This is a genomic window from Kitasatospora sp. NPDC048296 (assembly GCF_043201815.1).
In the GTDB taxonomy this organism is placed as follows: domain Bacteria; phylum Actinomycetota; class Actinomycetes; order Streptomycetales; family Streptomycetaceae; genus Kitasatospora.
Map to the genome: position 1 here is coordinate 1 of NZ_JBICZB010000069.1, position 43,146 is coordinate 43,146.

Below are 43,146 nucleotides of genomic sequence, written 5' to 3' on the forward strand. Positions count from 1 at the left end.
CTGGTCATCCAGGCCGCGGGCGTCATCGCAAACACCGTCATCGACCTCGTCGGCACCATCGGCCGGCGCGTCCTGGCCGACCTCATGCCCGACCGGCGCATCCGCACCCGACCCCGCGTCGTCAAACGCGCGATCTCCAAGTACAACGCCAAAGGCACCGTCGACCGGACCAGCTACAAGGCCAGCATCAGCATCGACATCCTGACGACACCAGACCCGTGACCGGAACCCGCAGGCTCTATCTACACGGCGTTGGGGCTAGACCGCGAGCGCGGTCGCCGGGACCGGCACCCCGCCCCGGTACAGCCAGGCCCGCTCGGAGGCCGACCACACGCTCGTGGTCAGCAGGTAGAGCGCGGCCGCCACCGGCACCAGCATCGCGAACAGCACCGAGACGAAGGACAGGTACGGCAGCACCGACGCCCCCGGCTGCGGGGTGGTCTGCGCGGCCGCCGCACGCCGGGCCCGGCGGTAGTTGACGTACCCGACCGCCGCCAGCCCGGCGTACAGCAGCCCGAACACCGCGAACTGCCCGGCGCCGTGCGCGCTCCCGACGTGCAGGCCCAGCGGCACCCCGAACAGGGTGTGGTCCAGCAGGTCGTTCGGGGTGGTGAAGAGCCGGTACATCACCGAGAAGAACGGGATCTGGATCAGCATCGGCAGACAGCCCGCGAACGGTGAGACCTGCTCCTTCCGGTACAGCTCCGCGAGCGCCTCGCGCGCCTTCTCCGGGTTGTTCTTGTGCTTCTTGTTCAGCTCGGCGACCTTCGGCGCGAGCTTCGAACGGGCCTTCTCCCCGCGCGCCGCCGCCCGCGCCAGCGGGTGCAGGCAGAGCCGTACGGCGAGGACGAACAGGACGATCGCCAGCGCCGTCGGCAGGACGTGGGCGATGGCGGAGACCACGGCGTGGGCGACGGTGACGGCCGGGTCGAGAACAGACAGAGCGGACATGGTGAAGCGAGCCCTCCGGGGTCTCAGGACATGAGTGATCGGCGGAGGACGGCCGCGAAGAACGTACGGGAGCTGTACGAAAAACGTACGGGGGAGCCGTACGGAGGAAACTGCGGATCTACGCGGCCGCCAGGGCCGCCCCCGGCGCCCTGGGGCGTCGCCTGCCCCGGGCGTCCGGATCACGCTGCGGAAGGAACGCCGTACGGAACGCCCGACGTCGCAGCACCCCGCTGCGCACCGCCGCCGGCGCCCGCGCCCCCAACAGCCGCGTCCCGGCCAACGCCCCCGTGACCGCTCCGGCCACCAGGACCATGGCCGCCACGGCGGCGACGGACGCCAGTGCGCCACCGTCGGTCGCCAACTGTCCGGTCAGCACCCGGAGCAGGCCCAGCAGCATCGCGACGACACCCACGGCGTGCCCCCCTTCGGTGTGTTCCCGGCTCCTGACGTTCAGCAGGACGATCCTACGACCTGTCGGGTTCCCGCAGTGCCGTGCGAGGTGTAGCCGCCGGTGCTACGCGGGGCTACCGTGGACGGATGAAGACGATTACCCAGCGGGAGTTCCGGAACAACTCCGCCGCGGTGATGGACGCGGTGGAGGCGGGGGAGACCTTCCACATCACCAGGAACGGGGTCGAGGTCGCGGAGCTGCGGCCGGTGTCCGGGCGGCGACGGCTCACGGCGGAGGAGCTGGTGGCGCGGCACGTGAAGCTGCCACGGGTGGACTACCAGCAGCTGCGCAAGGAGGCCGAGGAGTACTTCGGGCCCGAGGAACTGGTGGGGGACGAGGGCGACGACCCGTTCGAGCGGCGGCGTGGCTGAGCGCCGCCGGGCGCCCCGGCGGCGGCCGGCCGGGGTGCTGGACACCTGTGTGTACATCGACCTGGCGCTGCTGAACCCCGCCGACCTGCCGGCCGTGCCGGAGCTGACCGCGATCACCTTCGCCGAGCTGCAGCAGGGCGTCTCGATGGCGCGGGACCCGGTCAGCCGGGCGGCCCGGCTGGAGGTACTGGGCGCGGCGATGGCCGACTTCGACCCGCTGCCCTTCGACGCGGCCGCCGCCGCCCGCTACGGGACGCTGGTCACCCTCACCATCGCCGCCGGACGGCAGCCGCGCCCGCGTCGGATAGACCTGATGATCGCCGCCATCGCCTCGGCCCACGGGCTGCCGCTGTACACCCGCAACGTGGCGGACTTCCGGGGGCTGGGCTCGGCGGTGGAGGTCATCGGGGTGTGAGCGCGGCCGGTCCGTCGCGCTCGACCTCCTCCGCCAGGGCCGCCGCCCGGGATGTCGTGCGGCTTCCCGTCAGTTCAGCCGGACCGCCGTCCCCGTCGCCGCGGAGGCACGGGCGGCCTCCAGGACGGTGAGGGTGGCCACCGCGTCGCGCGGGTCGACCGGGGGCGGGGTGCCGGGGACGGTCAGGGCGGCGACGATGCCGGCGTAGAAGGCGGGGTAGTCGCCCGGATCGGTGGGCAGCGAGATCGGGGACTCGTCGCTGCCCAGGGTGCCGTACTGCTCGGGCCGGTCGGCGCCCCACGGGTGGCCGCCGTCGGGGCGCCGGCCCGTCCGGAGGTCGGCCTCCTGGGGGTCCATGCCGTGCTTGACGTACCCGGCGGTGTCGCCGAGCACCCGCAGCCGGGGGCCGATCAGCGGGGTGATGGCGCTGGTCCACAGGTGCGAGCGGGTGCCGGAGGCGTGGGTGAGGGCGAGGAAGGCGTCGTCGTCCACCACCGCGCCGTCGCGGCGCACGTCGATCTCCGCGTACACCGTCTCGACCGGCCCGAACAGCGTCAGCGCCTGGTCGACCAGGTGGCTGCCCAGGTCGTACAGGGTGCCGCCGACCTCGGCCGGATCGGCCAGCTCGCGCCAGCCCGGCTTGGGCTTGGGACGGAAGCGCTCGAAGCGGGACTCGAAGCGGTGCACCCGGCCGAGCGCGCCACCGCGCACCAGTCGGCTCGCGGTGAGGAAGTCGCCGTCCCAGCGCCGGTTCTGGAAGACCGAGAGCAGGACGCCCCGGGCCTCGGCGAGCCGGCACAGCTCCAGCGCCTGGGCGGCGGTGGCGGCCAGCGGCTTGTCCACCACGGTGGCCAGGCCCGCCTGCAGGGCGGCACGGGCGAGCGGGGCGTGGGTGCGGTTGGGGGAGGCGATGACGACCAGGTCCAGCGCGTCCGGGTCGGCGAGCAGCTGTTCGGGGGTGTCCACGGCGCGGGCGTCGGGGTGCTCGCGGCGCAGCTGCTCGCGGCGCTCGGGGTTGGCGGTGACCACGGCGTCCAGCCGCAGCCCCGGCGTGGTGGCGATGAGCGGGGCGTGGAAGGCGGAGCCGGCCAGGCCGTAGCCGATCAGGCCGACCCGCAGCGTTCGATCGGGCACGCGGTGGGAGGTCGTCTGCGGGTTCATGCGGCCTACTCAATCACGAGCCGCCCGGTTGCTCCCGGTTTCCGCCGTCCGATCGTCGCATCCCGTCCAGCGGGACGTTCTGTCCCCGCTCACCTGCGCGGATTAGGCTGTGCCGCGTCAGGGCCCCACGCAAGACGCTGCAACACTTCGGGAGACACGCACGTGGCAGACCGCAAGCCCATCGAGTCCTGGCTGACCGACATGGACGGTGTCCTCATCCACGAGGGCACGCCGATCCCCGGGGCGCAGGAGTTCCTGCGCAGGCTGCGGGAGTCCGGCAAGCCCTTCCTGGTGCTCACCAACAACTCGATCTACACCCCGCGCGACCTCAGCGCCCGGCTGGCCGGGATGGGCCTGGAGGTGCCGGAGGAGTGCATCTGGACCTCCGCCCTGGCCACCGCGAAGTTCCTCAAGAGCCAGCGCCCGAACGGCACCGCGTACGTGATCGGCGAGGCGGGGCTCACCACCGCGCTCTACCAGGCCGGTTACGTCCTGACCGACAACAACCCCGACTACGTGGTCCTCGGCGAGACCCGGACCTACTCCTTCGAGGCGCTCACCAAGGCGATCCGCCTGATCAACCAGGGCGCCCGGTTCATCTGCACCAACCCGGACGAGACCGGCCCCTCCACCGAGGGCGTGCTGCCGGCCACCGGCTCGGTCGCGGCCCTGATCACCAAGGCGACCGGCGTCGAGCCGTACTTCGTCGGCAAGCCCAACCCGCTGATGATGCGCGAGGCGCTGAACACCGCCGGGGCCCACTCGGAGACCGCCGTGATGATCGGCGACCGGATGGACACCGACATCGTCGCGGGCATGGAGGCGGGCATGGAGACCATCCTGGTGCTCACCGGGCTGACCTCCGCCTCCGACGTGGAGCGCTTCCCGTACCGGCCGACCCGGGTGGTCAAGTCGATCGCGGACCTGGTCGACCTGGTCTAGCCTCTGCGGTGCTGTCGCGAGCCCCGTTCCGGCCGAGCGCCGGGGCGGGGCGGTTTCGTTCGGTGGGGTCGCCTCGCTCGGTGACGCCGCTTCGTTGTGTGGGGCCGCCTCGTTCCGCGGGGCCGGTCGGGTTCGTGGGGTCGGGGAGGCAGGGCGCGGATGAGTACGACGGGGGACCCGGAGGAGCCGGGCGAGAAGCGGGTCACCTGGGCGGAGCTCTACTTCGACCTGGTCTTCGTCTTCGCGATCACCCAGGTCTCCGGGCTGCTGCACCACCAGCACGACGCCGGCGGCCTGATCCGGGCGTTGGTGGTGTTCGTGCCGGTGTACTGGTGCTGGGTCGGCACCACCGTGCAGGCCAACATCCGGGACGTGGACAACCAGCGCGACCGCCTGGGCATCCTGCTGGTCGGCCTGGCCGGGCTGTTCATGGCGCTCGCCATCCCTGGCGCGTACGGGCGGCGGGGCCTGCTGCTCGGTGCCGCGTACTGGCTGGCCCGGGTGGTGCTGCTGCTCCTGCTGGTCCGCCTCCCGGGCGTCTGGAGCGGCCCGTACGGCGCCGGCGTGCTGGTCAGCGGGCCGCTGCTGCTGGCCGGCGGGCTGCTGTCGGACGGGCCGCGGCTCGCGTTGTGGGCGGTGGCCGCGCTCTGCGACCTGGCCGCGCCGCTGGTGTTCCGGCGACAGCTCGCCACGGTGGCGTACCACCCGGCGCACATGCCGGAGCGGTTCGGGCTGTTCCTGCTGGTGGCGCTCGGTGAGTCGATCGTCGGGATCGGCGCCTCGGCGGCCGGGGCCCGGCTGGACGCGGCCGAACTCACCGCGGTGGCCGCCGCGTTCACCATCTCGGCGGGCCTGTGGTGGCAGTACTTCGTGTTCGCGGCGGACGCGATGCGGCACGCCGTGGAGGTCGCCGACTCGCGGCGGGACGTGGTCCGGCGGATCTTCCAGTACGGGCACCTGGCGCTGGCCGCCGGGGTGATCGGGGTCGCGGTCGGCTTCGAGGAGACCGTGGCCCACCCCCGGCAGGCGCTCGGCGCCGGGTCGGTGGCGCTGCTGTACGGCGGGTGCGGGCTGTACCTGCTGACCTTCGGCTACACCCGCTGGATGATGTTCCGTCGGGTCTCGACCACCCGGATCGTCGCCGCGGTGGTGGTGCTGGGCCTGCTGCCCGTGATGGTGCGGCTGCCGGCGCTGGTGGTGCTGGTGGCCCTGGCCGGGCTGCTGGTGCTGCTCAACGCGGTGGAGCACGTCCGGGTGGTGCGGGCGGCCGCCGTTGCCACGGCCGCCGGGGCGGCTCCTGTGGACTGAGTTGTCGGTGGGGCTGTGTAGCGTTCGGGGTGTAAGAGGGCAGGCGGCGCGGCAGCCGCGGTGTGGGAGGTAGATGTCGTGACGGACACGGTCGAGACGGGCGTGGTCGAGGCCGGCGAGGGCGGCGGGCTGGGGCTGCCCGAGTCCTGGCGCGCGGTGCTCGGCGCCGAGACGGAGAAGCCGTACTTCGCGGAGCTGGCGGCCTTCGTAGCGGCCGAGCGCGCGCAGCACCAGGTGTTCCCGCCGAGCGGCCAGGAGTTCGCCGCGCTGGAGGCCACTCCGTACGAGAAGGTCCGGGTGCTCGTCCTCGGCCAGGACCCGTACCACGACGACGGCCAGGCCCACGGCATGAGCTTCTCGGTGCTGCCCGGGACGAAGACGCCGCCCTCGCTGCGCAACATCTTCAAGGAGCTGGACGCCGACCTGGGCGTCCCCGCCCCCGACAACGGCTACCTGATGCACTGGGCCGAGCAGGGTGTGCTGCTGCTCAACGCGGTGCTCACGGTCCGCGCCCACGAGGCCAACTCGCACAAGGCGAAGGGCTGGGAGAAGTTCACCGACGCGGTGATCAAGGCGGTGAGCGCGCGCGAGGAGCCGGTGGTCTTCGTGCTGTGGGGCAACTACGCCAAGAAGAAGCTGCCGCTGATCGACACCGAGAAGCACGTGGTGGTGCAGGGCGCGCACCCGTCGCCGCTGTCCGCCAAGCTGTTCTTCGGCAGCCGTCCGTTCTCGCAGATCGACGCGGCGCTGGACGGCTTCGGCGGCGAGCCGATCGACTGGCGGGTGCCGGACCTGAAGCAGGGCTGACGTCCGGCCGGGGCCGGATCGACGCAGGGCCCGGGCTCGGTGGCCGTGGGCGGACGGGATCGGATTCCCGTCCGTCCACGGCCACTTGCCGTTCACCGCTGTCGGCCGTCGGCCGGGGCCGGGTGTGCTTAGCTGGTGCCGACCGGTCGCCGGACCGGTCCAGGGGCGGGGCCGGCTCAAAGGGGCGGTACGTGCGCGGGGTGGGACGGGCGGGAACGATTCGGTGGGCCGCGCTGGGCGCGGGCCTGACGGCGCTCGTGGTCTCCGGCTGCGGTGGCTCGGACGGCGGCGCAGCGAAGGCCGCCCCCGGTGTCGTGGCGCCGAGCGTCGCGGTCCCCAGCGCGACGGCTGAACCCGGCGGCCCGGACCAGCTCCCCGGCCAGGCCTTCTACGTCTCCGACCAGACCAACGCAGCCCGGCAGGTCGCCACGCTGCGCAGCCAGGGCCGCACGGCGGAGGCCGACACCCTGCTGCGGATCGCCGGCCGGCCCTCCTCGCAGTGGCTGGGCGAACAGGGTGCCCAGCAGATCGCCGAGCAGGTCAGCCGCCGGGCCGCCGAGGCGGACCGGACGGCCGTCTTCGTCGCGTACGACATCCCGCACCGCGACTGCGGCCAGTACTCGGCCGGCGGCGCCGCCGACGCAGCCGCCTACCGCTCCTGGATCACCGGCGTCGCCCAGGCCCTCGGCGACCGCAAGGCCTGGGTCGTCCTGGAGCCGGACGCCGTCGCGCACACCCTGGACACCTGCGGGATCAAGGGCGACCTGGCCGCCGAGCGGTACGGCCTGCTGGCCTTCGCCGTCCAGGAGCTGAAGAAGCGTCCGAACGTCCGGGTCTACCTGGACGCGGGCAACCCGGGCTGGGCGCAGGACCCGGACGACCTGGCCGGCGCCCTGCGCAGGTCGGGCATCGCCGCGGCGGACGGCTTCGCGGTGAACGTCGCCAACTTCTACCCCACCGACCGGAACGCGGCGTACGGCAACCGGCTCTCCGCCGCCCTGGGCGGGAAGCACTTCGTCATCGACACCAGCCGCAGCGGCAACGGCTCGTTGGGCTCCGACGCCTGGTGCAACCCGCCCGGCCGGGCGCTCGGCGAGCCGCCGACCACCGAGACCGGGCGGCCGAACGTCGACGCCTACCTGTGGATCAAGAACCCGGGGGAGTCCGACGGCGAGTGCGGCCGCGGCGAGCCCCGGGCGGGCGAGTTCTGGCTGCCGTACGCGCTGGGGCTGGCCCGGGCGGCGCGCTGAGCCGCCGCGCCGACCACCCGGGCGGCCTCGTGAGCGACGAGCCGCTATCCGGTGACCTGGACCCAGCGGGCGACCGACGGGGTGCCGGCGGCGTCCGTCAGGAACAGCATGTACCAGCCGGGCGGCAGCAGATCGGGGTTGCCCGGGAGGGTGAGCGAGACCCCGTCGGCGGTGCGCCCGGTGATGTCCAGGGCCACCGAGCGCTGCTCGACGTCGGTCACGTGGGTCACCGAACTCGGCCGGATCAGCTTGGCGGTGGTCACCGCGTCCGGTCGGGAGGCGCCGACCCTGAGGGTGCCGCCGAGCTTCGCCGCCCCCGGCGCGGCCGTCACCTCCGGGCGGTCGCCGTGGTACAGGTACGGCGGGGTGTAGATCTCGATCCGCTGCTCGAAGCCGCCGGGTTGGGTCTCGGCCTTGTCCGCGAAGAGCGGGTTGGAGCCCAGCACCGCGATCCGGCCGTCCGGCAGCAGCAGTGCCTCGGAGTGGTAGTCGCGGCCGACGGTGGGCTCGGCGGCGGTCGTGAAGCTGTTGGAATCCGGGTGGTAGACCTGCGCCTTGAGCAGGTCGCTCTCGCCCCGGCCGCGGTAGCCGCTGGAGCCGCCGGTGGTGAACACGGTGTCGTCGGGGAGGATCACGCTGTTGAGGTAGCGGGTGCCGCCGGCCGGCAGGTCCGGGCCCGGGGTGAAGGAGGGCTTGGCGGCCGAGAGGTCGGCGATGTCGGTGCGGGCCGTGGACAGCGGGGACTCGCCCACCCCGCCGCCGCCCAGCACCATGACCTTCTGCGCCTGCGCGGGCGGCAGCAGCACCGAGGAGGAGGTCTCGGTCAGACCCGGGTCGCGCAGGCCGGGGACGGGCTGGAAGCTGTTGTTCGACAGGTCCCACACGCCGGGCTCGCGACCCTTCTCGGCGGGGCCGTAACCGGCGTTGGAGCCCGAGTAGAAGAGCTTGCCGGCGGCCGTCAGGAAGAGTGACGGGTAGGTCGGGAAGTAGCGGTCGGGGGCCTTGGCCCAGGTCTTGGTCTTCGGGTCGTAGACCTCGTTGTCGTTGCCGTTGAGGATCTCCCCGGTGTCGTCCAGCCCGGAGACGGTGACCACCCGGCCGTCGCCCAGCCCGGTCAGCGTCGGGTACCAGCGGGCGTGCGCCATGTCCGTGACCTGCTCGTAGAGCTCGGTGTCCGGGTTGAACTCGAAGGCGGAGCGGATGCCCTGGTACTCCTGCTTGTCCAGGGTCAGCTTCTCGCTCTGCCCGTACAGGTTGTGCGCGTCGGTGCCGGTCAGGCCCTTGATCCGGTACTGGGCCGGGGAGCCGGCCACGTAGTCCGGGCCCTCTCCGAGTGCCTCGACGAACACGTGCTGCTCGCCCGCGGTGACCACGGTCTGCTTGCCGGAGCCGGTCTTGGTCGCGGCGGGGACGGTCACCGGGACGGTGCTGGCGTACTCGCGGCCGTTCGGGGCGACGAAGACGGTGCCCTTGGGGAAGGTGCGGTCGCGCTCCGGGCTCTCGTTGCGCACCCGCATCACCCCGGCCGCCTTCTTCACGGCGCCGTCCAGCTTCTCGTACCGCTGGGTGCCGCCGGCCACCAGTACCCGGCCGTCCGGGAGGGAGGTGTGGCCGCCGCAGAACATGTCGGCCGGGGTGGGTATCAGCTTGTAGGTGTTCTTGGCCGGGTCCCAGAGCAGGCTCTTGAAGCTGCCCGCGTTGAACTGCTTCTCGTCGTTGCCGGAACCGGCCACGATCAGCACCTTGCCGGTGCGCAGCAGGGTGGCGTGGACGGCGTTGACCCGGAACTCGGCGGGCAGCGTCAGGGTCTGCCAGTGGCCGTACCGCGCCTTGTACTCGGGGCGGTTGATCACGTAGCTGTGGTACTGGTCGCCGGCGAAGCCGAGGACGGCCGGGGCGTTCATCCCGGCGACGGTCAGCGCGACGGTGCTGCCGAGGGCGAAGCGCTTGGCGCGGCCGGTCGTGTGGATCCTCAAGGTGGTGCTCCCCTCGGGAGGCGGGCGGGGTGGCTCAGTGGGCGGGGGTGCCGCTCTCGGCGTGGTCGGGCGCCAGGTCGTCCGGCGGGACGAGGCGGAGCGTGACTGTCGGGGTGTCGGGCGCGGCCAGGCGGAGCGTGAGTGTCGGGCTGTCGAGCGCCGTCGTCGCCGGTGCGGGTACTGCCGGTGCGGGTACTGCCTGCGCGGGTGCGGTGTGGGCGTGGCGCGGGCGGCGCTTCTCCAGGACGACCTTGGGGGTCGCCGCCGGGTCCCCGGTCACGGTGAGGGTGGCGGTGGGCCGGGTCCGGCGTCGGCGGACGGCGTCGCCGACCAGGATCAGGAGCGGCAGCAGGGTCAGGGCCAGGGCGATGCAGGCCCAGGTCCGCATCGCGACGTGGTCGTAGCCGGTGCAGTAGGAGGCGGCGACGGCGCCGCCGAAGACCAGCGTCCAGAACAGGTGGAAGCGGAAGGTGCCGAGTCGGTCGGCGCTGGCCTCACGGCCCTTGGGCGTCACCACGAAGCGGCTGCGGCGGCGCACCAGCGCCTGCAGCAGCGAGGCCGCGTAGATCGGGCCGCAGAGCGCCGACATCAGCATGCCCGCGACCCCGGAGGAGCCGGCCGGCTCGTGCGGGCTCACGTTGTGCTTGCGGTTCCAGGTGTAGAGCAGGAGTTGGAGCGCGGCGGCGTCGCTGTAGAGCATCATCCAGATCTCCGAGGAGACGTGGACGCCGGAGGCGCCGAAGCCCAGGTAGAGCACGCTGGACACCCCGCCGAGCAGCCAGGTGAGCGCCGCCATCGGGTAGAAGCCCACCATCAGCGAGTAGTTGAGCAGCCGGCCGGGCGACAGCCGCCACATGACCCGCCAGTACCGGGTGAGCAGGGTCTCGTAGGTGCCGCGGCTCCAGCGCAGTTGCTGGGAGAAGAAGTCGGTCCAGGAGGACGGGCCCTCGCCCACCGCGAGCACGTCCGGGGTGTACACGGACTTCCAGCGGTCCCCGGTCTCCGGGTTCCGGCTCCGGTGGAACTCCAGACCGGTCGCCATGTCCTCGGTGATGGAGTCGTACAACCCGCCGATCGACTGGAGCGCACGGATTCTGACGGCGTTGTTGGTGCCGACGAACATCGGTGCGCCGTAACGGTTTCCGGCGCGTTGGATGAGGGCGTGGAAGAGGTACTGCTGGCTCTCGCTGAATTTGGTGACGGCTGAACCCGAGCTCCGGTAGTTCCCGTACACCTGGGGGCCGACCACGAATGCCACGTCGGGATCGCGGAAGTAGCCGAGCATGCGCTCGCAGAAGTCGGGCAGCGGAACGTGGTCGGTGTCGACGGACACCCAGAAGTCGTAGTCGTCGCCGTGCGCCTGGAGCCAGGCGTTGTAGTTGCCGTGCTTGGTCTTGGCGCGGAAGCGGCCCTTCGGCCGGTTCCAGTGCGGCCGGCCGGCGCGGCTGAAGTGGCGAACACCCAGCTCCGTGCAGAGGGCGCGCATTGCAGGATCGTTTCCCTCGTCCAGCAGCCAGACGTCGTACGGGCCTTCGTGCCGCACGGCCCGGGCCGCGACCAGCGTGGCCCGGACCATCTCCGGCGGCTCCTTGCCCGGCACGCAGGTGGTGAGGAAGGCGACCCGGGTGCCGGACTCCGGCGTCACGGGTATCGGGTCACGGGCGACCAGGGTCGCGTGGGTGTTGGAGACGACGTTGACCAGCCGGAACACCTCGACCACGGCGATGATCCCGATCATCACCTTGTCGCCGAGCAGCACCAGGGTGCTGGTTTCGTCCGGGCGCTCCGGCCAGTGCTCCGGCAGCAGCAGCCAGACCAGCAGGATCGCCTCCAGCAGCGGGGCGGCCACCAGCAGCAGGGCGGCCCGGATCCGGTGCGGCTCGTGGCGTAACAGGCTGCGGTACTGGATGCGGTAGGGGGCGGCTGTTCCCGCGGGTCGCCCGGTGCTGGCCGGTTCCGGCCGGTAGACACCGCCGCCGAGCTCCCGGTCCTCGCCCGGATCGACCGCCGGGCCGGCCAGGCGGCTGAAGTGGCCGTAGTCGTACGGTGCTTCGGGCGCCGGTACGGCGCGCAGGACCACCTCGTCCAGCTGCTCGGCTGCCCGGTCGTAACCGTTCGGGCCGCCGGCGCCTCGACTGCTTGCGCCCCGGCTGCGCCCGTGGCGGGCTGTTCCGTCGCCCTTTCGTCGCGAGAACGGCGTGGTCATAGCTGCTCCCCCCCGGAGTATTGCGCCTTGCTTTGCTGTGCTCGGCGTTGCTGCGCCTCGCCCCGAAGTCACCCGGGAAGAACACGGCCCGGCGAACCGCCGTCCATCCGGCGGTTCCCGGGCCGTCCAGCACGTGACCTCCAGTACCTGGAGTGTGTGCGACCGGTTGAGTTGTGGGGCGGCGTGGCGGCTTCGAATGCTGGATCCCGATGCACTACCCAGCTTCCCCTCCGGGTATGCGGGATCCTCGGCTCGCCCAACTCTCCCGGAGGGCAACGGTGAACGCAACCGATCGGAGGAATGACCACCGCGCGAGCGTGAAGATACTACGGTTCCCGGCCACTGCGGCTTGCGATGGTGCTAGTGCGGCGAATTCGGCACCGGTGCGGCCCCGCACCCGCTCCCCGGCGGCCCGGCCGGACACCGACGACGACGGCCGGCGGGGCGCGAACACCCGCCGGCCGTACCGGCTTCAGCCCGGCACCGACTGCTCCGCGCTCCGGCGGGTCAGCCCGCCGCGCCCAGGAAGCCGTCCCAGCCACCGGCCGGAGCCTGGCCGACGTTGAGGGTGCGCAACTTGCGCAGAGTGGACTGGTCCTGCGCCTCCAGCCACTCGACCAACTGCTTGAAGGAGACCAGCCGGACCTCGGGCTTGCCCGCGACGGCCTTGAGGGTCTCTTCGACGGCGTCCATGTAGATGCCGCCGTTCCACTGCTCGAAGTGGTTGCCGATGAAGAACGGCGCGCGGTTGCTGTTGTACGCGCGCTCGAAGCCCGCCAGGTAGGAGTTGGTGGCCTGGGTGCGCCACTCGTCGTACTTACCGGGGTCGCCCTTGGTGCTGCCGGCGGACTGGTTGGCCAGGATGTTGTAGTCCATCGACAGGACCTGGAAGGTGTGCCCGGGGAAGGGTATGGACTGCAGCGGGAAGTCCCAGACCTTTCCGTCCTGCACCTTCTGCGGCCATATCTGCAGACCGCCCGCGGAGCTGGCGTCGTACTTCCAGCCCAGCTTGGCGATGGTCGGCAGCAGCGCCTTCTGGCCCTCCAGGCAGGGGGTGCGGCCGCCGATGAGCTCCTTCTTGTAGTCGAAGGGGAGCGGGTCGACGTCGGTGAAGCCGGTGTTGGTCCGCCACTGGGTGACGAAGGCGATCGCCTGGTCGATCTCGCTCTGCCAGTCGTCCGGGGTCCACAGGTTGACCCCGTTCTTGTCCGGACGGCTGGAGCAGAAGTGCCCGTTGAAGTGGGTGCCGATCTCGTGCCCGGCCAGCCAGGCCTGGCTGACGAGCTTGAGGGTGCTCTTCACCGCACCGTCCGACAGGTACGGGATGTCGGAGGCGCCGACCGCGTGCTTCGGCGGGTGGTACAGCTGGTACTTGCCCTTGGGCAGGGCGTATATCCCGGAGAGGAAGAAGGTCATGGTGGCCTTGTACTGCTCCGCCAGCTTCAGGAAGCGGGGGAACTGGCCGTCGTCGGTGCCGCCCGCGCCGTCCCAGGAGAACACCACGAACTGCGGCGGCCGCTCGCCCGGCTTGAGCTTCTCGGCCTTGGGCTGGTTCGGCTGCGGGCCGGTGTCCGCGTTGGACCCGTCACCGATCGGGGTGCCCTTGGGGACCACGGCCTGGGTCGGGTCGGAGGTGCCGGTCTTGGCGTCGCCGTTGTTGCCGCCGGAGGAAGGGGAGGAGGAGTTCTGCCCTGACCCGGATCCGCCGCTGGAACAGGCCGCGACCGCGCCGAGGGCTGCGGTCGCGGCGGTAGCACTGAGCACCGTCCTGCGCGAGATGCTGGTCATGGTCTCCCCTGGGTGCCGATGCCGGTGGTGAGGGCGGCCGTGGGCCGCACCGGTCAAATCGGGCAATTGATGAATATTCCGCCGTTAGCATGTCATGTCGCCACGGCAGCCACCAAGGGTCGCCGAGCTCCCGACGACAGTCAACACGCCGGGCGTACCCGGCTGGGCTGCAGGGATCGGTCGTCTGTTGCGGTCCTGTGACGCATCGCACTGCGCGATGTCAGGGGAGTACGGTACCGCCGCTCCGCCCGGCCGGTCAGAGCGCGGCCAGCCGCCGGTTGCGGCGAACTATTCGCGCGATCGCGGTGCTGATGGCGGTGGCCGCCGCGCAGGAGACCGCCAGACTCAGCCAGGCCGTGTTGAACCAGTGGCTGTTCAGCCAACCCAGCGTCACGATGTAGGCGGCCCAGACCAGCGCGGCCAGCGCCGACCAGTGCAGGAAGCGGTGCGGATGAGCGGGGGAGTGACCGATGGCCAGGTCCAGGACGGTCCGCCCGGCCGGAACGAAGCGGGCGACCACCACCATCGCGGCCGCCCCGCCGCGCGGGCGCTCGATCAGGGACTGCTGGACCCGGGCCACGCTGGCCGCCAGCTTCGGGCGCCGGGCGAGCCGGCGCTGAAGCACCGGGGCGCCGCGTCGGGCGAGGTGGAGCAGCAGGACGTCGCCCAGGAACGAGGCCACCGCCACGCCCAGGGCGAGCAGCACCGGGGCGCCGCTGACCTGCTCCGTCTTGAGCACGGCCAGGATGACCAGCGTCCCGCTCGGGATGAAGGGGAGGAGGGCGTCGCCGAGCACGGCGAACAGCGCCAGGGCGCAGATCCACGAGGATCCGATCGCCGCCACGAAGTTCAAGGCCCTTACTCCCTCCACGCCGCCCGGGGGAGCAGGTGGCTGCTTATGGCCAACGCTAGCGCCTCGACTTTCCATGTCATGAAGCACCCCGGTATGCGGAGGATCACGGCAGGTGCTGTCGGCGCGGGCGTCGGCGAAGCGGCGGCGGGCCGTCGTCGGTGGCGAGGCAGTGCTCCCGGGAGGGGGCGGGCCGGGGGCGGAAGCGGTCGGGCGGAGCGGCCGGAAACGGCACGAGCCCCCGGGGCGGGGTGCCGCGCCGAGGGCTCGCAGGGATCCTTCGGCGCTGGTCCAGCCCGGCGATCTTGCCGGCGGAACGCGGATCCCGTTGGGTGACCCGCTCCTGATCACCAGCCTGCCGGATGCCGGTCGCGGATCGCGAGCCCTGGGGCCGGCGACTTCCGTTCCTGGCGTGAAGTCGCCATGCGTGTCCGATCGCTGGCTCTCTGTCGATCGAGCGGTCGGTCGGCCGTGCGGGGTGGTACCGGGCGGAACGGTCGAACCGCACCCGGATCGGGCGGGCCCGCTGGGAACAGCGAGCCGGGAACCGTGGTTGACCCCGGTCGGCAGGAGCGACCGCCGGGCCGTCCGCGACCCGTGCGGCCGCCCAGGACGGCCGGCTCGCAGTGCAGCCGGATCAAGAACAGCCAGGAGGGCGGACGGCATGACCACCGAGGACCAGCAGGAGCACGGAACCGAGCCGCCGATCGGCGCGGCGATCCGCGGCAGCGCCCGCGGCACGGCACCCGCCCCGCTCTCGATCCTCGACCTGGCCACCGTCGGCGTCGGCCACACGCCCGTCGAAGCCCTGGCCGCCACCACCGAGTTGGCCCGCCGGGCCGAGCAGTGGGGGTACCACCGCTTCTGGGTGGCCGAGCACCACGGCATGCCCGGGGTGGCCAGCTCGACCCCGGCCGTCCTGCTCGCCCACCTCGGTGCCAACACCACCACGCTGCGGCTCGGCTCGGGAGGGGTCATGCTCCCCAACCACGCCCCGTTGACCATCGCCGAGCAGTTCGGCCTGTTGGAGGCCCTGCACCCCGGACGGATCGACCTCGGGCTCGGCCGTGCCCCCGGCACCGACCCGGCCACCGCCCGGGCGCTGCGCCGTGGCCTCGCCGAGGGCGCGGACGACTTCCCGCAGCAGCTCGCCGAGCTGACCCACTTCCTCGACGGCGACTTCCCGGCCGGCCACCCGTACGCGCGGCTGACCGCCGTCCCCAAGGGCGAGGGCCGCCCGCCGATCTGGCTGCTCGGCTCCTCCGGTTTCAGTGCCCAACTGGCGGGCCGGCTCGGCCTCCCGTTCGCCTTCGCCCACCACTTCAGCAGCGCCAACACCATCCCGGCCCTGGACCTGTACCGGACGTCCTTCCGCCCCTCCGGCGTGCTCACCGAGCCGTACGCGCTGATCGGCGTGGGTGCCGTCGCCGCCGACGACGAGCCCACCGCCCGCCGTCTCGCCCGCTCCGCCGCGCTCGGCATGCTCCGGCTCCGGCGCGGCAACCCCGGCCCGATCCCGACCCCGGAGGAGGCCGAGGAGTACCCGTACAGCCCGGTCGAGGAGGACTTCATCGACAGCTGGCTCGACAACGTGGTGCTGGGTGACCCGGGGCAGGTCGCGGACGGCCTGGAGGCCCTGCGCAAGCGGACCGGGGTGAACGAGTTGATGGTCACCTCGCACATCCACGGCCACGAGGCCCGGCTCCGCTCCTACGGCCTGATCGCCGAGGCGTACGGCCTGACGGCAACGGCCTGACGGCAGACCGCCTGATGGCAGCAGCCTGACGGCAACCCCCTTGCCGCACCCCGCCCCCGGCGGAAACCGCCCCGCCCCGCCCGTGCCCTATCGGCCGTGCGGGGTGGGGCGGCCCTCCCGGAGTATCGCCGCGACCAGCTCGGCCTCGCCGGGCCGGGCGAAGTACCAGCCCTGGGCGGTGTCGCAGCCGGTCAGTCGCAGCCGCTCGGCCTGGGCGGCGCTCTCGATGCCCTCGGCGGTGACGGTCAGGCCGAGGGTGTGGGCCAGCTGCACCATCGCGCCGACGATCTGCTCGTCGGCGTCGCTGCGGCGGGAGCGGAGCTCCGGCACGGGCGGGCGGTCCGTCGGGGCCGGGTCGCGGAAGCCTTCGATGAAGGTGCCGTCGAGCTTCAGGACGTGCACCGGCAGCCGGGAGAGGTAGGCGAGGTTGGAGTAACCGGTGCCGAAGTCGTCGATCGCGATGCGCACCCCCATGTCGGCCAGCGCATGCAGGGCCTGCAGCGGGCGCCCACCGGGGCCGAGCAGGGCGCTCTCGGTGATCTCCAGCTGGAGCAGTCGGGCCGGCAGACCGGTGCGTTCGAGGACCCGGGCGACGTCGGCCACCACGTCGGAGTCCCAGATCTGCCGGGCCGCCAGGTTGACGCTCACGAAGGTCTCGGTGTCGGGGAATTCGGTGAGCCACTGCTTGGCCTGACGGCAGGACTCCTCCAGCACCCAGGTGCCGAGCGGCACGATCGCGCCGGACTCCTCGGCGAGCGGGATGAAGCGGTCCGGGGAGATCGTCCCGTAGCGGGGGTGGCGCCAGCGGACCAGGGCCTCGGCGCCGTGCACCGCGCCGTCGGCCAGGCCGACCAGAGGCTGGTACTCGACGCTGAACTCGCCGCGCTCCAGGGCCGGCCGCAGCGCGGTGGCGAGCAGTTGGCGGGTGAGTTGGTGGGCGCCGCGGTCCGGGTCGTAGAGGGTCCAGCGGGCGCGGCCGTCGGCCTTGGACCAGTAGAGGGTGGCGTCGGCGTCCTTGACCAGGTCGGTCGGGGTGGTCTCGTGCACCGAGCGTTCGACGACGCCCACGCTGGCGGTGATCACCAGCCGGTGCCCGGCGACGTCGAAGGGACGTTCCAGCACCTCCAGGATCCGTCCGGCGAGCGCGGTCAGCTGCTCGCTGCCGATGCTGTCGGTGACCAGGACGGCGAACTCGTCGCCCCCCATCCGGGCCACCAGGTGGGCGTCGCGTTCGGCGAGCCCGCCCCGCAGCCTGCCGGCGACGGCGATCAGCAACTGGTCGCCGATGTGGTGGCCGAGGGTCTCGTTGATCGCCGCGAAGCCGTCGAGGTCCAGGTAGCAGACGCCCACCCGGCGTCCGTCGGCCGCCGGTACGGGACGGTCGGGGCCCCCGCCGCTTCCGGGGGCCTCGGTGCCGGTGAGGCAGGCCGCGTCGAGCCGTTCGAAGAAGAAGGTCCGGTTGGGCAGCCGGGTCAGCGGGTCGTGCAGGGCCTGGTACTCCAGGCGGTCGCCGAGCCGGCGCTGTTCGGTGATGTCCTCCACCAGCGCGAGGGTGTAGAGCGGCTGCCCGGCGCCGTCCCGGATCAGGGAGACGGTCACCTTGCTCCAGACCGTGTGGCCCTCGCGGTGCTTGAGCTGTTTCTCCACGCGGAACCGTTCCCGCTCACCGTGGACGAGTTCGGTGAAGAGTCGAGGCGGCATGCCCTCCGGGTCGATGATCTCGTGCAGGTGGGTGCGGACCAGTTCGCCGACGCCCCGTCCGATCAGCGCTGCGAAGGCCGGGTTGACCTCGATGATCCGGTCCTCGGGGTCGATCAGGGCCATGCCGATGACGGCGTCGCAGAAGGCGGCCCGGAACCGGGACTCGCTGGCCCGCAGCGCCGCCAGCAGTCGATCGCTGCCGCCGCCCTCCCGGCCGGGGGCATCGGCGGCGCCCGGATGGGTGCCGCCGGTCAACGGGGCCGAGCAGGTGGGGCAGAGCAGCACCTCGGGGGCCTCCAGGGTGCCGCAGGCGGTGGCCGACGCAGCCGAGGGTGCGGAAGCCGGATCGAGGACCGGCGCGGTGAGGTGGCGGTGGTGTGACGATTCCTCGTGTCGCACGCCTGGGCGGTGTGCGTCGGCCCCCTCGTTCTGGCCCGGCACGGCATGCTCCCGTCCGCTGCTGACGCTTGACGATGGTTCGCCAGGCCGGTCGGGACTCCGGCGGCCGGCTCCGCGCCCTGTCACGGTCCTCGGAGCCGGTCCGCTGCGGGGCGACCGCCGTGGGGCGCTGTCGCGCGGGGACCCACGTGAAGAACAGGGTGCTTCGGCCGATCATAGGACGCGACGACAACGCGCGGTGACCGCCGCCAGGGTGATTCGTCCCCTTTGTGATCGTGCGTGGCGGAACGTTCGGGCGCCCTTGGTACGCAGCACGTGAGGTGCGCCGGGATCGCGCGCGCCGAGGCCGCGCCCCCGGGCGCCGGTTGCGCGCCGGGGGCGTGGCCGGATGCGCCCCGGACGAGCCGGGGGGAGAGGGTCAGGCCAGCTGGGCCGTGAGGGTGATGGTGGTGCCGGTCAGGGCCTGGCTGACCGGGCAGTTGGCCTTGGCGTCCTCGGCGGCCTTCACGAAGCCGGCCTCGTCCAGGCCGGGTACGTCGCCGGTGACGGTCAGGTGGATGCCGGTGATGCCGGTGCCGGGCTGGAAGGTGACGTCGGCCTGGGTGTCGAGCTTGGTGGGCGGGTTGCCGGCTTGGGTCAGGCCGTGCGAGAGGGCCATCGAGAAGCAGGCGGAGTGGGCGGCCGCGATGAGTTCCTCGGGGCTGGTCTTGCCGTTGGGCGTCTCGGCGCGGGCCGGCCAGGAGACGGGGTACTCGCCGATCCCGGAGGAGGCGAAGGTCACCTGCCCCTTGCCGTTGAGGAGGTTGCCCTCCCAGGCGGTACGGGCGGTGCGGATGGTTGCCACGATCGGTTCCTCCACTACTGAGGGACTGCTGAGTCGTCACTTCCGGTCATGCACGCACCAGCCTACGGGCAGCCCCGCCCCGGGGCCGGGCGTCGGGGCCGGGCGTCGGGGCCGGGCGTCGGACGGGCCGTCGGCTGACGGGTACCCCGACGGCCCGATGGGGCGGTCCCACCGGGCTGTCCGGATGCCGGACGGTTCCGGCCAACGGTGCGGGTCCGGAGCGGGTGCCCTGTTAGATTTGCCCGGGCCCGAGCCCGGCCGCCGTACGGCCGGGCGCCCACCCCAGACACCGGGAGCCGCCCCGATGACGGACCAGCCCACGACCCCCGACGCCGGCGCGCCCGAGGGGATCGACGACGCGGTGCGGGCGGAGCTGACCAGCCTGCGCGAGAGCATCGACAACATCGACGCCGCGGTGGTCCACATGCTGGCCGAGCGCTTCAAGGCGACCCAGCGGGTCGGCCGTCTCAAGGCCGAGCACAAGCTGCCGCCGGCCGACCCGGCCAGGGAGCGGGACCAGATCGAGCGGCTGCGGGAGCTGGCCGCCGGGGCCAAGCTCGACCCGGTCTTCGCGGAGAAGTTCCTCAACTTCATCATCGCCGAGGTCATCCGCCACCACGAGGCCATCGCCCGGGCCTGAAGGCGCCCCTGACGGCGACCCCCTGGAGGCGACCCCGAGCGGAGGCTTCCCGCCCGGTGATGTCGGGGGCGGCTAAATGCCGGATTTCGTGAGGCTCCCCGGTTGGCGTAGCGTGCAGATTTCCCCAGCCGGAGAGGTGGAGCAGCGACGATGGCGGTGAACCTGCCCGAAACGCCCAGCGGAGCCCTCGGCGATCCCGGCGTGCAGGAGGTCGAGGACACCCGGCACACCAGCGGCGCAGCCGGTGCCTCCGATGCCCCGGGCGTAACCGACGCCCCCGGCGGCCGCGCCGAGGCCCGCCGCCGGGCCGGCGGTCCGCGCGGTCGCAAGGCGCGTCGCTCGGCGCGTCGCCCCCGGCCGTGGTGGATCGAGCTGCCGGCGATGGTGGTCGTCGGGCTGGTGGTCGCGCTGCTGATCAAGACCTGCCTGTTCCAGGTCTTCACCATCCCGTCCGGCTCGATGGAGAACACCCTGCGGGTCGGCGACCGGGTCGGCGTGAACAAGCTCGCGCCGCTCACCGGCTGGAAGCCGGAGCCGGGGCAGCCGGTGGTGTTCAAGGACCCGGGGAACTGGCTGCCGCCGCAGCCCGTCGACTCGAACCCGTTCACCGACGCCGTGAGCTCGGTGCTCAGTTTCGTCGGGCTGGTGCCTCCGAAGGACGACAACTACCTGGTCAAGCGGGTCATAGCGACCGGCGGCGAGACCGTGCAGTGCACGGGCACCACGCTGACCGTCGACGGGAAGAAGGTCGACGAGCCGTACCTGCACCCGGGCGACGACTCCTGCGCGGGCCTGGACTTCGGCCCGGTGAAGGTGCCCGCGGGCTACATCTGGGTCGAGGGCGACCACCGCAGCGACTCGGCGGACTCCCGCTACCACCGGCAGGGTCCGGGCGGCGGCGCCGTGCCGGTGGACAACGTGGTCGGTCCGGTGTCAGCCGTCGTGTGGCCGCTCAATCACATCGACTGGTTCGGCTGGACCGGCCGCTGACCCCGCGCTCGGCGGCGGCCACCCGCTCCCGGCCCTCCTGAGCGGTTCCGACGGCCCGGGAGGCGGTGGAACCGGACGGAGCAGCACCCGACGGAGCAGCACCGGAAGCAGCCGAACCCGGGGCGGTGGCACCGGCGACCACCTCGGTCGCACCGCCGTTTCGGCCCGCCGCCCCCGTCTCCACCGCCGCCGGCTTGCTGATCTGCGCGGCGAAGGCGCCCACCAGGACGAGCAGACCGCCCGCGACCTGCGGCAGCCCCAGGTGCTCGCCGAGCAGGACCCAGGCCAGCACGGTGGCGACCACGGCCTCCAGGTTGGCCACCACCCCGGCGATCGGCGGTGAGAGGTACCCGACGGAGATCACGCCGGTCAGGTAGGCGAGCACGGTCGCGACCAGCACCATCCAGGCGGCCGGGATCAGCGCGGGCAGGGTGTGCCCGTTCATCACCACGGATCCGCCGAGCAGGCTCCAGTCGGCCTGCCAGGGCCGGGTGAGGGCGGTGAGCAGGACGGCGCCGATGAGCAGTCCGTACGCGCTGACGGCCATCGGGTGGATCGGGCGCTCGCCCCGGCGGCCGGCGTCGGCGAGCAAGAAGTAGCCGACCTGGCAGCAGGCCGCGCCGAGGGCGAACAGCACGCCCAGGGCGTCGAAGCTCAGGCCGTTCCAGACCTCGACCACGCAGGCCAGTCCGGCCACGGCGACGCCGGCGCCGATGGCCGCGCCCCGGGTGATCGGCTTGCGCTGCACGAACTTGACGTAGCCGATGAGCAGCGGCGGCCCGAGGTACTCGATGAGCAGCGCGACGCCGACCGGGATGCGGGAGATCGCCGCGAAGTAGCAGGCCTGGACGCCGGCCACGGCGAGCAGGCCGAAGCCGAGCAGCAGGCCGGGGCGGCGCAGGACGGCGTCCCGGTGCCGGTAGGCGATCGGCAGCAGGGCCACGGCGGCGCCGGTGACCCGGAGCCACACCACGTGCAGTGGTGACAGCCCGGCCTCGATCAGCGGCTTGGCCGCAGTGCCGGAGCCGCCGAAGGCGAACGCGGAGACCAGCGCGAGGCTGAGGCCGAGGGTTCTGCCCGAAGGGTGGGTGGGCGAGGCCGTTGAGCTTTGCACCGACGCATTGTGACAGTCGGACCGGCGCTTCGGTAAGGCGCCATTTCGTCATTCGGTCCTGCTGCCCACTGTCCGCAACGGCGCACTCACCCACCCGAGGCCTCCGGGGCCCGAGGACCCCGGAACCCGAGGCCCCCGAACGTCAGCCGCCCGCCCCCGCCCCCGAGAGCGCGTCCGTTCCGCCGGTCGGCTGGCTGGTCGGACCGGTGGTCGGCCCCGTGGTCGGACCGGTGGTCGGCGTCGGCTGGGGGGTCGGCCGACCGGTGGGCCGCGAGGTGGGCTGGGTGGTCGGCTGGCTGGTCGGGGGAGCGGTCGGCCCGGTGGTCGCCCCGCCGGAGCCCGTGTCCGTGCCCGAGCCGGAGCCCGAGCCGGAGCCGGAGCCGTTGCCGCCCGACGTGTTGCCGCCGGAGTTGTCGCTCGGCGGGGTGCCCGCGCCGGTGCCCGGGGTGGCGGCGCCGGTCGACGGGGCGGTGGTCGGCGTGCTCGGGGCGGTCGGCAGGTCGGTCGCCCCCGCGGAGTCGTCGCCGTCCGCCGGGGCCGCGAAGTCGCTCACCGGCTGGCCCTTGAGCGCGGCCTTCATGTAGCTGGTCCAGATCTGCGCCGGGTACTGCCCGCCCGCCGCGCCGTCGATCCCGCCGACGCCGCTCAGGCTGACCTGGGCGCCGGTGCCCGGGTCCTGGCCGAACAGCGCCACCGAGGTGACCAGCTCGGGGGTGTAGCCGACGAACCAGACGGACTTCTGGTCATCGGTGGTACCGGTCTTGCCCGCCACCGGACGGCCCAGTGCCTTCGCCCGCCAGCCGGTGCCGCCCGGGTCGCTCACCACGCCCTGGAGCATCGAGGTGACCTCGTTGGCGGTGTCCGCGCTGATCGCCTGGGTGGTCTTGTGCGCGGGCAGCGCCACGGCCTCGCCGCCGTGGTCCACCGACTGCACCAGCCACGGGGTGATCTGCTTGCCGCCGTTGTCCAGCGTGGCGTACACGCCGGCCATGTCGAGCACGCTCGGGGTGGCCGCGCCCAGCGGGATGGACGGCACGGGGTCCAGGCCCGGGGTGTTGCCGGGCAGGCCCAGCGCGACACCGGTGTCCTTGACCTTCTGCAGCCCGGTGTCCTGCGCGAGCTGGGCGAAGGCCGAGTTGACCGACCAGTCGGTGGCCTGCTGCAGGCTGATCTGGCCGTAGCTCTTGTCGCCCTCGTTCGGCGGCGCGTACGGGGTGCCCTTGCCGCCGCGGACCTTGCGGCCGCTGGTGCCGTCGTAGACGGTGTGCGGGGTGACGGTCCGGCCGTCCTGGGTCTTGGCGTTGTTCTCGAAGGCGGCGGCCAGGGCGATCGCCTTGAAGGTCGAACCGGCCTGGTAGTCGCGCCGGGTCGCGTTGTCCACGTAGTGCTTCACGTAGTCGAGGCCGCCGTACAGGGCGACGACCGCGCCGGTCTTCGGGTCCACCGAGACGGCGCCGGCCTGGGCGGCCGCGTCCTTCTTCCGCTTGTCCGGGTTCAGGGTGTCGTGCAGCTGCGCCTGGACGGAGTCCTGCAGGGCCTGCTGGCGGCTCGGGTCGATGCTCAGCTTGATCGTGTAGCCGCCCTTGGCCAGCTCGGTCTCGCTGATGACCCCGTTCGAGGTGAGGTACTGGGTGGCCGCGTCCACCAGGTAGCCGGACTGGCCGGACAGGCCCGGGTTGGGCTGCGGGTCCTTGACGTCGGGGAAGGTGGTCTTGGCCCGCTCGTCGGCGGAGAGCCAGCCCTCCTTGACCATGCCGTCCATCACGTAGTTCCAGCGGTTGACGGCGTTCTGCTTGCCAGCCGGGGTCGTGGTGGCCACGTCGTAGGCGCTCGGGGCGTTCAGCAGGGTGGCCAGGTAGGCGCCCTGGGCCGGGTCGAGCGCGGAGGCGTCGATGCCGAAGTACGCCTGGGAGGCGGCCTGGATGCCGTACGCGCCGCGGCCGTAGTAGGAGGTGTTCAGGTAACCGGAGAGGATCTCGTCCTTGCTCTCGGTGGCGTCCACCTTGATCGCTATGAAGAGTTCCTTCACCTTGCGGGTGATCGACTGCTGCTGGCTCAGGTACGTGTTCTTCACGTACTGCTGGGTGATGGTGGAGCCGCCCTGAGTGCCCTCGCCGCTGGCGGTGTTGAGGGCGGCCCGGACCAGGCCCTGCACGTTGACCGCGCCCTCGTTGTAGAAGTTGCGGTCCTCGGCGGCCAGCGCGGCGTGCTGGGCGGCGGGGGAGACCTTGTCCAGGCCGACGTTCTGCCGGTTCATCTGGCCGGTGCGGGTGATCACCGAGCCGTCCGAGTAGAGCCAGGTGTTGCTCTGCGCGGTCGCGGCGGCGTGCGCGTCCGGGACCTTCACCAGCGCGACGCCCAGCGCGAACAGGCCGACGCCGAGCAGCAGGGACGCGGCGAGACCGAGCAGGGTCATCCGCCAGGTGGGTATGAGTCGGCGCCAGCCGGTGCGCTTGGGCCGGCGCGGCTTTCTGCCGCCCGCCGCACCGCCGGCCGGACCGGTGGAGCGCTTGAACCGCTTGACCGGCCGGAGACTGATCGACGGCGTGCGGCCGCCGCCCTGGGTGTTCTCAGACATGGCGCGGCCTTCCTGCGGGCGGACCAGGCCAGCCTGCACAGACGGGGACATCGGGGGTCGGGGACCTCTGTCCCGATTCCGGTTTACTGCCCAGGACGAGCCGCGCGGGCCGAATGGCTCCGCCGGAACGGCAATCGAGACCGACATCACACGCAAAACGGACGTCGAGGGCCAAAAAATCGGGGAGCCCCTCGCTGCTGCGAGAGGCTCCCCAATGTCTGTGCGCCGCCAGGGACTCGAACCCCGGACCCGCTGATTAAGAGTCAGCTGCTCTAACCAACTGAGCTAGCGGCGCCTGCTGACCTGGAAAACAATACACGGTCCCGAGGGGTGCCCCGAACCACTCCCGCTCCGCCCGGTGCTCCGGACGTCCGTTTCCTCCTGGTTGGGGCGGAGTTCGCCGCTGGTTAGGCTGGAACCGTGCCCACCGGCCCGACCGCCTCCGACCCGCAGGCGCGCTTCCTGCGCGTCGACGGCGTCGCGCTGCACGTCCGTACCGAGGGCGCCGGCCCGGTCTGCCTGCTCACCGGCGGCCTCGGCAGCAGCTGGTTCGACTGGGACCTCGTCGTCCCGTTCCTCACCCCCTACCGCACCGTGGTCCGCTTCGACCGGCCCGGTTACGGGCTGAGCGCCGCCGAACCCGCCACCGGGCGGCCCGCCCCGACGGCGGCCGGCGAGGCCGGGCGGATCCTGGCGGTGCTGGACGGCCTCGGGCTGGGCGGCCCCTGCACCCTGGTCGGCCACTCGCTCGCGGGCCTCCACGTGGAGGCCTTCGCCCGGCTGCACCCCGAGCGGGCCGCCGGACTGGTGCTGGTCGATGCCAGCGTCGAACCGGCGGCCCGCCCGTATCCGGCACCCGTCGCGCGCGACCTGGCGGCCCGGGCGGTGGCGGGCGCCGCAAGGGCGCTGGCGGTGCCGTACCTGTTCGGCCCGACCGCCCGCCGGGCGATGGCCCGGCGGTCCACCGTCCGCCGCGAGGACCTCGCCCCGGCGCCGCTGGCCCGGCACTGCTACCGCACCGGCCGGGCCCTGCGTGCCCTGCTCCGGGAGTACGGGCGCTACCTCGACATGGCCGCCGAGCTGGACGAACTGCGGCGCACCCGGCCGCTGCCGGAGGACCTGCCGATCACCGTGCTGGCCTCGGACGACGGCTGCCGCAACCGCCGCACCGAGAACTGGCTCGCCGAGCAGCGGGAACTCGCGGCCCTGCTCGGTGCCGACTACCGCACGACCGCCCCGGCCGGGCACCTGGTGATGTTCGACCGCCCGGACGCGGTGGCCTTCGCCGTCCTCGACACCCGCTGAACGTCAGGTGGCCCGCCTTGACGCGACCCGGAAACGCCGGAAGGCCCTCCGCTTTCGCGAAGGGCCTTCCGGCTGTCTGTGCGCCGCCAGGGACTCGAACCCCGGACCCGCTGATTAAGAGTCAGCTGCTCTAACCAACTGAGCTAGCGGCGCCTGCTGACGTGGAAGACAGTACACGCCGCCGATCCGATCCGCCGAATCGCATTCGAGCGGTTGCGGAGGGTGATCGACTCGGTGATCAGCTCATGGGTTCCTCCGGATAGTGGCAGGCCGCCTGGTGGTCCCCCTCCGCCCGGTCGGCGTCGAGCGAGGGCCGTTCCCGCTCGCACCGGGCCCGGGCCGCCTCCGGGAGCCGGGCGTGGAGCGGGCAGCGGGTGCGGAAGGGGCAGCCGGTGCGGCGCTCGGTGGGGGAGGGCGGGTCCCCGGCGAGCAGGATGCGGTCGCGGGCGCGCTCGGCGGTGGGGTCGGGCAGCGGGACGGCGGAGAGCAGCGCCCGGGTGTACGGGTGGCGGGGGCGGTCGAAGACGGCGGAGACCTCGCCCTGCTCGACCGTCCGGCCGAGGTACATCACGCTGACCCGGTCGGCGAGGTGCCGGATCACCGAGAGGTCGTGCGACACGAACAGGTAGGAGAGCCCGAGCTCGGCCTTGAGCGCCTGCAGCAGGTTGAGCACCCCGGCCTGGATGGAGACGTCCAGGGCGGAGACCGGTTCGTCGAGCACCAGCAGCTTCGGCCGGACGGCGAGCGCCCGGGCGATCGAGACGCGCTGGCGCTGCCCGCCGGAGAACTCGTGCGGGTAGCGCACGGCGTGGTCCGGGGCGAGGCCGACCTGGCGCAGCAGTTCGGGTACCCGGCCGGCGATCTCCGCGCGCGGGGCGTGCTGGGCGCGCAGCGGTTCGGCGATGATGTCGCCGATCGGCATCCGGGGGTCGAGGCTGGCCATCGGGTCCTGGAAGACGATCTGCAGCTGGGCCCGGAGCCGGTGGGCCTCGGCCCGGGTGAGCCGGGCGGTGTCGCGGCCGAGCAGTTCGATCCGGCCGGTGTCCGGGGCGCCGAGCTTCAGCAGTTCGAACAGGGTGGTGGACTTGCCGGAGCCGGACTCCCCGACCAGGCCGAGGGTCTCGCCCTCCCGCAGGTCCAGGTCGACCCCGTCCACCGCGTAGACCTCGCCGACCTTGCGCTTGAACACCGTGCCCTTGAGGAGCGGAAACGTTTTGCCGAGACCGCTCACCGACAGCACCGGCGCCCGCGAGGAGCGGTCCCCGGCCGTGGTCGCGGTCGGCAGCTCCGGCACCGGGTACACCTCGCTCGGCGCGGGCCGCCGCTCGGCCAGCTCCGCCGACCGCACGCACGCGGCCAGGTGCCCCTCGGCGCCCTCCAGGACGGGCTCCGCCGCCGAGCAGCGTTCCTCCGCCAGTGGGCAGCGCGCGGCGAACGGGCAGCCCGGCGGCAGTTCGGCCATCGGTGCGGGGGTGCCCGGGATCGGCACCAGCGGGCCGCCGCGCCCGTCCAGTCGGGGCAGCGCGCCGATCAGGCCGAGCGTGTACGGGTGGCGCGGCACCGCGAACAGCTCGTCCACCGTCGCGGTTTCGACCACCCGGCCCGCGTACATCACCGCGACCCGGTCGGCCGTCCCGGCGATCACCCCGAGGTCGTGGCTGACCAGGACCAGCGCCGCGCCGGTCTCCCGCTGCGCGGTGCGCAGCACGTCCAGCACCTGGGCCTGGATGGTGACGTCCAGCGCGGTGGTGGGCTCGTCGGCGAGCAGGATGTCGGGCTGGTTGGCGACGGCCATGGCGATCATCGCGCGCTGGCGCATGCCGCCGGAGAACTCGTGCGGGAAGCTGTCCAGGGCCCGGTCGGGCGCCGGGATGCCGACCAGGTCGAGGAGTTCGGCGGCCCGGCGGCGGGCGGTGGCCTTGTCGACCTTCTGGTGGACGCGGACCGCCTCGGCGATCTGGTCGCCGATCCGGTAGACCGGGGTGAAGGCGGACAGCGGGTCCTGGAACACCATGGCGACCCGCCGGCCGCGGATTGCGGCGAGCTCCTTCCCGGGCAGCCCGACCAGCTCCCGGCCGTCGAGGCGCACCGAGCCGCCGACCCGGGCCGTGCCCGGCAGCAGGCCCAGCACGGACAGCGCGGTGACGGACTTCCCGGAACCGGACTCGCCGACGATGCCGAGCGTCTCGCCGCGCCGAAGGGTGAGGTCCACCCCGCGGACGGCGGGGACCGGGCCGCGCGGTCCGGCGAATTCCACCCGCAGGTCCCGGACAGCGAGCAGCGGGGTCTCGACAACAGTGGTCACGGGCTCTTCCTCTGTGAACGACCCGAACGACCCGAACGACCCGAACGGCTGGAACGGCTGGAACGGCTGGAACTGCCGAAACGACGTGAGCGACGTGAACGGCCCGAGCGGCCGGCCGCCCCGGCGGTGGGGTCGAGGGCGTCGCGCAGCCCGTCCCCGACCAGGTTGACGGCGAGCACGAACAGCACCAGCAGTCCGGCCGCGAAGTAGAACATCCAGGGGAACACCGGGGCCTCGCTGGTCCCGGCGGCGAGCAGGGTGCCGAGCGAGACGTCCGGCGGGCGGACGCCGAAGCCGAAGTAGGAGAGTGCGGTCTCGCTCATCACCGCGCCGCCGACCGCGATGGTGGCGTCGATGATGAGGAAGGAGGCGACGTTCGGCAGGATGTGCCGGCTGATGATCCGCAGCGGCCGGACGCCCATGAACCGTGCGGCGCGCACGAATTCGCGCTCGCGCAGGGAGAGTGTCATCGAGCGGACCACCCGGGCGGTGATCATCCAGTTGAACAGGGCGAGCAGCAGCACGAAGGCGATCCAGCCGCTACCACGCAGCCGGGGCGAGACGATGGTGATGATCAGGAAGCTGGGGAAGACCAGCAGCAGGTCCACCAGGAACATCAGCACCCGGTCGGTCCAGCCGCCGAAGTAGCCGGCGCAGGCGCCGACCAGCGAGGCCAGCACGGTGGAGAAGAGGGCCACCAGCAGCCCGATGATCAGTGACTTCTGCAGTCCGCGGACGGTCTGCGCGAACACGTCCTGGCCGACCCCGTTGGTGCCGAACCAGTGTGCGCCGGAGGGGGGTTGGTGCAGCGCGGTGAAGTCGGGGGCGGCGTAGTCCCAGGGCGTCAGGAACGGTCCGCCGAAGGCGAGCACGAACAGCAGCAGGATCAGGACGGCTCCGGCCACGGCGCCGCGGGCGGCGAGCAGCCGGGTGAGCACGAGCCGCCCCCGTCCGGCGGCCGGGGGCCGCCCGGCATCGCCCGAGGAGCCGGAAGACCCGGCCGGGGAATCGGAGTCGGCCGGCTCGGCAGTGACGACGGTCATCTTGAGGATCACCTCCGGTCAGGACCGCACGCGCGGGTCGAGGGCGGCGTGCAGGGTGTCGGCCAGGAAGCCGGAGGCGAGTACGACGACGGCGGTGAACAGGTTGATCGCCACCACCGAGTTGACGTCCTGTTCGTTGATCGACTGGATCAGCCATTCGCCCATGCCGTGCCAGCCGAAGATGGTCTCGGTGAAGATCGCGCCGGTGAAGATGCTCAGGAAGCTGTAGGCGAACATGGTCGACATCGGGATCACGGCGGTGCGCAGCCCGTGCTTGAGCAGGGCCCGGCGCCGGGTGAGGCCCTTGGCCTCGGCGGTGCGCAGGTAGTCGGAGCCGAGCACGTCGAGCATGGTGCCGCGCTGGTAGCGGCTGTAGGTGGCCAGACCGCCGAGGGCGAGCGAGACGGTGGGCAGCAGTAGGTGCAGCGCCCAGTCGGCGAGGTGGGCGCCGAGGCCGCCGGCCAGCCCGGGGGTCTCGTAGCCGGTGAACGGGATGACCTCGTGGCCGGCCGCGTCCTTGGCGGCGATCGCGCCGTTCTTGAGGAACAGCGCGACCAGGAAGACCGGGGTGGAGAGCAGCACGAAGGACAGCACGGTGAGCAGCCGGTCGGAGATCCGGTACTGGCGCACGGCGCTCCAGGCCCCGGCGGCGACGCCGAGGACGGCCCCGAGCAGGCTGCCGAGCAGCAGCAGCCGCAGCGAGACCCAGACCCGGCGGCCGAAGTCGTCGTTGACCGGGGTGTCGTGGATGGTGCGGCCGAGGTCGCCGTGGAGCAGACCGTCGGCCCAGTGGCCGAAGCGCTCGACCACCGGGGTGTGGTCGTTCAGGTTGAGCGCGGTGAGCTGGCGCTCGACCGACTCGGCGGACGGGCGGGGGACTTTGGCGTCGAAGTAGGTGCGCGGCTGCAGGGCGCTCGCGGAGATCGCGTACGCCAGGAAGACGGCGGCGAGCAGCAGCGCGGCGTAGTAGCTCAGCCGCTTCGCCAGGTAGCGGAGCATCAACGGCCGCCCGGGGTGGGGGCGGGGCCGACGCGTCTGGTGGGCATCGGGTGGTGGCCTTCGGTCGGGGCCCGGTCAGGGCGTCAGGTGGCGGGGGCGGCAGGGGAGTTGGGGAAAGCGCAGGTCAGAGTGAAGCACCCCGGGACGGCAGGGGTGTTGCGGCGGGATTGCCCCCCGTGACTTTTGGATCAGGTGTGCGCTCCTCCCCCTGGTGGCGGATCTGATCCGCTGTTACGTTCCTCTGGCTCGGTGCCGGATTGAGTGCCCACGCTCAAGCCCGGTCATGCCTCGTGCGACCCAACTCCTGCCACGAACCGACTCCTGCCACGAATCTCAGGGGGACCCTCATGGACGCTTCCACCCCGACCCGCCGCCTCTGCCGGGCGGCCGTTCTCGCCGTCGCCGTCGCGCTCGCCGCCACCGCGTGCACCTCGGGCGGGAGCGGCTCGGCCGACAACGTGGCCAAGAGCGAGCCGCCGAGACAGGACTCCCAGGACATCAACGCCAAGCCGCTGGACCAGGTCAAGGACGGCGGCGAGGTGCGCTTCCAGCTGGACCAGTGGATCACCCAGTGGAATCCGCTCCAGGTGGACGGCGGAACCTACACCGACACAGTGGACATGATCCGCGCGGTGGAGCCGGCGCTGTTCGGCACCGACGCCTCCGGCACCTTCCAGCCGAACCCGGACTACCTGGTGGAGGCCAAGGTCACCTCGACCTTGCCGCAGGTGATCACGTACAAGCTGAACCCCAAGGCCAAGTGGTCGGACGGCAAGCCGCTCAGCTACCTGGACTTCAAGGCGGACTGGCAGACCAGCAACGGCAAGGACCCGGCGTACAACATCAACGACCCGTCCGGCTACGAGCTGATCTCCGCGGTCGAGCAGGGCGCCGACCCGACCGAGGTGAAGGTCACCTTCGCGCAGCCGTACGCGGACTGGCAGAACCTGTTCCGCCCGCTGATCCCGGCGGCGGGCATCTCCACGCCGGACGACTTCAACAAGGGCTGGCTGGAGAAGATCCCGATCACCGCCGGCCCGTTCAAGGTCGGCGTGGCGGACAAGACCGCCCAGACCCTCAGTCTGGTGCCGGACCCGGCCTGGTGGGGGACCAGGGCCAAGCTCGACAAGATCACCTTCCGGGTGATGGACAAGTCGGCGAGCATCCAGGCCTACCTCAACAACGAGATCGACCTCGCCTCGGCGAGCACCGCCGCCGCGTACGGGCAGCTCAAGAATGCCAAGGACACCGTGATCCGCACCGCCAGCCCGTGGGACGAGCAGCACATCTCCTTCGGCGGCAACGGCGCGCTGGCGGATCAGAAGGTCCGCCAGGCGCTCGGCAGGGCGCTCGACCGCTCAGCGCTGATCAAGATCGCCAACAACGGGGTGCCGGTGGAGTTCAAGCCGCTCGGCAACCACATCATCATGCCCAACCAGACCGGTTACCAGGACAACTCGGGGGACTGGGCCAAGTTCGACCTCGCCGCCGCCAAGAAGCTGCTGGACGAGGCGGGTTGGCGGGAGTCCGGCAGTGGGCCGCGCACCAAGGACGGCCAGTCGCTGGAGCTCCACTGGGTGCTCAGCGACGGCACCCCGCAGGCGCAGCTCGACCTCGCCACCGCGGCGGCGGCGATGTGGCAGGCGGCCGGGGTCAAGGTCGACCTGGACAAGGTGCCCGCGAACGACTTCTTCGCCAAGTACGTGACCCCGGGCAAGTTCGACCTCGCGAGCTGGCGCAACACCGACTCCTTCCCGAACTCCAAGAGCCTGGCCAACTTCCGCCTGCCGATCGGCGACAACTCCTTCCAGAACCCGTCGCGCCTGGGCAGCCAGGAGATCGACGACCTGCTGAAGAAGGCGGCCGGAACGGTCGACCCGGTGGAGGCCGCGAAGCTCTACAACCAGGCGGACGCGAAGATCTGGGAGCTCGGCCACACCGTCGAGCTCTACCAGCGGCCGGTCGTGGCGGCGGTGCGCAAGGGACTCGCCAACTACGGCGCCTTCGGCCTCGGCAGTATCGATTACAGCAAGGTCGGCTGGGAGAAGTAGCCGGGGCCGCCGAGGCGGCGAGGGCGACCGCACGGCTGGGGCTGGCGAGCAGCGCGGTGATCACGAGGCCGGTGGTGCGGACGCGGGTAGGTCGGCACTGCCGCCCCCGCTGTCCTGCCACCGGCCTTGACCTTCCGCGTTGCCCGCAGGCCGCCCGTGTCGTGGGGCCTCGCAAGGCCCGCGCTCGCTTCCAACCGGGGACGAATCTAGCCGGGCGCCGGGGCCGGTCGCGGGACAGCGCGCGGGGCGCGCCCGGAAACCCGTCGCGCTGTCACCCGGTTCGCGCACCGAAGCGTCAACTACGGCTGACGGCAAGGATAAAGGGGACATACGAGGGCATCGCGCCCGGGTTCCTAACGGGGTTTCCGTAGGGCGCACATGCCGATGTACGACCCGGCGTGCACACCGGCGTGCGCACCGCGCCGGTGCGCGCGCCGGACCCGGGCCGCTGCCACGGGGCTCTAGGGACGCCCCAGCAGCATCGGTTCGTGACGGGCCAACCAGGCCAGGTAGGCCGGGCTGACCTTGGCCAGATCCAGGTAGGCGGCGCGCAGTTCGCCGTACAGCGCGTCCAGGGCGGGCGGGCTGAGTGCGTGCGGGCGCCAGGTCAACAGCAGCCGGACGACCAGCGGGTCCCCGTGCACCGGGCGGACCACGGTGCCGGGCCCGGGCAGCGAGGTCGGCTGGCAGGGGCGGACCGCCTCGCCGGAGGCGACCAGCTCGGCGGCGGTGGCGTTGTCCCGCACCTGCACCACCCGCGGGTTGAGCCCGGCCTCGCCGAACACCCGGCGCATCGCCGCGTACTCGTGGTCGGCGGTCGGGTCCACCATCCAGGTGTCCTCGGCGAGGTCGGCCAGGTGGACGACCGGACGGGCGGCGGCCGGGTGGTCGGCGGCGAGGGCGACGAACTGCGGCTCCCGGGCCATCAGCACCCGGTGCTCGGCGTCCGGTGGAACCCGTAGCGGGAAGCCCTCGCTCTCGTGGACGAAGGCCACGTCCAGCTGGTCGGCGGCGACCATCCGCAGCAGCGCGCTGGCGGAGATGTCGACGTGGATGGTGGTGTCGGTCTCCGGCAGCCGCTCGTGCACCCGGCGCAGCCAGGCCGCGACCGCCCGGCTGCCGACGCTGCCGATGCGCAGCCGCCGCTGTCGGCCGGGCCCGGCGGCGTCCCGGGCCTCCTGCCGGGCGGCGGCCACCAGCGCGGCCATCTCGCTGATCACCGGCCGGGCCCGGGACAGCACCGAGTGGCCGAGTGCGGTGGGCCGGCTGCCGGTCTGCTCGCGGGTGAACAGGGTTCCGCCGATGGTCCGTTCGATGCGGTGCAGCTGGGTGGTGAGGGAGGGCTGGGTCATGCCGAGCTGGAGCGCGGCCTTGCGGAGGCTGCCGGTGTCGGCGATCGCGCACAGCACCCGGAGGTGTCTCACGTCGAGCTCCACGACGGGAGCATAGACGTCGTCGCGCCGCCTCGCCAAGGACATGACAGGGAATCAAGGGCGGGTCGACCGGCCGCACGGCGGACTCCCGCCGGTATGCGGCCGGGCTATCGCCGGTTGACATCATCCGCGACCGGCCCGGCTGGGTCGAAGCTCGGGGCACCACACCGCCCCGGTCCGGCCGGGGCGGCCCCCACCGTGCGCCGCCGCCGTCGGGTCCGGCCCCCACCGGTTCGGCGAGCCGACGCACCGCGAACTCGGAGCCCCCATGAAGCGATCCGTGCTGTCCGCGACCCTGGGCCTGGCCCTCGCCGTCGGCCTCGCGACCCTGCCCGCCACCGCCGTCGCCGCACCGGCGGTCCATGGCAACACCGTCTCGACGTATGCCGGTTCGGCCGAGGAGGCCGCGAACAACCAGGCGTTCTTCCAGGCCGTGATGGCCTCCGCCAAGGCCAGGCAGGCCGCCGACCCGTGGCTGCAGACCGTCACCGTCACCTACGACACCACCAATGCCCCCTCCTTCGCCGGCGACATCGCCGACGCCGCGCAGATCTGGAACAGCTCGGTGCACAACGTCCAGCTCCAGGAGACCGGCGGCACCGGCGACTTCTCGTACACCGAGGGCGACGGCAGTGGCTCGTACGCCAGCACCGACGGGCACGGACACGGCTACATCTTCATCGATCACCAGCAGGCCCAGGAGTACTACTCGCTCCGGATCGTCGCCCACGAGACCGGGCACGTGCTCGGCCTGCCCGACGACTACTCCGGCCCGTGCAGTGAGCTGATGTCGGGCCACGGCCCCGGCCCGTCCTGCACCAACGCGCACCCCGACGCCAACGAGAGCGCCCAGGTCGACGCGCTCTGGGCGAACGGTGTGGCGCCCGCGAACTGACCGTACTGCCAGGCGAATCAGGGCGCGACGGGCCGCCCGGCCGGAAGCGGGCGGCCCGCCGCAGTGGGTACTTCCCCGCCTCGGAGCCTAGCCGCCGGCGGAACGGAATGCCAGGGGCATGGGCAAGTCAAGACAAAGGAAAGTCAACTCAAATCCCCGGGGCGGCCGGGGTATTGGGTGGGGCTATCGCGGGTTGACATCATCCGCCCGCCTGCCGGGCTGCCCGAAGCTCTGGGGACATCACCCGTTCGCCAGGTGTCCCCCAGGGCCGGCCCCCAACCGGCCACGGCACCGCAGGAATCGGAGACCCCCACATGAAGCGATCTTTGCTGTCCGCCAGCCTCGGCCTGGCCCTCGCGGCCAGCCTCGCCGTGCTGCCCGCGACCGCGGCGTCCGCCGCCCCGGCCGCCCCGGCGGTACAGGGCTACACCGCCTCGACGTACGCCGGTTCGGCCGCCGAGGTCGCGGACAACCAGGCGTTCTTCCAGGCCGTGATGGCCTCCGCCAAGGCCAAGCAGGCCGCCAACCCGGGCCTGGCCACCGTCGTGGTCACCTACGACGCCAGCTCGGCCCCGTCCTTCCGCACCCAGATCGCCAACGCCGCGCAGATCTGGAACAGTTCGGTCAGCAACGTGCAGTTGCGATCCGGCTCGGCCGCCGACTTCCGCTACTACGAAGGCAACGACAGCCGCGGCTCCTACGCCAGCACCGACGGGCACGGACGCGGCTACATCTTCCTCGACTACCAGCAGAGCCGGCAGTACAACCCGGTCCGGGTGACGGCCCACGAGACCGGGCACGTGCTCGGCCTGCCGGACCACTACTCCGGTCCGTGCAGCGAGCTGATGTCGGGCGGCGGCCCCGGCCCGTCCTGCACCAACCCGTACCCGAACGGCACCGAGCGCAGCCGGGTCAACTCGCTCTGGGCGCACGGCTGATCCACTGAGCAGCCCTCGGACCGGCCGCACGCCACTGTGGTCGGTCCGGGGCCTTGTCGGTGCCGCGTGCGAGCATGCGGACGAGAACCGTCCGCCCCCGATCGCAAGGTGCCGCCGCCATGTCCCGTTCCGTCCCCGACCGCCTCGCCGACCTCCCGTACGCCGAGCTGCTGCGCCCGCACACCGGGCCGCTGCGCAGCGACGAGCGGTACGACACCGCGCACTTCGACGGCGGTGAGCGCACCGACGAGTCGGGTGCCGGCGCGGCCTTCCTGGAGTGCGCCTTCACCGGGGTCTCGCTCAGCGGGGTCAAGCTGCGCCAGGCCCGGTTCAACGAGGTCTGGGTGCAGGCCGGCCGCTGGGTGGCCTGCGACCTGAGCGACACCGAGTGGCAGGACAGCGCCTTCGTCGGCGGGGTGCTGGCCGGGATCGCCGGGTACGGTTCGGCGCTGCGCCGGGTGGTGTTCCGCGGCTGCAAGCTGGAGGCGGTCAATCTGCGGTCGGCCGTGCTGCGGGACGTGGTGTTCGAGGACTGCCTGCTGCGCGACGTGGACTTCGGCGAGGCGAAGCTGACCGGGGTGTCCTTCCCCGGCTCGACGCTGGAGGAGGTCCGGCTGCGCGGGGCCACGCTGAGCAGGACGGACCTGCGCGGTGCCGCCCGGCTCGGGCTCGCGGACGGCCACCAGGGGCTGCGCGGAGCGGTCATCAGCTCCAGCCAACTGCTGGAACTGGCCCCGCAGTTCGCCCACGCACTGGGCATCGAGGTCAAGGACCGCTGACCGGCCTCATTTCCTCCTCGACGGATCAGCCGGGCGTTCAGCCCGGCGTCGCTCGGTGACACCCGGACGAACAGTCCGACAAACCTGGCGCACGCATCTGGTGGGCCACTGCGGCCGTGGTGGAGACTGCTCCGCGATCGATGGCCTCGAGTTGTGCACACAACATCGCCAGTGAAGGGACGGACCGGGCTGATGGCCGAGTTGAGTCGTAGGAAGTTCGTCACGCTGTCCGGAGCGGCCGCGGCCGGTCTCGCGGCGGTCGGCACCGGCGCCGCGGAGGCCGCCCCGAGCGCCGCCGCCGCGACCGCCTCCACCACCGCGCTCACCACGACAGGCACCATCACCGACGTCCAGCACGTCGTGATCCTGATGCAGGAGAACCGGAGCTTCGACCACTACTTCGGCACCCTCAAGGGCGTCCGCGGCTTCGCCGACAAGGCCACCATCCAGATATCCGGCGGCTACAGCGTCTTCAACCAGCCGAACGGCCTGTTCTTCCGCCAGTACCCGTGGGCCTTCAACCCCTCGGGCAGCAGCGGCTCCCCGGAGACCACGGCGCAGTGCAACGGTGACCTCTCGCACGCCTGGTCCGACCAGCACAAGGCCTGGAACGGCGGCAAGATGGACTCCTGGGTGTCCGCCAAGGGCACCGTCCGCACCCTCGGCTACCTGCAGCGCGCCGACATCCCGTTCCACTACGCGCTGGCCGACAACTGGACCATCTGCGACGCCTACCACTGCTCGGTGCTGAGCGCGACCGGCCCCAACCGCACCTACCACTGGAGCGGGATGATCGACCCCGCCGGCACCGCGGGCGGCCCGGCCTACGACGGCGGCGACGAGTCCAACCTGCGCTGGCAAACCTACGCCGAGGCACTGGAGAACGCCGGCGTCAGCTGGAAGGTCTACCAGAACGCCGGCGACAACTTCGGCGACAACGCCCTCGCCTACTTCAGCCAGTTCACCGGCGCACCGGCGGGCAGCCCGCTCGCCGTCAAGGGCATGGGCTCGGTGCCCAAGGTCACCGGCCGGACCCCGGACGACATCGCCGCCGCGATCAGGGCCGACGTGCTGAACGGCACCCTGCCGCAGGTCTCCTGGATCGTCGCCGACCAGCAGTCCTCCGAGCACCCCTACGCCACCCCCGAGGACGGCGCGCACTTCGTCCACATGGTGATGGACGCCCTGAACGCGGACGCCAACGTGTTCAACTCCACCGTTCTGCTGATCAACTACGACGAGAACGACGGTTTCTTCGACCACGTCCCGCCGCCGGCGGCGCCCGCCGGCACCGCGGGCGAGTTCTACAACTCCACCAACATCGGCCTCGGCTTCCGCGTCCCGCTGATCGCCGTCTCCCCGTGGAGCCGCGGCGGCTGGGTCAACTCCGAGACCTTCGACCACACCTCGGTGCTGCGCTTCCTGGAGGTGTGGACCGCCGCCATCGGCAAGCCCGCCACCAGCCCCAACATCAGCGCCTGGCGCCGCCAGGTCTGCGGCGACCTCACCTCGATCTTCGACTTCGCCAATCCGGTGTACGGCATGCCCTCGCTGCCCGACACCTCGCAGACCATCGGTCTGTCCACCTGCGGCCCGCTCGGCAACCCCTCGCCCGGCAACAACGCGCTGCCCGCGCAGGAGCCCGGCACCCGTCCGGCCCGCGCCCTGCCGTACCGGCCCAACGCCAACCTGGACCACTGGGACACCAACGCCAGCGGCATCATGCACGTCTGGGTGAAGATGTCCAACGACGGAGCCGCCCGGGCCGCGCACTTCGCCGCCTACGCCAACGCCTACCGCAGCGGCGGCCCCTGGCAGTACACCGTCAATTCCGGCAGCCCCGTCACCGACTTCTTCAACTGCGGCACCAACGGCTTCGGCAACGGCAAGTACGACCTGACCGTGGTCGGCCCGAACCGGTTCCTGCGCCGCTTCACCGGCGACCTCACCCAGCAGGGCAAGAACGCCGCCGTCACCGCCTCGTACGCGGTCGAGCCGGGCACCGGCAAGCTGGCGGTCTACTTCGCGATGGCCAACTCCGGCAGCACGCCGATCACGTTCACCATCACCTCCAACAACTACCGGACGGACGGCCCCTGGACGTACCAGGTGCCGGCCGGCGGCAACGTCAGCGACTTCTTCAACGCGGTGGCTTACACCAACGGCTGGTACGACTTCACCGTCACGGTGGACGTCGACGGCAGCTGGTCGCAGCGCTTCACCGGCCACCTGGAGACGGGCACGCCCAGCGTCAGCGGCTGACCCGACGGATCAGACGTACGGGCCCCGGGGGAACCACGGGTCGTGGACCTCGCGGGGCCCGTACGGCGTCAGCAACGTGAAGGTGTGCACCCCCGCCGCGTACTCGGCCAGCTGCACCGCACCGTAACGCGTCTCCAGCTCCGCCTGCACCGGCACCGGCAGCTTGCTCAGCGCCCGGCGCAGCTGCAGCGCGTCCCTCCGGCTGATCGGGTGCGGGGCGCGCAGTACCAGCCGCAGCGGGCTGAGCGGCCCGGCGACCGGGATGCCGGTGCCCAGCTCGTAGCCGACCGCGCCGATCGGGCCCCAGGCGAGGCGGTGGTCCGCCACCAGCCGGCCGACCTCCGGCAGCAGGGCCAGTGCCGGGATCCCGGCGACCCTCCCCGGATCCAGCCGCTCCCGCCGTTCGGCCAGCCGCTCGGGCCGCAGCGTCCGGGCCACCGCCGCCCAGGGGGCGAGCGCGTCCAGCCGCTGTCCGGGGCGCGGGCCGCGCGCGGTCACCGGGATCCAGTGCTCGGGCGCCGCCTCCGGGTCCCGGGTGCAGCGCTGCGAGTACGGCACGTCCACCGGGGTGCCGACCACCGAGGGCGCCCGGCCGACCGTCACCCACGGGTGCGCCCGCAGTACCGCTCGCGCCCACTGCGGCAGCTCGCCGCCGGTCAGCGGGCGCAGCGAGCTGGGGCACTGCATCAGCAGCAGGTCGTGGGTGCCGGGCAGCCGCCCGTCCAGCGCGGCCAGCGGACCGACCCGCCGGCGCGGTCCGTCGTGCAGTTCCTCGGTCGAGTTCCTCACACCGCCACCCTCCGCCCGCCGAACGTCCCCGGCTACGGCCCTTCGGCGCGTTCCGCCGGGACCAAAGGCTCAAGGTGCGTCCGCGCGGACCCGGTGTGAGAGTGGGGGCAGCCCGGTATTCCGACATTTCCCTCCGGAGGAGGAGCCATGGGCATTTTCGACATGTTCCGACACAAGGCGCACGAGGCCGCCGGGCAGGCTGCCGCCCAGCGGGCCGCGCTCGCGCACGACGAGGCCGTTGACGCGTTCAGTAACGACGTCGAGCGCACCCGGGAGACGCAGGAGAAGCTCGCCCAGGACGAGGCCGACCGGCGCGCTGCCGCCGACATGACCGCTGAGGGCGACCCCTGGGGATGAGCCCCGGGTGACGCCGCCCCTCACCGGGTGACGCCACCCGTCACCCCGCCCGCGGCGGCAGCGGCGGCCGCCGCAGGTCCGGCCGGGGTGTGGTCTCCGGCGGGGGCGCCGCGGCGGGCGCGTCCTCCAGCAGCTCCAGGGCCAGCTGGACGGCGGTCATCAGCTCCGGGTGGCGCCCGCGCGCCCAGTCCTGCGGGGTGCGCAGCACGTGCACGTCAGGCTCGACGCCCCGGTTCTCCACCGACCAGCCGAGCCCGCCGTTGAACCAGGAGGCGTTCTTCGGCACCGAGATCTGGGTGCCGTCGCCCAGGGTGTGCCGTCCGGTCATCCCGACCACCCCGCCCCAGGTGCGGTTGCCGATCACCGGTCCGAGGCCGAGCAGTTCGATCGCCGCGATGATCACGTCCCCGTCCGAGCTGGTCGCCTCGTCGGCCAGCGCCACCAGTGGGCCGCGCAGGGCGTGGCGGGGCCAGCGGACCGGTTGGCGGTCCCGGGTGAAGTCCCAGGCGAGGACCTGCCGGGTGAGCTTCTCCAGCACCAGTTCGGAGACGTTGCCGCCGGCGTTGCCGCGGACGTCCAGCACCAGCGCGGGCTTGTCCAGCTCCCGCCGCAGGTCCCGGTTGAACTGCGCCCAGCCGGAGCCGCCCAGGTCCGGGATGTGCAGGTAGCCGCACCGCCCGTCGCTGAACTCCCGTACCAGGGCACGGCGTTTGACCACCCAGTCCTGGTAGCGGATGGCCCGTTCGTCGGTCAGCGGGGTGACCGTGATCCGCCGCACCGGGCCGTCCGGGCCGCTGCGCAGGGCGAGTTCCACGGTGGTGCCGCCGGTGCCGGCCAGCTGCGGGAGCGGGCCGCGCAGCCGGTCCACCGGGCGGCCGCCGATCTCCAGCAGTTCGTCGCCGTCCCGGATGCCCTGGGCGGCCAGCGGGGCGCGGGCGCGCGGGTCGGAGGACTCGCCGGGCAGCACCCGCTCGATCAGCCAGCGGCCGTCGGGGGAGCGGTGGGCGCTGGCGCCGAGCAGGCCGAGCGGCTGCTGGGCGAGCGAGGGACCCTCGGCGCGCCGGGAGGGGGTGACGTAGGCGTGGGAGGTGCCGAGTTCGCCGAGGAGTTCGCGCAGCAGGTCGGCGAAGTCGTCGGGTGAGCAGACCCGTTCCAGCAGCGGTTCGTACTGGGCGACCAGCGCGGGCCAGTCCAGGCCGGACATCCGCTCGTCCCAGAACTGGTCCCGGACGATCCGGGCCGCCTCGTGGTACGCCTGGCGCCACTCGGCGGCCGGGTGCACGGTGTGGGTGATCCGGCGCAGGTCGACGGTGGTCCCGGCGGAGGGGGCGCCGACCGGGATCACCCGCAGCGCCCCGGCCGAGTAGACCGCGATGGACCCGCCGTCGCCGGAGACCGCGTAGCCGTCCAGCTTGTCGACCAGCGTGCTGCGGCTGCCCCGAACCAGGTCGTAGTGCTCGAGCGAGGGGCGGCCGGAGGTGTCCTCGGGGCTGGCGAAGGTCTGCCCGAGGGTGCCGGAGATCGGCCAGCGCAGCCAGACCAGGCCGCCGCGCACCGCGTCGGTGGCCGAGTACTTGGAGGCGATCACCGGGAACTGCAGCAGCCGGTCGCCGATGCCCTGGGGGGCCACCCGGACGGTGCCGTCCCCGCCGCCGTCCCCGCGCGGGGCGCCGTCCTCGGCGGGCGCGGCGAACGGGGAGGGCGTGTCGGCGGCGAGCGGGACGAGGTACGGGCGGCAGCCGAGCGGGAAGGAGAGGTCGCCGGTGTGCACGTCGTGGACGGGGTCGAAGCCGCGCCAGGAGAGGAAGGCCAGGTAGCGGCCGTCCCGGGTGAACACCGGATGCTCGTCCTCGAACCGCCCGTCGGTGACGTCGACGATCGGCGCGGGCGCGTCGGTGCGGGTGAGCCGGATCCGGCGCAGCGAGCGCCCGGCGGCCGGCTGGGACCAGGCGATCCAGTGCGAGTCGGGGGAGAACCGGGCGCTGGAGACCGGCCCGTAGTCGGAGGCGGCCAGCTCGCGCACCTCGCCGTCGGCGGCCGAGACCAGCAGCAGCCGCCCGTCCGAGGCGGCGGCGGCGAGGTGGGCGCCGTCGGGGGAGGCGGTGAGCTCCAGGACCCGGCCGAGCCGGCCCGCCGCCAGCACCCGGTGGTGGTGCCTCTCCCCGCCCGTGATCCCGGAGGGGCCCTCGTGGCCGGGCAGCGGCATCACCTCGATCGCGTCGGCGCCCTGCGCGTCGGTGATCCAGGCCGCCTCGCCGGTGTGCCCGAGCACCACCGGCAGCCGGGTCCGCACCCCCGGGGTGTCGGCGAGCGCGCGGGCCGGGCCGTCCTTGTGGGTGAGCCAGTACTGGCTGCCGCGCACGGTGATCACCCCGGCCCGCCCGGTCTGGTCGCAGGCGAGGTCCTTGACCTGGGAGGCGGCGTTGACCTGGTACGGGCGGCGGCCGGCCCGGGCGCCGCCGAGCGGGACGTGCAGCCGGCGCGGGGCGGGGGCGTCCAGGTCGTCGAGCAGCCAGAGGTCGCCGGCGTGCTGGTAGACGATCCGGGTGCCGTCGGTGGCGGCCTCGCGGGCGTAGTAGGAGGCGTGGTCGGTGTGCCGGCGCAGGTCGCTGCCGTCGGGGCGGCAGGAGTAGACGTTGCCGATGCCCTCGTGGTCGGAGAGGAAGGCGATCCGGTCGTCGGGGGGCTCGCCGACCGGCATCGGGGAGGCGAGGTGGCCGGTGTGCCCGGGCAGGATCAGCTCGCCGTCCACCCAGAGCCGGCCGGTCGCGCCGCCCCGGTAGCGCTTCCAGGAGGCGGGTTCGTGCGGGGCGGAGCCGGTGAGCAGCACGGTCCGTCGGCGGGCCATCTGGGCGTCGCGGACCGGGCCCCAGGGCATCCGGTGGGCGGGGGAGCCGTCCGGCGGGAGGGCGTGCGCCCAGGTGTAGTGGCTGAAGGGCTCGTGGAAGGAGGTGACGGCCAGCACCTCGCCGTCCGGCAGCCAGCCGCGCACCCGGGTGTCCTGGCTGCCCCAGAAGCTGAGCCGCCGGGTCTCGCCGCCCTCGACCGGGGCGGTCCACACCTCGGGGGTCAGGCTGAGCCAGCTGGTCCAGGCGAGGGTGGTGCCGTCGGGGGAGAAGCGGGGGTTGCTGACGCGGGTGCGGTCGCAGCCGACCCGCCAGGCCCGTCCGGTCCCGCCGCCGTCCGCGTCCAGCGGGGCGATCCAGACGTCGTCCTCGGCGGTGAAGGTGAGCAGGTCGCCGTGCAGGTGGGGGTGGCGGAGGTAGCCGGGCGGGGTCACCCCTCCATCCTTCGACGGGGTGTCACCCCCGGCAACCGGGGCGGTCCCGCCGGGGGCGTCCCGAAGCGCGCGGGAGCAGTGACACCGAGACGCGGACCCGGCGAGGATCCGCCGGACAGGCCCTGATATGTAGCGGACTTTGTCAAGCGGTGCAGGGTTGAGCTGCCCCCGGAGTGGTGGATGGGGGCTGGTGGGGGCCCGGGTGGGGTGCG

33 protein-coding genes, 2 tRNA genes and 1 pseudogene are annotated in these 43,146 nt (G+C 72.6%); 17 read left to right on the forward strand and 19 right to left on the reverse strand.

The window, feature by feature from the left end:
• Positions 1–222 (forward strand): annotated as a pseudogene (locus ACGF12_RS30550) (transposase); the annotation flags it as partial.
• 36 nt (positions 223–258) lie between these two features.
• On the opposite strand, the gene ACGF12_RS30555 reads toward ACGF12_RS30550, so the two are convergent.
• Positions 259–951, reverse strand: a complete 693-nt coding sequence (locus ACGF12_RS30555) for a YidC/Oxa1 family membrane protein insertase (RefSeq protein WP_393037070.1) — start codon at positions 949–951, stop codon at positions 259–261.
• A gap of 118 nt (positions 952–1,069) precedes the next feature.
• Positions 1,070–1,363, reverse strand: a complete 294-nt coding sequence (locus tag ACGF12_RS30560) for a DUF6412 domain-containing protein (RefSeq protein ID WP_393037073.1) — start codon at positions 1,361–1,363, stop codon at positions 1,070–1,072.
• Positions 1,364–1,488: 125 nt separating this feature from the next.
• Between ACGF12_RS30560 and ACGF12_RS30565 the strand changes: the two genes are divergently transcribed.
• Positions 1,489–1,773, forward strand: coding sequence for a type II toxin-antitoxin system Phd/YefM family antitoxin (locus ACGF12_RS30565; protein WP_380611409.1), 285 nt, complete (start codon positions 1,489–1,491; stop codon positions 1,771–1,773).
• The gene (locus ACGF12_RS30570) at positions 1,766–2,188 is read left to right on the forward strand and encodes a type II toxin-antitoxin system VapC family toxin (protein WP_393037076.1); all 423 of its coding nucleotides are present in this window, start codon (positions 1,766–1,768) and stop codon (positions 2,186–2,188) included. Before ACGF12_RS30565 ends, ACGF12_RS30570 begins: the two co-directional genes overlap by 8 nt.
• 69 nt (positions 2,189–2,257) lie before the next feature.
• Here ACGF12_RS30570 and ACGF12_RS30575 read toward each other — a convergent pair whose 3' ends face one another.
• A complete protein-coding gene (locus ACGF12_RS30575; protein WP_393037080.1) occupies positions 2,258–3,349 on the reverse strand; it encodes a Gfo/Idh/MocA family oxidoreductase in 1,092 nt (363 codons plus the stop codon).
• A 162-nt stretch (positions 3,350–3,511) separates the two neighbouring features.
• Here ACGF12_RS30575 and ACGF12_RS30580 point away from each other — a divergent pair, with 162 nt between their 5' ends.
• The 4 genes from ACGF12_RS30580 (at position 3,512) to ACGF12_RS30595 (ending at position 7,656) form a co-directional block, all read left to right on the forward strand.
• Positions 3,512–4,291, forward strand: coding sequence for an HAD-IIA family hydrolase (locus ACGF12_RS30580; RefSeq protein ID WP_393037083.1), 780 nt, complete (start codon positions 3,512–3,514; stop codon positions 4,289–4,291).
• A gap of 159 nt (positions 4,292–4,450) precedes the next feature.
• A complete protein-coding gene (locus tag ACGF12_RS30585) occupies positions 4,451–5,599 on the forward strand; it encodes a low temperature requirement protein A (protein ID WP_393037086.1) in 1,149 nt (382 codons plus the stop codon).
• Between the two features lie 78 nt (positions 5,600–5,677).
• Positions 5,678–6,406: a uracil-DNA glycosylase gene (locus ACGF12_RS30590; RefSeq protein WP_393037088.1), complete on the forward strand. Its 729-nt coding sequence runs from the start codon at positions 5,678–5,680 to the stop codon at positions 6,404–6,406.
• A gap of 191 nt (positions 6,407–6,597) precedes the next feature.
• A complete protein-coding gene (locus ACGF12_RS30595) occupies positions 6,598–7,656 on the forward strand; it encodes a glycoside hydrolase family 6 protein (RefSeq protein WP_393037091.1) in 1,059 nt (352 codons plus the stop codon).
• Between the two features lie 44 nt (positions 7,657–7,700).
• Here ACGF12_RS30595 and ACGF12_RS30600 read toward each other — a convergent pair whose 3' ends face one another.
• The 4 genes from ACGF12_RS30600 to ACGF12_RS30615 form a co-directional block, all read right to left on the reverse strand.
• The gene (locus ACGF12_RS30600; RefSeq protein WP_393037094.1) at positions 7,701–9,632 is read right to left on the reverse strand and encodes a galactose oxidase-like domain-containing protein; all 1,932 of its coding nucleotides are present in this window, start codon (positions 9,630–9,632) and stop codon (positions 7,701–7,703) included.
• 34 nt (positions 9,633–9,666) lie between these two features.
• Entirely contained in the window at positions 9,667–11,838 is a 2,172-nt protein-coding gene (locus tag ACGF12_RS30605; protein WP_393037096.1) for a glycosyltransferase family 2 protein, read from the reverse strand.
• A gap of 507 nt (positions 11,839–12,345) precedes the next feature.
• Entirely contained in the window at positions 12,346–13,626 is a 1,281-nt protein-coding gene (locus ACGF12_RS30610; RefSeq protein WP_393037099.1) for a hypothetical protein, read from the reverse strand.
• A 256-nt stretch (positions 13,627–13,882) separates the two neighbouring features.
• A complete protein-coding gene (locus ACGF12_RS30615; protein ID WP_393037159.1) occupies positions 13,883–14,470 on the reverse strand; it encodes a DedA family protein in 588 nt (195 codons plus the stop codon).
• A gap of 670 nt (positions 14,471–15,140) precedes the next feature.
• Here ACGF12_RS30615 and ACGF12_RS30620 point away from each other — a divergent pair.
• Positions 15,141–16,232, forward strand: a complete 1,092-nt coding sequence (locus ACGF12_RS30620) for an LLM class flavin-dependent oxidoreductase (protein WP_393037102.1) — start codon at positions 15,141–15,143, stop codon at positions 16,230–16,232.
• An 87-nt stretch (positions 16,233–16,319) separates the two neighbouring features.
• Here the strand turns inward: ACGF12_RS30620 and ACGF12_RS30625 are convergent, their stop codons facing one another.
• Together ACGF12_RS30625 and ACGF12_RS30630 are read right to left on the reverse strand one after the other, a co-directional pair.
• The gene (locus ACGF12_RS30625; RefSeq protein ID WP_393037161.1) at positions 16,320–18,218 is read right to left on the reverse strand and encodes a putative bifunctional diguanylate cyclase/phosphodiesterase; all 1,899 of its coding nucleotides are present in this window, start codon (positions 18,216–18,218) and stop codon (positions 16,320–16,322) included.
• 532 nt (positions 18,219–18,750) lie between these two features.
• Positions 18,751–19,176, reverse strand: coding sequence for an OsmC family protein (locus tag ACGF12_RS30630; RefSeq protein WP_393037105.1), 426 nt, complete (start codon positions 19,174–19,176; stop codon positions 18,751–18,753).
• Between the two features lie 304 nt (positions 19,177–19,480).
• On the opposite strand from ACGF12_RS30630, the gene ACGF12_RS30635 reads away from it, so the two are divergent.
• Together ACGF12_RS30635 and lepB are read left to right on the forward strand one after the other, a co-directional pair.
• Positions 19,481–19,816 carry a chorismate mutase gene (locus ACGF12_RS30635; RefSeq protein ID WP_393037108.1) on the forward strand — a complete coding sequence of 112 codons (336 nt, stop codon included), beginning with the start codon at positions 19,481–19,483 and terminating at the stop codon, positions 19,814–19,816.
• 150 nt (positions 19,817–19,966) lie between these two features.
• Positions 19,967–20,806, forward strand: a complete 840-nt coding sequence (gene lepB / locus ACGF12_RS30640; protein ID WP_393037111.1) for a signal peptidase I — start codon at positions 19,967–19,969, stop codon at positions 20,804–20,806.
• Here the strand turns inward: lepB and ACGF12_RS30645 are convergent.
• From ACGF12_RS30645 to ACGF12_RS30655, 3 genes are all read right to left on the reverse strand, one after another.
• Positions 20,769–21,920, reverse strand: coding sequence for a DMT family transporter (locus ACGF12_RS30645; RefSeq protein ID WP_393037114.1), 1,152 nt, complete (start codon positions 21,918–21,920; stop codon positions 20,769–20,771). The genes lepB and ACGF12_RS30645 overlap by 38 nt on opposite strands.
• 142 nt (positions 21,921–22,062) lie before the next feature.
• Positions 22,063–24,498, reverse strand: coding sequence for a transglycosylase domain-containing protein (locus ACGF12_RS30650; protein ID WP_393037117.1), 2,436 nt, complete (start codon positions 24,496–24,498; stop codon positions 22,063–22,065).
• A 221-nt stretch (positions 24,499–24,719) separates the two neighbouring features.
• Positions 24,720–24,793: transfer RNA gene (locus tag ACGF12_RS30655), tRNA-Lys, on the reverse strand.
• Positions 24,794–24,918: 125 nt separating this feature from the next.
• Here ACGF12_RS30655 and ACGF12_RS30660 point away from each other — a divergent pair.
• Positions 24,919–25,803 carry an alpha/beta fold hydrolase gene (locus ACGF12_RS30660; RefSeq protein ID WP_393037120.1) on the forward strand — a complete coding sequence of 295 codons (885 nt, stop codon included), beginning with the start codon at positions 24,919–24,921 and terminating at the stop codon, positions 25,801–25,803.
• Positions 25,804–25,882: 79 nt separating this feature from the next.
• On the opposite strand, the gene ACGF12_RS30665 is transcribed toward ACGF12_RS30660, so the two are convergent.
• The 4 genes from ACGF12_RS30665 to ACGF12_RS30680 form a co-directional block, all read right to left on the reverse strand.
• Positions 25,883–25,956 (reverse strand) — tRNA-Lys (locus ACGF12_RS30665).
• Between the two features lie 85 nt (positions 25,957–26,041).
• Positions 26,042–28,108: a dipeptide ABC transporter ATP-binding protein gene (locus tag ACGF12_RS30670; protein WP_393037122.1), complete on the reverse strand. Its 2,067-nt coding sequence runs from the start codon at positions 28,106–28,108 to the stop codon at positions 26,042–26,044.
• Positions 28,105–29,151 carry an ABC transporter permease gene (locus ACGF12_RS30675; protein ID WP_393037125.1) on the reverse strand — a complete coding sequence of 349 codons (1,047 nt, stop codon included), beginning with the start codon at positions 29,149–29,151 and terminating at the stop codon, positions 28,105–28,107. The genes ACGF12_RS30670 and ACGF12_RS30675 overlap by 4 nt, the downstream gene beginning before the upstream one ends.
• Before the next feature lie 18 nt (positions 29,152–29,169).
• The gene (locus ACGF12_RS30680; RefSeq protein ID WP_393037129.1) at positions 29,170–30,150 is read right to left on the reverse strand and encodes an ABC transporter permease; all 981 of its coding nucleotides are present in this window, start codon (positions 30,148–30,150) and stop codon (positions 29,170–29,172) included.
• A 347-nt stretch (positions 30,151–30,497) separates the two neighbouring features.
• Between ACGF12_RS30680 and ACGF12_RS30685 the strand changes: the two genes are divergently transcribed.
• Positions 30,498–32,201 carry an ABC transporter family substrate-binding protein gene (locus tag ACGF12_RS30685; RefSeq protein WP_393037132.1) on the forward strand — a complete coding sequence of 568 codons (1,704 nt, stop codon included), beginning with the start codon at positions 30,498–30,500 and terminating at the stop codon, positions 32,199–32,201.
• A 461-nt stretch (positions 32,202–32,662) separates the two neighbouring features.
• On the opposite strand, the gene ACGF12_RS30690 is transcribed toward ACGF12_RS30685, so the two are convergent.
• Positions 32,663–33,637, reverse strand: a complete 975-nt coding sequence (locus tag ACGF12_RS30690) for a LysR family transcriptional regulator (RefSeq protein ID WP_393037135.1) — start codon at positions 33,635–33,637, stop codon at positions 32,663–32,665.
• 265 nt (positions 33,638–33,902) lie between these two features.
• Here ACGF12_RS30690 and ACGF12_RS30695 point away from each other — a divergent pair, with 265 nt between their 5' ends.
• From ACGF12_RS30695 to ACGF12_RS30710, 4 genes are all read left to right on the forward strand, one after another.
• Positions 33,903–34,529, forward strand: a complete 627-nt coding sequence (locus ACGF12_RS30695; protein WP_393037138.1) for a snapalysin family zinc-dependent metalloprotease — start codon at positions 33,903–33,905, stop codon at positions 34,527–34,529.
• 314 nt (positions 34,530–34,843) lie between these two features.
• Positions 34,844–35,467, forward strand: a complete 624-nt coding sequence (gene snpA, locus ACGF12_RS30700) for a snapalysin (protein WP_393037141.1) — start codon at positions 34,844–34,846, stop codon at positions 35,465–35,467.
• A gap of 119 nt (positions 35,468–35,586) precedes the next feature.
• On the forward strand, positions 35,587–36,246 hold the full coding sequence (locus ACGF12_RS30705) for a pentapeptide repeat-containing protein (protein ID WP_393037144.1): 660 nt from the start codon (positions 35,587–35,589) through the stop codon (positions 36,244–36,246).
• A 192-nt stretch (positions 36,247–36,438) separates the two neighbouring features.
• Entirely contained in the window at positions 36,439–38,508 is a 2,070-nt protein-coding gene (locus tag ACGF12_RS30710; RefSeq protein WP_393037147.1) for a phosphocholine-specific phospholipase C, read from the forward strand.
• A gap of 9 nt (positions 38,509–38,517) precedes the next feature.
• On the opposite strand, the gene ACGF12_RS30715 is transcribed toward ACGF12_RS30710, so the two are convergent.
• Positions 38,518–39,297, reverse strand: coding sequence for a phosphoribosyl-dephospho-CoA transferase MdcG domain-containing protein (locus tag ACGF12_RS30715; protein WP_393037150.1), 780 nt, complete (start codon positions 39,295–39,297; stop codon positions 38,518–38,520).
• A 147-nt stretch (positions 39,298–39,444) separates the two neighbouring features.
• On the opposite strand from ACGF12_RS30715, the gene ACGF12_RS30720 reads away from it, so the two are divergent.
• The gene (locus tag ACGF12_RS30720; protein WP_393037153.1) at positions 39,445–39,654 is read left to right on the forward strand and encodes a hypothetical protein; all 210 of its coding nucleotides are present in this window, start codon (positions 39,445–39,447) and stop codon (positions 39,652–39,654) included.
• Positions 39,655–39,694: 40 nt separating this feature from the next.
• On the opposite strand, the gene ACGF12_RS30725 is transcribed toward ACGF12_RS30720, so the two are convergent.
• Positions 39,695–42,934 (reverse strand): S41 family peptidase, encoded by a 3,240-nt coding sequence (locus tag ACGF12_RS30725; protein ID WP_393037156.1) that lies wholly within the window; start codon positions 42,932–42,934, stop codon positions 39,695–39,697.
• Positions 42,935–43,146 lie beyond the last annotated feature (212 nt).

Coding starts and splice junctions, on each gene's coding strand:
- ACGF12_RS30555 (WP_393037070.1), bottom strand. CDS start 951: ATGTCCGCTCTGTCTGTTCTCGACCCGGCCGTCACCGTCGCCCACGCC.
- ACGF12_RS30565 (WP_380611409.1), top strand. CDS start 1,489: ATGAAGACGATTACCCAGCGGGAGTTCCGGAACAACTCCGCCGCGGTG.
- ACGF12_RS30575 (WP_393037080.1), bottom strand. CDS start 3,349: ATGAACCCGCAGACGACCTCCCACCGCGTGCCCGATCGAACGCTGCGG.
- ACGF12_RS30585 (WP_393037086.1), top strand. CDS start 4,451: ATGAGTACGACGGGGGACCCGGAGGAGCCGGGCGAGAAGCGGGTCACC.
- ACGF12_RS30605 (WP_393037096.1), bottom strand. CDS start 11,838: ATGACCACGCCGTTCTCGCGACGAAAGGGCGACGGAACAGCCCGCCAC.
- ACGF12_RS30610 (WP_393037099.1), bottom strand. CDS start 13,626: ATGACCAGCATCTCGCGCAGGACGGTGCTCAGTGCTACCGCCGCGACC.
- ACGF12_RS30620 (WP_393037102.1), top strand. CDS start 15,141: ATGACCACCGAGGACCAGCAGGAGCACGGAACCGAGCCGCCGATCGGC.
- ACGF12_RS30635 (WP_393037108.1), top strand. CDS start 19,481: ATGACGGACCAGCCCACGACCCCCGACGCCGGCGCGCCCGAGGGGATC.
- lepB (WP_393037111.1), top strand. CDS start 19,967: ATGGCGGTGAACCTGCCCGAAACGCCCAGCGGAGCCCTCGGCGATCCC.
- ACGF12_RS30650 (WP_393037117.1), bottom strand. CDS start 24,498: ATGTCTGAGAACACCCAGGGCGGCGGCCGCACGCCGTCGATCAGTCTC.
- ACGF12_RS30675 (WP_393037125.1), bottom strand. CDS start 29,151: ATGACCGTCGTCACTGCCGAGCCGGCCGACTCCGATTCCCCGGCCGGG.
- ACGF12_RS30680 (WP_393037129.1), bottom strand. CDS start 30,150: ATGCTCCGCTACCTGGCGAAGCGGCTGAGCTACTACGCCGCGCTGCTG.
- ACGF12_RS30685 (WP_393037132.1), top strand. CDS start 30,498: ATGGACGCTTCCACCCCGACCCGCCGCCTCTGCCGGGCGGCCGTTCTC.
- ACGF12_RS30695 (WP_393037138.1), top strand. CDS start 33,903: ATGAAGCGATCCGTGCTGTCCGCGACCCTGGGCCTGGCCCTCGCCGTC.
- snpA (WP_393037141.1), top strand. CDS start 34,844: ATGAAGCGATCTTTGCTGTCCGCCAGCCTCGGCCTGGCCCTCGCGGCC.
- ACGF12_RS30705 (WP_393037144.1), top strand. CDS start 35,587: ATGTCCCGTTCCGTCCCCGACCGCCTCGCCGACCTCCCGTACGCCGAG.
- ACGF12_RS30710 (WP_393037147.1), top strand. CDS start 36,439: ATGGCCGAGTTGAGTCGTAGGAAGTTCGTCACGCTGTCCGGAGCGGCC.
- ACGF12_RS30720 (WP_393037153.1), top strand. CDS start 39,445: ATGGGCATTTTCGACATGTTCCGACACAAGGCGCACGAGGCCGCCGGG.